Source organism: Extensimonas soli (assembly GCF_029211265.1).
GTDB lineage: Bacteria > Pseudomonadota > Gammaproteobacteria > Burkholderiales > Burkholderiaceae_C > Extensimonas > Extensimonas soli.
The window spans coordinates 1-52,183 of the sequence record NZ_JARGEL010000030.1 but is presented as its reverse complement, the minus strand read 5'-3'; the positions used below and the strand labels follow the sequence as shown (position 1 = coordinate 52,183).

Genomic DNA, 52,183 nt, shown 5'->3' with positions numbered 1-52,183 from the left:
TTCATCGAGCGACATGCCGGGCGTGCCGGTTTTGAGCACCGGTGGCAGCAGCAGGTTTTCTTCGCAGCTCAGGCTCGAGAAGATGCCGCGCTCCTCGGGGCAGTAACCCACACCCAGGTGCGCAATGCGGTAGGTGGGCAAGTGAACGGTTTCGGTGCCGTTGATCTTGATCGAGCCCTTGCGTGCACCGACCAGGCCCATGATGGCGCGCAGCGTGGTCGTGCGCCCGGCGCCGTTGCGCCCGAGCAGCGTGACGACCTCGCCGTGCTCCACGCGCATGTCGACGCCGTGCAGCACGTGCGATTCGCCGTACCATGCGTGCAGGCCGCCGATTTCGAGCGCAGGCGCCCCGGACTTACCAGCCGCAGTACGTGCAACGCTTGGCGCGGGAGGGGATAGGGTCGCGACCATCTCAGTGCGCTCCTTGCAGTTGGCCATCGGTCGTGCCCATGTAGGCCTCCATCACCTGAGGATCGTTCGAAACCTCGGCATACGCACCCTCGGCCAGCACGGCGCCGCGCTGCAGCACGGTGATGCGATCGGCGATCGTCGAGACCACCTTCATGTTGTGCTCGACCATGAGGATGGTGCGCCCTACCGAGACCTTTTTGATCAGGCGCGTGACGCGATCGACGTCCTCGTGGCCCATGCCCTGCGTGGGCTCGTCGAGCAGCATGAGCTCGGGCTCCATGGCCAGCGTGGTGGCAATCTCGAGCGCGCGCTTGCGGCCGTAGGGCAGGTTCACGGTGATCTCGTCGGCCAGATCTTCAAGACCAACCTCGGCAAGCAATTGCATGGCGCGGTCGTTGAGCTGGTCCAGCGTGCGTTCGCTGCGCCAGAAGTGAAATTCGGTGCCGAGCTTGCGCTGCAGACCCACGCGCACGTTTTCGAGCACCGTGAGGTGCGGGAACACCGCCGAGATCTGAAACGAGCGGATCACGCCGCGCCGCGCGATCTGTGCGGGCTTCTCGGCCGTGATGTCGTGGCCGTTGAAAAAAATGCTGCCCGAGCTCGGTTCGAGGAACTTGGTCAGCAGGTTGAAGCAGGTGGTCTTGCCCGCGCCGTTGGGGCCGATCAGCGCGTGGATGGAGCCCCTGCGCACGGCCAGATCGACCTGGCTGACGGCGGTGAAGCCCTTGAACTCCTTGGTCAGCTTGCGGGTTTCGAGGATGACGTCGCTCATGGCGCCTTGGCTACTCCGTGGGGGGTGGAAAGATTGGCTTGCGCCCCGCAGGCAGGGCAAGATGCACGGCCTGGACTCGGCCCTTGCCAACGGTAGCGCGCATCCTAACGGCTTTTGCTGCAAAGCCGCATTGGGGCAAATGCGGATGGCGCGGCACAAACTTGTGCCTGAGAAATAATGGTCTTTTTGCCACTTAAGGCCATACTGGTAAGCGCAAGAAGCTATAAATCTAAAAGCAATCAGCCGTCGATCGATGCACTCCAGCGGTCGCCCCAACTGCGTAGCTGCTCCAAATCGCGGCGCTGGCGCTTGGTCGGGCGGCCTTCGCTGAGGCTGGCGGCAGGCTCGGGGGCGAGGCGGCGCTGCTCGGCGGCTTGCGCGCGGGTGGCGAGGCTTTGTGCGGTTTCTTCGTAGAGTTGCTGCGCCACTGCGGCCGGCCCGCGCTGGTTGCTGAGCGCGCGCACGAGGACTTCGCGCACCACCGGCCCCTGGCGCAGCAGCACGGTGTCGCCGGGCCGCACTTCGCGCGCGGGCTTGGCCGGCTGGCCGTTGACGCTGACGCGGCCCTTGTGGATTTCTTCGACGGCAAGGCCGCGCGTCTTGTAAAAGCGTGCGCACCAGAGCCATTTGTCCAGGCGCATGCCTGGTAGCGCTTGCGTGGACATACTCAACGCCGATGCGTGTGGTCAGCGCCAGGCGTACTGCTGCCGCCCTTGGACGACTGGCCCAAACGCGATTCCGTCCCCTGCAACAGGCGCTCGATGTTCTCCTGATGCCGCCAGATCAGCAGCAAAGCCATGGCGCCTATGGCGACTGCGATACGGCTGTCGGCATTCCAGAGCACGCCGTCGAGCAGCAGGTAATAAGCCGGCGCGCAAACTGCCGCTATCAGCGCCGCGAGCGAGGAATAGCTCGACACGAGCGCCACGAGCACCCAGGTCAGCGCCACCGCCAGGCCCAGCCAGCCACTCACGCCCAGCAGCACCCCGAGCGCCGTGGCCACGCCCTTGCCGCCCTGGAAGCGGAAAAACACCGGCCACAAATGCCCGAGAAAAGCCGCCAGCCCCACCAGCGCCAGCGTGCCCTCTTCGAGTCCGTAGGGCTTGCCCCACCAACGCACCAGCGCCACGGGCAGCCAACCCTTGGCGGCGTCGAGCACCAGCGTGGCGACGGCAGCGGCCTTGCTGCCCGAGCGCAGCACGTTGGTCGCGCCGGGGTTCCCGCTGCCATAGGTGCGCGGATCGTCCAGCCCCAGGGTGCGCGAGACGAGCACGGCGAAAGACAAAGAGCCGATCAAATAGGCCAAAACGACGGCCAAAAGGGGCAGTAAAAAAGAAAGCGGAGCGTTCACACGAATCTCTTCCAAGGACAAAACCGCACGCACAGCATCGCGAGTGCGGCACCGACGATGGCCAGCAGGCTGTCTTTCTGGGCGTCCCACATATCCCCTTGCGTGCCCAGATAGGCGACGCCGAGTTGTGGCTCCACCAACATCGCGGCGACGGCTTCGATCACCTCGTAGCCAGCGCTGAGGCCCGCCACCGTCACCACCGCCATGCCATAAGACCAGCTGCGCCGCAAGCCGCCGCCGCGCAAAAGCAGCTCGCGTAGCGGATAGGCGAGCAGCAGGCCGAAAGCGAAATGCACGATGCGATCGTAATGGTTGCGCGAGAGTCCGAGCGCGCGCTGGAGCCAGAAACCCAGCGGTACTTCGGCGTAGGTGTAGTGCGCACCGACCAGATGCAGCGACAGAAACACGGTAAACAGACCGTAGGAGAGGTTGGAAAAGGCAAAGCGCCGGTACGTCAGCGCGAGCAGGCCGCAGGATGCAAACACCAGCAGGTTTTCCAGCAGCCAGTCGCGCGGATAGCGTGGCCCAATCGCCGTAAGCACCCACAAAACTGCCAGCCACAGCACCATCCCGTGCAGCGGCCTGTTCTCACGAAAAGGCCGCCGCGCCGTTTGGCAACGCTTGCCCTTCGAAACCTGATGGACGGCGGGATGCGCTTTGACCATTCACGCGGACACTGCGATCATGAAACCGGAATTGGAATCTGACCCCAATTACCTGGTGTAATTGAGAACGTGCTTCGCTGACGCAGCTCACTTCTTCGGTGGGGGGCGGGGCTTCATCTTGCGGCTTCGTCCGTTGGCGAGCTTGCTCGGCGATCTCTACGCCAAGGGCTTTGATTTCACTTGTCAGATTCATCGCCTTTCCCCTTCAATAGAATTTTCCGGCTGTCACCTTCCCATGCATCTGCACATGCGCCAGAGACGAGAATGCGCAGGACATGCCTGCGTCTCCGGCATTAGGGAAATTACTTTTTGGCCTCGTCGATGGACTGGCGGATAGACGCATAGGTTTCGGAGAAAAGCCGCTGGGCTTCCCCATAGCTCTTTTTCGTGGTCTCCCATACCTCGGACGAGGCTTTCGAGACCCGGGCCTTGGTCTCCTCCACATCTGCATTCAGTGCAGCAATACGCCCTTCAATGGCTGCGCGCTGATCCGCCGCGAGCTTGGCCGCGTCGGCACGCAATCCAGCAAGCGCTTTCTGCTGCGCATTCAGTTCCGCCTCCAGTACGGCACGCTGCGTAGCGATGCTGGCCTTGCTTTCCTCAAGATATTTGTCTCGGGTGGCCTGGAAGGTGGCCCAATCGTTGTCAAGTGCCTGACGTGCTTCGGCGATCTGGGCATCGCTCCAGTTCTTTGCGTTGGCTGCGGCATCTTGAGCCCGGTGGCGATAGGTATCCCGCTGCTTGCGCAGGTCCGCCAACGCCGCATCGGCCTTGGTGCGCGCCTCGCCCCGGAGCCTGCTGGCGTCTTTTTCCAGGGCAGTAATGTTGGCATCAAGCTGGGCCAGCCGATCCTGCGACCACGCCAGTGCTTGGTGAACCCTTGAGGGCTCCTTCTGTGCGGCGGCTGAATCGGCCTGTGCTTCTGCATTCTGTGCCAAGGCGGGAGGAGCTGACAGCAACGCTGTCTGAGCAAGCAGCGCCAAGGCGATTGTGGAAAAGCGAAGTTTCATGGTGATTTCTCCTGATAAGCCAAAGTAAAAGCAACGTGGCGCCTACGTTCAAAGAACCTTGGAAAAGGCATCCTTGATCTTCTGGACCGTGACGTCGTGAGCTGCCTTGGCATTGGTGAACCCCTGCTTGACGGCACGCCAGGATTCATCGCCGGCGTCCTTGACCTCGCCGATGCGCGCCTGGAACTTGTCGGCCGCGGCGGAAAGGTGATCGAACGCGGCATCGAGTTCGCCGCGGGCCTTCTCGACGGCATCAGCCGCCTGGCCACGCAAATCCTTCAGGGAGTTTTGCCACGCTTCCCGCTGTGCGTGCGCACGGACGACGACGATGCTGCGCGTGGTTTTCACCTGATCGCCGGTCGTGGCGACAAACTGCTGAAGGGCGGACTCGACCTCGATCCATTCGGCTTCGAGCTTGTCCTGAATTTCGCCCGCTTCCTGCTTCGCGGTGTCCGCTTGGGCGCGCAGATCATCGTAGTACTGCTGCAGCTTCGCGCGGGATGCCGCGAGGCGTGCGCGGGCTGCGTCGGCTTGCTTGCGGGCATCCTCCTTGATATCGGCGGCCGATTTTTCGACCTCGGAAAGAATGGCATCGGCCTCATCGAGGCGTTGTTTCACCCATGCGATGGTTTGGTGTGCGTAGGATTGGAGAGTCATGATGTATTTCCTTTCAGTTGAGAGCGATTGATGGAATCAAAAAGGGAGGGGCCTGTTTTCTTGTCCGCGCCGTCATCAGCAGGACGAACAGTCAGCAGGTTTCAACTTTTGCTGCAATCCAAGGAAGTCTGGGTCATCCAGGAACATGACCTCGGCGTAGCTGTCCAGTCCCGGACGATCATAAGGCCGCCGATGGAACAAATGAGGGTGTGAATCGTACCACCCACGTATAGCCTGCATAGGCGTCTTGCTCTGCAGGGCTGATTGGGGCAAGTGGTGGTTGTAGAGCTGCACATACCGCAACAAAGTCTGCTCCAAGTCCTCCCCGCTATGAAAGTGGTGCGTCTTGAGCACATCAGCGATGCGGCCGTTGAAGCGTTCCACCATCCCATTCGTCTTGGGCGTTCTGGGCTTGGTCAGGCGATGCTCTATGCCCAGCTCCTGGCACAGCTGGTCAAACTCATGCTCGCCCGTAGGCTGGCGCTCTCTGGAGGCAAACAGGCGATCCGTGAACTCCTTGCCGTTGTCGGTGAGCACCTTGCTGATCCTGATCGGACACGCCTTGGAGAGCGCTTTGAGAAAGCTGCGCGCACTGGCTGCCGTCTTGTCTTTCTTGATCGCCACAAACACCCAGCGGGTGGCACGGTCTATGGCCACGAACAGATAACGCCTGCGGGTCTCGTCCTGCATCTGCGGCAGGTATTTCACATCGATGTGCACATACCCTGGCTCATACGCCTTGAAGGCTTTGTGCTGGGGCTTGGGGCTCGCCGGCATGAGCTGACGCAGATTGCCTGCGCCATGGCGGCGCAGGCAGCGATCAAGCCCTGAGCGCGAGGCCTTGGGGCACAGGAACTCCCGGGTGACCGCAAGCAGATCATCGAGAGGCAGCAAGAGGCTGCGGCGCAGGTGCACGACGACCGCTTCCTGCGCTGGCGTCAAGGTGGTCTGCAGGCGGTGTGCGGTGTGGGAGCGATCGACGAAGGTATCGCGTTTTTTCCACTTGTAGATGGTGGCCTCGGTGACGCCGTAGCGCTGGGCGAGCACACGTGCGCTTTCCTGGCTGGCGGCGATCTCGGCGCGTATTGCTGGGGTGGTGCGGGCGTTTTTGTGCAAGGCGATCATCATGGTGTACGGGCTCCTTTGCTGGCTTGCTCATGTTCCTCAATCAGGGCTTGCAAAACGGCACGAGCCATGAACAGGGGGTAGCGGCGGGAGTCTATACAATCGTCGGGGATGCGACAGTTGCCCTTGCCCGCTTTTTGCATGTGCGGAATCACCGCGCGCGTGCCGACGAAGACGCCGCGCACGTTGACGGCGAAGATGCGGTCCCACTCGTCGTTCGTGGTGTCCTGCACGGGCTTCATGATCAGGATGCCGGCGTTGTTCACGAGCACGTCGATGCGCCCGGCGCGCTCGATGATCTGCGCGATGGCGGCGTTCCAGTCGGCCTCTTGCGTCACGTCGAGCTTGAGGAAGTCGGCCTTGCCGCCCTTCTTGCGTATGCCCTCGACCACGGCCTGGCCTTTTTCCTGGTTCAGGTCGGCGGCAAACACCCATGCGCCTTGCTCGGCGAGCAGTTCGCTGTGGGTCTGCCCCATGCCCATGGCCCCGCCGGTGACGAGAATGACTTTGTCTTGCACGCGCTTCATGGCACCTCCTGGATCGGTAGTTTGAGGTAGTTTGAACAAACGCTCAAAAGAGCGAAACCATTGTAGGCGCAGCCATGACCTAAGCCGGTGCTATTCCGCCCGAGCGGCCAGCAGCGCGCGCAGCCCTGCTTCGTCGAGCACGGGTACGCCCAGTTCCTGCGCTTTGCTGAGTTTGCTGCCGGGGTCGGCGCCGGCGATGACGTAGTCGGTCTTTTTGCTCACCGAGCCGCTGACCTTGGCGCCTGCGGCTTCGAGCAGCTCTTTGGCGGCTTCGCGGCTCAGCGTGGGCAGGGTGCCTGTCAGAACCACGGTCTTGCCGGCGAGCGGCGGCACGGCGGCGGTATGGGCAGACGCCGGGGGCCCCTCGGGCCAGCGGATGCCGCAGGCGCGCAGTTGCGCGATCACTTCGCGGTTGTGCGGCTGCGCGAAAAACATGTGGATGCTGTGCGCGACCACCGGGCCGACGTCGGGTACTGTGCGTAATTGTTCGACCGAGGCGTCCATGATCGCATCGAGGCTGCCGAAATGGCGCGCCAAATCTTTCGCCGTGGCCTCGCCGACATGGCGTATGCCGAGCGCGAACACAAAGCGCGGCAGGCTCGATTGCTTCGATTTTTCTAGCGCTTCGAGAAGATTGCGCGCCGACTTTTCGCCCATTCGATCTAAATTGGCGAGCGTCGGCAGGTCGAGCCGGTAGAGATCGGCCACGGTTTGCACGCTGCCGCCTTCGACGAGCTGATCGACCAGCTTTTCGCCCAGGCCCTCGATGTCCATGGCGCGGCGCTGGGCAAAGTGCAGCAGCGCCTGCTTGCGCTGCGCGGGGCAGAACAGGCCGCCGGTGCAGCGGTGGTCGGTCTCGCCTTTTTCGCGCACCACGGCGCTGCCGCACACGGGGCACTGGCGCGGCATGCGGAAGTTGGGCACGTAACGGGGGCGTGCAGGTGCCGCCGAGGACGGCTGCGCCACCACGCCCACGACTTCGGGGATCACGTCGCCCGCACGGCGCACGATGACCGGGTCGCCCACGCGCACCTTCTTGCGGCGCAGCTCGAACAGGTTGTGCAGCGTGGCGTTGGTCACCATGACGCCGCCCACAAGCACGGGCGCAAGCCGCGCCACCGGCGTGAGCCTGCCCGTGCGCCCGACCTGCACGTCTATGCCCTCGACGCGCGTGACCACCTCTTGCGGCGGGTATTTGTGCGCCACGGCCCAGCGCGGCTCGCGCGTGACGAAGCCCAGGCGCCGCTGCCAGTCGAGCCGGTTGACCTTGTACACCACGCCGTCGATGTCGTAGGGCAGCTGCGCGCGCAGGGCGCCCATGGCAGCGTGGTACGCTACCAATTCAGAAGCGCCTTGCGCAGTCTTGACGTGCTCCGAGACCGGGAATCCCCATTTTTTGAGGGTTTGCAGCAGCGCGTAGTGGGTGCTGAAGTCGGGCCCGCCGTCCTCGGGCGGGGTGAGCGCGCCCGTGCCGTAGGCAAAAAAGCGCAGCGGGCGCTGCGCGGTGATGCGCGCATCGAGCTGGCGCACGGCGCCGGCGGCGGCGTTGCGCGGGTTCATGAAGGTCTTGCCGCCAAGCGCGCGCTGGCGCTCGTTGAGCGCGTCGAAGTCGCTCCGCGCCATGAAGACCTCACCGCGCACCTCGAGCAGCGGCGGCACGCCCGCAGGCAACAGCAGCGGTATCTGGCGGATCGTGCGCACGGTGTGCGTGACGTTTTCGCCGACCTCGCCGTCGCCGCGCGTGGCCGCGAGCACGAGGCGGCCATGCTCGTAGCGCAGATTCATGGCGAGGCCGTCGAACTTGGGTTCGGCCACGTACTCCACGGGCGGATCGGCCTCGCCAAGGCCCAGCTCGCGGCGCACGCGCGCATCGAAGGCCAGCGCGGCGCCAGGGCCGGTGTCGGTTTCGGTGCGTATGCTGAGCATGGGCACGCTGTGGCGCACCGGCTCCAGCCCCTGCTTGACCTCGCCGAGCACGCGCTGCGTGGGCGAGTCGGGCGTGACGAGCTCGGGGAATGCGGCCTCGAGCGCCTGCAGCTGCTGGAACGCGCGGTCGTATTCGGCGTCGGGCACTTCGGGCGCATCGTGCACGTAATACAGCCGCGCCCAGCGCTCCAGGCGTTCGCGCAATTCTTTGATTTTGATAGCTGCCTGCGCTTTATCTTCCTGCGTTGAGGCCAAAAAAGGCTCTTTATTTCCTGGCATCGCGCGCCGCCCCTGCTCAGCTGAACAGGCGCCGCGCGAGCGCCGAGCCCGCCGCCAGGTCGCGTGCGGCAAGCTGCGCGTAGAGCGCCTCGAGGTCGGCGGCGATGGCGTCCAGCGCCATGGTCGGCAGCGGGTGCCCTTCCTGGTCGCACAGCACGCCGTCCATGGCTTCGCACAGCGCCGTGGCCACTTCGCGCAGGCGCGCAAAGGGCTGCTGGGCGGGCGCCACCTGGGGCACGTCCAGACTCAGCGTGAGCTCCCAGAGGGCAGATTGATCCAAGTCCTCAGCCTGCGCGGCCTGCATGTCGAAGCCCAAAGTCAAGAGCGGCGGCAGGCCCGGCGCTGCGGGCAGCAGCATGCGCCCCGGCATCGCGCTGGGCACGAAGCCCAGGTGCACGGCGTTTTGCTCCACGTAGCCGGGGCTCCAGGCCGTGCTGCGCGCGCGCAGCGCAAACGCAAGCTGCGCGTCGTGCTCGACCGCAAACTGGTCGAGCTCACGCGCACGTGCGACCTCGTGGCGCATGTCGGGAAAGTCGGGCATGGCGCTCACGGCATCGGAAAAAACCTGCGTCTTGGCAACGAACTCCGAAAACTCGATGTCGTTGAGCGCGCCGAGCCGGTTGGCAAGCTGCACACCGGCCTGAAAACGCTGGTAGCGCTGCCCCGGCGCGGGCCGCTCCCACAGGCCGGTGGCGGCGTTCAGGCCCTCGATGGCAAAGGGCTTGCTGCCGGCGCGGCGCGTGGGCGGCATGGCGGCCAATGCGGCTTCGCCCGTGACTTCGTGCTCGGGCTGCAAGGGCGCAATCGCGTCTATCAGTGCATCGAGCGCAAAGCGGCTTTCCGCCACCAGCCCCGGGGGAATGGGCGCAGGCACCGGGCGCACGGGTTCGGCCAGCGCATCGCGCACATCGACGCTGTGGCTGGCCGGGTCGGGGCCGTGCTCGAGCCCGTGGTGGAAGTCGGCGGGCGCGAGCGCCGCGTCGAAGACGGGCTCCAGGCGCAGGTCGGGCTCGCCCGCCAGTGCGGCGCCCTGCTCCGTTCCCTCGTTGCCCATGGCACCGGAATCTGCCGCAAAGTCCGCCGCAAAGTCCACCGGAGTGGCGCGGGGGGGCGGGTCCTTGTCCGCATCAGGCGGTGTCTGCGCGCGCCGCGGGGCGTTGCGCCGCAGCGTCCAGGCGTTGTAGGCGACGAGCACGGCCAGCACCAGGCCGCCGATGATCGCGAGGCTCCATTGCAATGTGCTCATGGGTGCAAAAAATGGGTTTGGTTCAGGACGCGTCGGCCAGCGACAGGGCCGACTCCATATCGACCGCCACGATACGCGAGACGCCCTGCTCCTGCATCGTCACGCCCACCAATTGCTCGGCCATTTCCATGGCGATCTTGTTGTGGCTGATGAACAGGAACTGCGTGTCGCGGCTCATGCGGGTCACGAGTTTGGCATAGCGCTCGGTGTTCGCGTCGTCGAGCGGCGCATCGACCTCGTCGAGCAGGCAAAACGGCGCGGGGTTGAGCTGGAAGATCGCGAACACGAGCGCAATCGCCGTGAGCGCCTTTTCGCCGCCCGAGAGCAGGTGGATGGTCTGGTTTTTCTTGCCCGGCGGCTGCGCCATCACCTGCACGCCGGCGTTCAGGATTTCGTCGCCCGTCATGATGAGCCGCGCCTGCCCGCCGCCGAAAAGCTCGGGGAACATGCGGCCGAAGTGCGTGTTCACGGCGTCGAAGGTTCCCAAGAGCAGCTCGCGTGTTTCGGCGTCGATGGTGCGAATTGCGTCTTCGAGCGTTTGCATGGCCGCGCTCAGGTCGGCCGTCTGCGCATCCAAAAACTGCTTGCGTTCGCGCGCGGCGGCGAGCTCTTCGAGCGCGGCCAGATTCACGGGCCCAAGCGCCGCGATCTCGCGCTGCAAGCGCTCGATTTCGGGCTGCAGGCCCGCAAGGCGCACCGGGCCTTCGGCGACGGAGTGTGCGAGCGCATCCATGTCGGCCTGCGCATCGGCCAGCAAGCCGGCGTACTGCTCCAGCCCCAGGCGCGCGGCCTGCTCTTTGAGCTGCAGCTCGGTGATGCGCGCGCGCAGCGGATCGAGCGCGCGTTCGAGCTGCATGCGGCGTTCGTCGTGTGCGCGCAGGCGCTGCGTGAGTTCGTCGTAGGCGCTGCGCGCCGCCGCCAGCGCCTGCTCGCGCGCGCTTTTTTGTTCGAGCGCCTGCTGCAGTCCACCCTGCGCCGCCGCGTCCGAGAGGCGCGCGAGCTCGTCGTTGGCGCGCTGCAGCTCCGCGTGCAGCGCGCGCAGCTGCTGCTGCGCGGTGTCGTAGGCGCGCGCGAGCTCGGCGCGGCGCGCCTCCAGGCTGCGCTGGGCAAAGTCCGCCTCCTGCGCCTGGCGCTCGAGGCCGCGCTGCTGCTCGCGCGCGGCGCTCCAGCGCAGCTCGGCTGCGCGCACGCGCTCGGCCTGCTGCGCCTCGCGTTCCTGGCTTTCGGCCAGCTGCAGGTCGAGCTCCTCGAAGCGCGCCTCCGCCGTGGCCTGGCGCTCCTGCAGTTCGGCGCGCTGCGCTTCGAGCTCGGCGCGGTCGGCGGCGATCTGCGCGCTGCGCGTGCGGCTTTGCTCGGCCTGCTGCGTGCGCTGCACGAGCTGCACCTGCAGCGCGTGCGCCTGCTTTTGCGCCTCGGCCGCGGTGCGGCGCGCAGCCGCGAGCTGCTGCTGCGCCTCGGCATACAAAGCCTCGGCACGCACGAGCGCGCTGCGCGCCTGCTCGCCCATGATGGCCTGGGCGCGCAGTTCTTTTTCGAGGTGCTCGATCTCCTGCGCGCGCGCGAGCAGCCCGGCCTGCTCGGAGTCGGGCGCGTAAAAGTCCACGCTGTGCGCGCTCACGGCGTGGCCGCTGGGCAGGTAGATGCGCTCGCCAGATGCGAGCTGCTCTCGTTGTGCGAGCGCCTCGGCCAACGTGTGCGCGGTGTAGCAGCCGTGCAGCCAGTCGGCCAGCACGGCCTGCAGCCCAGGGTCGTGCAGCCGCAGCAGGTCCGACAGGCGCGCGCGCGTGGCTGCTGCGGCCGGCCGGGGCGCGGGCGGCGGGCTGAAAAACACCAGGCGCGCGGGCGGGCCTTCGCCCTTATCCGCCTTGCCGGCCGCGCCCGCTGTGCCCAAAAAACCATGCACGCGGTCGAGCTGGCCGACTTCGAGCGCGCCCAGGCGCTCGCGCAGCGCGGCTTCGAGCGCGCTTTCCCAGCCGCTCGTGATGTGCAGGCGCTGCCACAGCGCGGGCAGGCCGTCGAGCCCGTGGCGCGCGAGCCAGGGGCGCAGCTTGCCGCCGCTTTGCACCTTTTCCTGCACTGCCTGCAGCGCTGCCAGGCGCGCGGCGAGCGTGGCCTGGTGCGCGGCCTCGGCCTGCACCGCCTGCTGCTGCGCCTGCCGCTCGGCGTCGCGCTGGGGCACGGTGTCTTGCAACTCGGCCAGGCGCGCCTCGGCCTGTGCTGCGGCCTCTTGCACCGTCTCGTGCTCGGTGCGCAGGGCTTGCAGCTGCGCCTCGTCGGGCGGCGCGAGTTGGCGCTGTTCGCCGTGCAAGCGCTCCAGGCGCAAGTCGAGCTGGCGGTTTTGCTCGCCCAGGCTGCGCTGCTCGGCCGCAAGCAGCTGCAATTGCTGCTGCAACTGCAGCACGGCACGGTGCTGCTCGCCCGCGCGCGCCTGCGCCGCGCGCCAGGCTTCTTCGAGCGCGGGCAATTGCTCGGCCTGCTCTGCCAGCTGCGCTTCGAGCACCGCGGCCTGCTCCTGCGCTGCGTCTATCTGTGCGGCGAGGTCTTCACCTTCTTGCGCGGCCTCTTGCGCGCGCTGCTCCCAGTGCACGATTTGCTCCTGCAGCGTGGCCAGGCGCTGCGCCACGCGTGCGCGCCCTTCGACCACGTAGCGGATTTCGGCCTCCAGCCGCCCCACTTCGGCCGAAGCCTCGTAGAGCTGCCCCTGCGCCTGGTTCAAGGCCTCGCCCGCGGCGTAGTGCGACTGGCGCAGCGCTTCGAGCGCCGCTTCGACCTGGCGCAATTCGGCCGTGCGCGCCTCGAGCCCGCTCATGGCCTGCAGCCCCTCGGCGCGCACGCGCTCCTGCTCGGCCGCGGCCTCGGCGCGCTTCAAAAACCACTGCTGCTGCTGGCGCAGCGTGGCGGCGGCCTGCAGCGCTTGGTAGCGCTGCGCGACTTCGGCCTGCGCTTCGAGCCGCGCGAGCTGGCCGCCGAGCTCGCGCACGATGTCTTCGACGCGCACCAGGTTGTCGCGCGTGTCGGCCAGGCGGTTTTCGGTTTCGCGCCGGCGCTCCTTGTATTTGGACACGCCCGCGGCCTCCTCGAGAAAGAGGCGTAGCTCCTCGGGGCGCGACTCGATGATGCGGCTGATGGTGCCCTGGCCGATGATGGCGTAGGCGCGCGGCCCCAGGCCCGTGCCCAGGAACACGTCCTGCACGTCGCGCCGGCGCACGGGCTGGTTGTTCAGAAAGTAGCTGCTGCCGCCCTCGCGCGTGAGCACGCGGCGCACGGCGATCTCGGCGTACTGGCTCCAGGGGCCGCCCGCGCGCTGGTCGGCGTTGTCGAACACCAGCTCCACGCTCGCGCGGCTCGCGGGCTTGCGCGTGGTGGTGCCGTTGAAGATCACGTCCTGCATGGACTCGCCGCGCAGCTCGCTGGCCTTGCTCTCGCCGAGCACCCAGCGCACCGCGTCCATGATGTTGGACTTGCCGCAGCCGTTCGGCCCCACCACGCCCACGCGCTGGCCCGGCAGCGCGAAGTGCGTGGGCTCGGCAAAAGACTTGAAGCCGGAGAGCTTGATCGAGGTGAGGCGCATGGGTCAGTGCACTGCGACCGACACGTACACGGCGCGGGCATTGCGAGATGGGCGCGCATGATACCCGCTTGCCATTTTCAACATGAAAAATGCCTCTAACGCTTGTCGGACAAGCGCTGGCAGCTATCAAATCGAGAAATCCGCACCACGCTCCGGCCCCTGCTGCGCCTGCACCTGCGCACGCACGGTGTGCTCGAAGTCCTGCACAGGCATGGGGCGACCCAGCAGGTAACCCTGCCAGCTGTGGCACTGATGGCGCTCCAGAAAGGCGCGCTGCGCTTCGCTTTCCACCCCCTCGGCCATCACGCTCAGGCCCAGGCTCGCGCCCAGGGCCACGATGGTGCGCGCAATCGCCGCGTCGTTCGGGTCGGTGAGCACGTCGCGCACGAAGCTCTGGTCGATCTTGAGCTGGTCGAACGGCAGGCGCTTGAGGTAGGCGAGCGACGAATACCCCGTGCCGAAGTCGTCGAGCGCAAAGCCCACGCCGTAGCGCTTGAGCTCGCCCATCTTGGCAATGGTGGCTTCGGTGTCTTCGAGCAGCAGCCCCTCCGTCAACTCGAGCTTGAGACGGCGCGGGTCGGTGCCGTGGCTTGCCAATGCCGCCAGCACCTGCGCCACGAAGTCGGTTTGCCGGAACTGGCGCGGGCTCACGTTCACGGCCAGGGTGAGCTGCGCCAGCGCCGGCTCCTGCGCCCAGCGCACCAGCTGCGCGCAGGCCTGCTGCAGCACCCAGGTGCCCAGCGGCACGATCAAGCCCGACTGCTCGGCCAGCGGGATGAACTGCGCGGGCGAGACGAAACCATCGCGCGGATGCAGCCAGCGCAGCAGCGCCTCGGCCCCGACAATGCGCTCACGCTCCCACTGCGGCTGGTAGTAGAGCACGAACTGGCCATCGGCCAAAGCCGAGCGCATGTCGGCCTCGAGCGCGGCACGGGCCGTGACCGAGGCTTGCATGGCAGGCTCATAAAAACAGAGCGTGTCCCGCCCGGCCGCCTTGGCCTGGTACATGGCAAGGTCGGCACGCTTGAGCAGCTCATTGACGGTTTCTGCGGCATCCTGGCCGCTGAACACCGTGATGCCCATGCTGATCGAACTGTGGTGCATCTCGCCATCGAGATCGAAAGGCTTGCGCAGCGCAGCGAGGATTTTTTCGCCCACCTCGCCGCTGCATGCCGCAGCCTCACTGGCCGTGTCACCGAGGTCCTCCAGCAGCACGGCGAACTCGTCGCCCCCGAGGCGCGCCAAGGTGTCGTCGGCACGCACGACCTCGCGCAGACGCTGCGCGACCTGGCGCAGCAGCGCGTCACCTTTTTCGTGTCCCTTGGTTTCGTTGATCGTCTTGAAGTCGTCGATGTCGAGCAGCAGCAGCGCGCCCAGCGCACCATGGCGGGAAGCAGTCACAAGCGCCTGCTGCAGCCGGTCGCGCAGCAGGCGGCGATTGGGCAGCTGCGTGAGCAGGTCGTAAAAGGCCAGGTTGTGGATTTCTTCTGCTGCGGCCCTGCGCTCGCTCAGGTCGAGCATGGACACCAACATGCGCTCTTCCAGCGGCACCCCCGTGACTTCGACCGGGCGCTGACGGCCGTCCTTGCAATGGATCAGGTACTCTGCCCCGGCGATGATGCCATCGCTCGTTGCGGCCACATGCGCGAGCTGCTGCCACAGTTCCTGGTAATGGGCACGCTGGGCCAGGTCAGGGTAGGCATGCTCCCACCAGGCGGCTAGCGTGGGCACCTCTTGCTCGGTGTAACCGCTGATGCGCACGAACTCCTCGTTGCGGTAGCTCAGGCGCCCATCGGCTTCCAGCAAACACACGCCCACAGGCAGGCGCTGCAGCACCATGCGCAGGCGGCTTTCGCTCTCGCGCAGAGCTTGCTCCATCTGCTTGCGCTGCGTGATGTCCTGCACCACGGCCACGTGGTAGTCGGGCGTGGCGCCCTGCTCCCACAGTGCTGAAACGCTCAGGTCCACCCAAATTTCGCGTCCGCTTTTATGGAAATAGCGCTTTTCCATGCGGAATTCGCTGATTTCACCGGCGTGCAGACGCCGCATCTGCGCCAAGTCCTGCGCCAGCTCGTCGGGGTGGCTGATGCGCGCAAAGTCGAGTTGCAACAGCTCTTGCATCGGGTAACCGACGATGTCGCAAAAGCGCTGGTTCACGCGCTCGAAACGGCCCGTGCGCGTATCGGTGAGGTTGATCCCCACGGCGGCCTGGTCGAACAAGCGCAAAAAGCGCTGCTCGCTCGCTTGCAAGGCAGCTTCGGAATCACGCACCTGCAGATGCTGGCGCCACAGCAGAACCACCAGCACCGCAAGCATCAGAGACAGCGCGACAACGGCGCCGCTGTTCAGCCAGTAGCCCAGGGCCCCACCGGCCAAGGCCACGAGCAGGCCTGGCAGCAAACCCGGCCACAAGCGCTCCAGACTGGCACCCCAGTCTTTGAAATACCTGTGACCGAACCTGGCCCGAGGTGAATTAGCCATACGCCCCAACGGCTACCTTGTTTGCAACAAAAAAAGTTTCGACATTTTTGGCGTGACGCACCAAAAACGAAGCCCCGGCAGAGATACATGCCGGGGCTTTGCGCAAGCCGCACCGGGTGCGGCTGCTTGGCCCTTACATATTGTCGATCATCACTTGCCCAAAGCCCGAGCAGCTGACCTGCGTTGCGCCTTCCATGAGGCGCGCGAAGTCGTAGGTCACTTTCTTGCTCAGGATGGCCTTCTTCATCGAAGCGATGATGACGTCCGCCGCCTCGACCCAGCCCATGTGGCGCAGCATCATCTCGGCCGAGAGGATTTCCGAGCCGGGGTTCACGTAGTCCTTGCCCGCATACTTGGGCGCAGTGCCGTGCGTGGCCTCGAACATGGCGACCGAATCCGACAGGTTCGCGCCAGGGGCGATGCCTATGCCGCCCACCTGCGCGGCAAGCGCGTCGGAGACGTAGTCGCCGTTGAGGTTCAGCGTGGCGATCACCGAGTATTCGGCCGGGCGCAGCAGGATTTGCTGCAGAAAGGCGTCGGCGATGCTGTCCTTGATGGTGATTTCCTTGCCCGTCCGCGGGTTCTTGAACTTCATCCACGGGCCGCCGTCGATCAGTTCAGCGCCGAACTCGCGCGCCGCGAGCGCATAGGCCCAGTCGCGGAAGCCCCCTTCGGTGAACTTCATGATGTTGCCCTTGTGCACGATGGTCACGCTGGGCTTGTCGTTGTCGATCGCGTACTGCACAGCCTTGCGCATCAGGCGCTCCGTGCCCTCGCGCGAGACAGGCTTGATGCCAATGCCCGAGGTCGCGGGAAAGCGGATTTTCTTCACGCCGAATTCTTCTTGCAGGATTTTGATGAGCTTCTTGGCCTTGTCAGACTCGGCCTCGAACTCGATGCCGGCGTAGATGTCTTCGGAGTTCTCGCGGAAGATCACCATGTCGGTCTTGTGCGGCTCTTTCACAGGCGAGGGCACGCCGTCGAAATACTGAATCGGGCGCAGACACACGTACAAGTCGAGCTCCTGGCGCAACGCCACGTTGAGCGAGCGGATGCCGCCGCCCACGGGCGTGGTCAGCGGGCCTTTGATAGAGACGACGTAGTCGCGCACGGCGTGCAGGGTTTCTTCGGGCAGCCACACGTCGGGGCCATAGACTTTGGTGGATTTTTCGCCGGCATAGACTTCCATCCACTGGATCTTGCGCTTGCCGCCATAGGCCTTGGCCACTGCGGCATCGACCACCTTGATCATCACCGGCGTGATGTCCACGCCCGTGCCGTCGCCTTCGATGAATGGAATGATGGGCTGGTCCGGCACATTGAGCGACATGTCGGCGTTGACGGTGATTTTTTGGCCCTGCGCGGGCACTTTGATGTGCTGGTAGCTGGTCATGAACGGGGTCTCCGTGAGAGTGCTGGAAAAGACGAGGGGATACCCTCTGGCCCGGGCATTCTACCGACAAAAAATTTTCAGCCAGCGCCGGTCAACGCCCTGGAAACTGCTATCGTTATAGCTGAGACCGCGCGGTGTTTCGCACGGTTTCACCCCTCGTAATTTTCCGTTCAATCTAGGATTTGGCATATATGAAAAAACTCCTCGCCCCCTTGATGGCCGCCGTGTTTGCTGCCGGTGCGTTCGCTCAAGCCCCCGCTGCTGCTCCTGCACCCGCTCCGGTTGCTCCTGCTGCCGCTCCCGCTGCAGACGCTGCTGCAGCACCCGCAAAGGCCCCCGCCAAGAAGGCCACCCACAAAAAGGCCAAGAAGCACGCCAAGAAGGCTGCTGCCAAGGCCTCCTGATCGGGCATTTTCCAGCGCTGGCAGCATGCCGGTGCTTGGCAAATCCCGCAAAATCGCCCTTTACGGGCGATTTTTTTTGGCTGGACCTTTCCGACCCCCTCCTCAGCTTCACCAACACGGATTCCCATGCCCACCCATCCCGCTTTTGCCATCCTCCTGCGTCGCCTGGTGTTCGTCGTTCTTTTCCTCGGCTCGGCCGCCGCGCGCGCGCAGACGCCGCAGCTCGATCTGCAGCATGTGGAACTGACGGCCGGCATGTACCGCATCGACGCACAGGTGGCGCTCACGCCCGAGCAGCGCGAGATCGGCCTGATGTGGCGCAAGCAGATGCCCACGCACGAAGGCATGCTGTTCGTCTTCGAACAGCCCGCGCAGCAGTGCTTCTGGATGAAGAACACGCTGCTGCCGCTCACGGCGGCTTTCGTGCGCGACGACGGCAGCATCGTCAACCTGGCCGACATGCAGCCGCAAACCACGAATTCGCATTGTTCAGCCGAGCCCGTGCGCTACGTGCTCGAGATGAACCAGGGCTGGTTCGCACGCCACGGCATCAAGCCGGGCTTCAAACTGGGCGGGGCGCCGTTCGCGCGACCCTGATTCCCCATGGCATTCGAACCAGAAAAAAACGGCCCGCAGGCCGTTTTTTGTTGGGGAGTGTGCAAAGCTCAGGCGAAATTTTCTTCCGCGAACTTCCAGTTGACGAGCTTGTCGAGGAAGGTCTCGACGAATTTTGGGCGCAGGTTGCGGTAGTCGATGTAGTAGGCGTGCTCCCACACGTCGACCGTGAGCAAGGCCTTGTCGGCCGTGGTCAGCGGCGTGCCGGCCGCGCCGGTGTTGACGATATCCACCGTGCCGTCGGGCTTTTTCACGAGCCAGGTCCAGCCCGAGCCAAAGTTGCCCACGGCCGACTTCACGAAAGCCTCTTTGAATGCCGCATACGAGCCGAACTTGGCGTTGATGGCCGCCGCGAGCGCGCCCGAGGGCTCACCGCCGCCCTGCGGCTTCATGCAGTTCCAGAAAAAAGTGTGGTTCCAGATTTGCGCTGCGTTGTTGTAGATGCCGCCGCTGGACTTCTTGATGATGTCCTCGAGCGCCATGTTCTCGAACTCGGTGCCTTTTTGCAGGTTGTTCAGGTTGACCACGTAGGCGTTGTGGTGCTTGCCATGGTGGTATTCGAGCGTTTCCTGGCTGTAGTGGGGAGCGAGCGAGTCGATGGGAAAAGGCAGCGGGGGCAGTTTGTGTTCCATGGTCGATTTCCTTTCGATGGAGTGGGTGGGCCCGGAACGGGCCGGGAGGCGCGGGCGAGCAGTGATTGTAGAAAGGAATCGGCAATCAGTGCGGCGGTGCGACCAAAAGGTCCAGCGTGCCGTCGGCCAGGCGCGCGCGCACGGCGTCGCCGGGGTGCGCGGCGTGCGCGCTCGTGAGCACGTGGCCGCGCGCGTCGCTCAGCAGCGCATAGCCGCGCTGCAGCACCTGCTGCGGGTCCAGCAGTTCCAGGCGCAGCGCGAGGCGCTCGAGGCGCTCGTGCTCGCGTGCGAGGCGCAGCCGTGTTTTTTGCCCAAGATCGGTCTCCAGCGCTTGTTGCATGTGCATGAGATGCTGCAAATGAAGGAGCATCGCATGGCGCAGGCGCTGCGCCTGCTGCGCAAGCCGCAGCTGCGCGCGTGCCGCGAAGGCCGAGGGCCGCCCCAGACGCGCCGCCGCCTGGTCGAGCCGCTGCCAGCGCGCGTCGAGCTGGCGTTGCACGGCGTCGGCCAGGCGCTGTTGCAGCAGGTCGAGCGCGCCCAGCCAGACCGAGCGCGGCTGCGCCACGAGCTCGGCCGCAGCCGTGGGCGTGGGCGCGCGCAGGTCGGCGCAAAAATCGGCGATCGTGAAGTCGGTCTCGTGCCCCACGCCACTGACCACGGGCACCGGGCTTTGCACGATGGTGCGCGCGAGCTGCTCGTCGTTGAAGGCCCAGAGGTCTTCGATCGCACCGCCGCCGCGCACGAGCAGGATCACGTCGATGGGCGGTGCGCCCGGCGGTATATTTACAGCCAAATCGGCCTCTTGTCGGCTTGCAGCCTGCGCAAGCAGATACAACTTTGAGAGCGCAGCAATGAGGGATGCCGGTGCCCCCGCGCCCTGCACGAGCGCAGGCACGAGCACCACGGGAATGTGCGGCACTCGGCGGCGCAGCGCGCTCACCACGTCGTGCAGCGCCGCCGCGCCCAGCGAAGTCACGACGCCTATGCCACGCGGCAGCAGCGGCAGCGGACGCTTGCGCGCGGCGTCGAACAGGCCCTCGGCTTCGAGCTTGGCCTTGAGGCGCAAAAACTGCTCGAACAGCGCGCCCTGTCCGGCGCGCTGCATGCTCTCGACGATGAGCTGCAGGTCGCCACGCGCCTCGTACACGCCCAGGCGCCCGCGCAGCTCGACCAGTTCGCCGTCGCGCGGCGCGAAGTCGAGCAGGCTCGCGGCGCGGCGAAACATGGCGCAACGCAGCTGGCCCTGCGTGTCCTTGATGGCAAAGTAGCAATGCCCGCTCGCGGCGCGCGCAAAGCCGCTGATCTCGCCGCGCACCGCGACCGGGTTGAAGCGCGCCTCGAGCGCGTCGGCCACGGCGCGGCACAAGGCCCCGACCTCCCAGACCCGCGCCGCGCCGTCCGCCGCGAAAAGCTCAGGCATGGCACACCCCAGCATCGACGCAAACCGACGCGCGGAAGCCAAAATACGCACTATTCCACAGCACAGCGTGCCCGGCAGCTGCGAATTGCAGAGCAGCACCCAACCCTGGAAAGCCGCGAGAACACGTGCAACCCATTGATTTATAAGCGATATTTACTGCGTAATTTTTCATCATTCTGATCGACGCATGGCACGGCGCGGGCTTTTGGGTGCTCTCCAGGGCTTTACCCACAAAGTTATCCACAGAAACTGTGGGTGACCGGAAAGCCGTCAAACGCGAGGCATCGTCAACTTGTTCGAATGGGGAGCGGCCAGCGCACGGGCCATGGCCCCCTGCGGGCTGGCCATCCTGCTGCGCCATAATCGCCGCCTGCCCTGATGCACGTGGAGAGAGAATTGCTGTCGATCATACAAGCCGCTGGCTGGCCCATCTGGCCGCTCATCATCTGCTCCATCCTCGCGCTGGCGCTGATCGTGGAGCGCTTCGTGGCCCTCAAAACCGCGCGCGTCGCCCCGCCCAAACTGCTCGACGAAGCCATTGCCGTCTCGGCCAAAAGTGTGCCCGCCCCCGACGTGGTGAACCAGCTCGCACACAACTCGGCGCTCGGTGAAGTGCTCGCGAGCGGCTTGCGCGTGCTGTTGAGCAACCCGCGCGCAGGCGAGACGGAACTGCGCGCCGCGATGGAAGGCGCGGGCCGCGCGGTGGCGCACCGGCTCGAAAAATACCTGAACGCACTCGCCACCATCGCCTCGGCCGCGCCGCTGCTGGGGCTGCTCGGCACGGTGATCGGCATGATCGAGATTTTTGGCTCTCAGGCTGGCGCAGGCGCTGCGGGTGGCGGCATGGGTTCGAGCAACCCGGTGCTGCTCGCGCATGGCATTTCCACGGCGCTCTACAACACGGCCTTTGGGCTCATCGTGGCCATTCCGTCGCTGATTTTCTGGCGCTATTTCCGCGGCCGCGTCGATGCCTACATCCTGCAGATGGAGCTTGCGTCCGAGCAGTTTCTGCGCCATCTGCTGCGCCGCAACGCGCACTGACAAGCCCCGCGCACTGAAAAGCCCTGCGAGCTGCCGGCCATGAACTTCCGCCCCCGCCCCAAGGACGAGCCCGAGATCAACCTGATCCCGTTCATCGACGTGCTGCTGGTGATCCTCATCTTTTTGATGCTCACCACCACCTACAGCAAGTTCACCGAACTGCAACTGACCCTGCCCGTGGCCGACGCCGAACAACAACGCGACCGTCCGCGCGAGATCATCGTCGCCGTGGCCGCCGATGGGCGCTATGCCGTGAACAAGACGGCCGTGGACGGCAAGAGCGTGGACGCGGTCGCCGCAGCACTCGCGCAGGCGGCAAATGCGCAAGCTGCAGCCGTCGGGCGCGACAGCGTGCTCGTAATCAGCGCCGACGCCACCGCGCCGCACCAGGCCGTAATCAGCGTGATGGAAGCCGCGCGGCGCGTGGGCCTGTCGCAGATCACCTTCGCCACGCAACCCTCGGCCGCGGCGCGCTGAGCGCTGCGCCCGTTGCTGGCGCGCGCCTTCGCTCGCCCCAGGCATGCCAAGTCCCTCCTTCCAACGCCCCCCGCTTGCCACGCACCTGCGCCGCATCTGGTTGCGGCGCGGCTGGGCGGCCTGGGCCTTGTGGCCGCTGTCGCTGCTCTACGGCGCGCTCGTGCGGCTGCGCCGGGCGCTGTACCGCAGTGGAGCGCTCGCCCCGGCGCATCCCGGCTGCCCCGTGATCGTCGTGGGCAACGTGATCGCCGGCGGCGCGGGCAAGACCCCCGCGGTCATGGCCCTGCTCCAGCATTTGCAGGCCCAGGGCTGGCGCCCCGGCGTGGTCGCGCGCGGCTACGGGCGCAGCGCTGGCCGTGGCGAAGGCGACTGCCGCGCCGTCACGCCCGCAAGCAGCGCCGCCGAGGTCGGCGACGAGCCGCTGTTGCTCGCACGCCGCTGCGGCGTGCCGGTGTTCGTGGCGCGCCGGCGTGTCGAGGCGGCGCGTGCGCTGCGCGCCCAGCATCCCGAGGTCAACCTGATCGTCTGCGACGACGGCCTGCAGCACCTGGCGCTGGCGCGCGACCTGGAAATCTGCGTGTTCAACGAAGAAGGCGTGGGCAACGGCTTTTTGCTGCCCGCCGGCCCCTTGCGCGAGCCCTGGCCGCGCCCGGTCGATGCGGTGCTGTACGCAGGCACACCGCCACACAGCACTGCACCCGGCACCGCCCCCGCCTTTGCGCTGCAACGCCGGCTCGCACGCTGCGCGCTGCGCGCCGACGGCAGCACGGTGCCGCTGGCGAGCCTGCGCGGCCAGGTCCTGCATGCCGTCGCCGCGATTGCCCGCCCGGAACGCTTTTTCGCCATGCTGCGTGCCCAGGGGCTGACGCTCGCACGCACCGAGTCCCTGCCAGATCACTACGATTACGAGAGCTGGCAGTGCACGCCAGACAATGGCTACACCTTGATTTGTACCGAAAAAGACGCGGTCAAACTCTGGCCCCGCTACCCCGAGGTTTTGGCCGTGCCGCTCGAGCTCGACCTGCCGTCCGCGTTTTTTGCGCTGCTCGACGCGCGCCTTGCGCCATCGCTACGGGTGCGGGAAGGGGCACAATCCGCGCCACAGAGCCCACCTCCATCGCATCCATGACCTCCACCATAGCCCCCCCGCCCCCGCCCGCCAGCCCCATGGACTCCAGACTGCTCGAACTGCTGGTCTGCCCCGTCACCAAAGGCCCGCTGAGCTACGACCGCGAACGCCAGGAGCTGGTTTCGCACAGCGCGCGCCTGGCCTACCCCGTGCGCGACGGCATTCCCGTGCTGCTCGAAGCCGAAGCGCGCACGCTCAGCGACGAGGAGCTGCAGCGGTGAACGCAGCTACGGCCCCTGCCCGGCCAGCCACTTCTGCCACTTCTGCAACCTCGCCCTTCACCGTACTGATCCCGGCGCGCCTTGCGTCCAGCCGTCTGCCCAACAAACCGCTGGCCGACATCGCGGGTCTGCCCATGGTGGTGCGTGTGGCGCGGCGCGCGGCGCAAAGCGTCGCCACGCGCGTGGTCGTGGCGGCCGACGACGAGGCCATCGTGCAGGCCTGCGCGGCGCACGGCGTCGAGGCCGTGCTGACGCACCCCGCGCACCCGAGCGGCAGCGACCGCCTGGCCGAAGCCTGCGCCCTGCTCGGTCTGGACGGCGAGCACATCGTCGTCAACGTGCAGGGCGACGAGCCGCTGATCCCGCCCGCGCTCATAGCCGCCGTGGCCGCGCTGCTGCCCGCGCACCCCGAGGCGAGCATGGGCACGGCCGCGCATGCGATCACCAGCCTGGATGACTACCTGAGCCCGCACGTGGTCAAGGTGGTGCTCGATGCGCGCGGCCTCGCGCATTACTTCAGCCGCGCCCCGATCCCGTACGCGCGCGACCACGCGGGCACGGCCTGGTGGCAGACCACTTCCAGCACTACTGCAAATGCCGCAGCGCATGCGCTGCCTGCGGGCTTTGCACCCTTGCGCCACATCGGCATCTACAGCTACCGCGCGGGCTTTTTGCGCCAGTTCCCCACGCTGGCGCCCGCGCCGACCGAGCAGGTCGAGGCGCTCGAGCAGCTGCGCGCGCTCTGGCACGGCCACCGCATCGCCGTGCACCTCAGCACCGACGCACCCGCCGCGGGGGTCGATACCCCCGCCGATCTGCAGCGGGTGCGCGCCTTGCTCGGCTGATGCCGCCCACAGCGTGGCGGCGCCATGCCATGCTATCCTCGAAGGCAAACGACATCCGATTGACATTTTCGAGGAACTCCAACCCATGCGACTGATCCTGCTCGGCCCGCCCGGCGCCGGAAAAGGCACCCAGGCCACCTTCATTTGCCAAAAATACGGCATTCCGCAAATTTCCACGGGTGACATGCTGCGCGCCGCCGTCAAAGCCGGCACGCCGCTGGGTCTGCAGGCCAAAGCCGTGATGGATTCGGGCGGCCTGGTCAACGACGACATCATCATCGGCCTGGTCAAGGAACGCATCGCCCAGCCCGATTGCGCCAAGGGGTTTTTGTTCGACGGCTTTCCACGCACGATTGCACAGGCCGACGCCCTCAAGGCCGCAGGCGTCAAGATCGACTACGTGCTCGAAATCGACGTGCCCTTCGACGCCATCATCGAGCGCATGAGCGGCCGCCGTTCACACCCCGCGAGCGGTCGCACTTACCACATCAAGTTCAACCCGCCCAAGGTTCCCGGCAAGGACGACGTCACCGGCGAAGACCTGGTGCAGCGCGACGACGACAAGGAAGAAACCGTGCGCAAGCGCTTGCAAGTCTATAGCGAACAGACGCGCCCCCTGGTCGACTACTACCGCCGCTGGGCCGAGCAGGATGCGGCCAACGCCCCCCAATACCGCGTCATCAACGGCCTGGGCAGCGTGGAGGAAATCACCGCGCGCGTGCTGCAGGCGTTGGCAGGCTGAGAAGCTGAGCACTACGCGTTCTTTCCCTCTCCACGAAAGGCCCCCTGCGGGCCTTTCGTTTTTTTGGTCGCGCGCTGCAGTGCGCTGAGGGCTTCACTGCAGCAAATCGAGCAGCAGCGTAATACGCGCCTTGACCGGCGAGAGGCCAGTCGCGGCGGGCAGCGCGTCGCTCGGCCGCGGCAACAGTTGCCCCTCGTTGCAACGCGTCGCACGCAGCACGCGCACGCCCGCGGCCTGTGCGCGCAACAGCGCCGCTTCGAGCGCCGCATGCACCGTGCCATTGCCCGTTGCCGCCACCACCAGTCCGTGCACACCGTCTTGCACCAGCGCCTCGACGATGGCGCCACTCGCTCCCGCATGGCTGAACACCAATTCGACACGCGGCCACGTGCCGCCACGAACTACTTTTTCGATAGCTTCTTGTGCTTGATGCACCTGCGTTTGCGGCCAATTGTGCGCCAAACGCACGACACCCTCCTCGACCCAGCCGAGCGGGCCGACGTCTGCTGAACTGAACGCATCGAGACGGTAAGGGTGCACCTTTTGCACCCATTGCGCCGCGTGGATCACGCCCGCCGCCACGACCACCACCCCTTGCGCGCCCGGCGTGCGCGCCACGGCCACGGCGTCCAGCAGGTTCTGCGGACCATCGGGGAAAGGCGCCGTCGCGGGCCGCATTGCGCAGGTCAGCACCACGGGCTTGTGCGCTGCCAGAACCTGGTGCAAAAACCACGCCGTTTCTTCGATGGTGTCCGTGCCGTGCGTGATCACCACGCCGCGCACCAGCGGGTCGGCCAGCAGCTCGGCGCAGCGCAGCGCCAGGCGGCGCCAGGTGTCCACGTCCATGTCCTTGCTGTCGAGCTGCGCGATCTGTTCCGCCTCCAGCGCGCAGCCTGCCGCCTCACGCACGCCCGGCACCGCGGCCAGCAGCTGCGCGATGCCCCATTGCGCCGCGCGGTAATCCAGACCACCCGCACCTACACCTGCGCCTGCCGTCCCCGCAATGGTGCCTCCCGTGCCCAACACGACAATTTTTTCCGCTCCCACTTGCGCACTCCAAAAAACTGTTGAAAAATACAGCTACTGTATAAACATACAAATTGATCTTGCCGCCGGGGCCCTGCTTACAGTCTCGGTCTTCTTCCAGCCTTCTTCCAGCCCTCTTCGTGTGGAGCCCTCCATGTCCGATCAGCCCAAACTCACCGCGCGCCAGCAGCAAATTCTCGACCTGATCCAAAACACCATGGCGCGCACCGGTGCGCCACCCACGCGCGCCGAAATCGCCACAGAACTGGGCTTCAAGTCCGCCAACGCCGCCGAAGAGCACCTGCAGGCGCTGGCACGCAAGGGCGCGATCGAACTCGTCAGCGGCACCTCGCGCGGCATCCGCCTGCGCAGCGAGGCCCTGCGCCACCTCAACGCCGCACGTGACAAGCAGTTCAGCCTGCCGATCGCAGAACTCGCGCAGCTCGTACTGCCGCTGGTCGGCCGCGTCGCCGCTGGCTCGCCGATTCTGGCGCAAGAGCACATCGACCGCACGTACGCGGTGGAGCCCACACTGTTCGCACGCAAGCCCGACTACCTGCTCAAAGTGCGCGGCATGTCCATGCGTGACGCAGGCATCCTCGACGGCGACCTGCTCGCCGTCCAGGCCACGCGCGACGTGCGCAACGGCCAGATCATCGTCGCGCGCCTGGGCGACGAGGTCACCGTCAAACGTCTGCGCCGCAGTGCCGACATGGTCGAACTGCTCCCTGAAAACCCCGACTACCCCATCATCACCGTCCAGCCCGGAGAACCTTTCGACGTCGAAGGCCTGGCCGTGGGGCTGATACGCAACAGCTTGCTCATGTAGCGCCGATTTTGCCGGCACCCCTCAGGTGGCGGGCGTCTGGCAAACGGTGGGGTTGCACACCAGTCATTTGCACACACCCCATCGACTTTGCCGACCCTGGAGGGCCGCATCGCGCCTCTTGCAATCCTGCCTGTGTCCAACCTCTTTCATGGAGTTTCACATGGGAATCGCCCTGCTCACCCTCGCCGCCCTGACCGAACACCTGTATGGGCTGCAAAAACGACTGCGCACCCGCAGTTTGGCGCGCACCTTGCCGCGCCCGCCTGGCTTGCCCGTCCCAGCACACCCGCACCAGCAGGCCTACCGCGTCCGGTTTTCCGTTCCGCTCGGCCGCCGCAGCATGCCGCCCCAGCCAGGCTGCACGCCACGAACATCTACGCCCCGTGCACGAAGCAGCGCTGGCGCTACCACGCCACAAAGCGTGCGCATTTTTCGCCCCGCAGCGTGCACTGAAAACGAAACCCGCATAGCCATTTCCGGACGCATGGCGGACGTCTGCGCGACGCTCGAACGCCTGGCTGCCAGCGAGCGGTGTTGACGCCGACCGAAAACTGAGCCATTTTTTGGCGTGATGCCGACGCAAATTTGAGCCAGATGTTTTACACCTGAGCAACATCGACCGCCAGAGTGGGTTTGCTGCCGGGGCTGAGACTGGATTACCGAAATCGTCTTACATCCGCCCTTACATCGGACGGAAAAGAAAAAACCACGCTATCCATTAGATAGCGTGGTTCCCTTTGTTTGTTTGGGGTGGCTGATGGGACTCGAACCCACGACGACAGGAATCACAATCCTGGACTCTACCAACTGAGCTACAGCCACCGTAGCCGCGCATTATAGCCCGCCGCGAGCGCCATGGCCGGATTGCGGCGGCGTTTCCTGCGAATTTTCAGCCCTGCGGGAGCGGCTCGGGGCGCGGCGCCTTGATCTGTACCTTGAATTTGGCCTTGAGCCATTCGTAGTAGGCCATGCCTTCGGCGCTGCCCCACCACTGGGTGAATTGCGCGAGGCGTTGGCGTACGGCTTGCTCATTGGCGGGCTCGGGAGGCTTGACCGCGTTGATTTTGACGATCGCGTAGCCTTGCGCACCCAGAGCCACACCGACCCACGCCGGCAAGGATTCGGCAGGCGCGCGGAATACGGCGTCAACGATGGCCCGCGGCTGGTTTTGCGGCTGCTCGCGCGACAGCAGCAGGGCGGCGCTCAGACCCGTGGCGCTGTCGGGCTTGGCCTTCCAGGCGGCAAGCCGTGCCTCGCCTTCCTTGCGCGCGAGTTCGGCCGCTTTGTCGGCGACGTAGAGTTTTTGCACCTGGGCGCGCACCTGCTCGAAAGGCAAGGTCTGCGCAGGTGTGTACGCCTGAATGCGGCCCGCAGCGAGTTGGTTCGGGCCGACTTCTATGGCTTCGGTGTTGTGCTTTTTCTCGATAGCGTCCGCAGAGAACAAGGCCGCGAGGAACTTGGCGTTCGCGAGCGGTCCGTTCGCGCCCGCAGCGGGGATGCGGCCCAGGCCCGTGGCCGTCTGGATCTTGAGTTTGAGCTTGTCGGCCACGGCTTGCAGGCTGTCGGGCTGTTCATAGACGGTGTTGCTGAAGGTCTCGGCCACTTCGGCGAATTTGCGCTGGGCTTGCTGCTGGCGCAGTTCGGCTTCCAGCTTGGGGCGCAATTCCTCGAAGCTCGGCACCTTGGCGGGTTTGATGTCGGTAAGCTCGATGATGTGGTAGCCGAAGTCGGACTCAACGACACCGCTGAGCTCGCCTTTTTTGAGCGCAAACACCGCGTCTTCAAAGGGCTTGACCATGGCGCCACGCGCAAAAAAGCCCAGATCGCCATCATGGGTCGCGGAGCTCTTGTCGTCGGAGAATTTTTTTGCCAGTTCGCCAAAACTTGCGGGACTCTTGCGCACCTGGGCGAGCAATTCCTCGGCGCGGGCCTTGGCTTTGGCGCGCTCGGCCGCAGGCGTGTCCTTGGGTGCCTGGATCAGGATATGGCGCGCGCGGCGCTCTTCCTTGCTGCCCAGGCGCGCCAGGTTTTCCTGGTAATAGCTACGCAGATCGTCTTCGCTCACGCTGATGCCGGCGGCCACGCTGTCGAGGTCGAGCACCACGTATTCCACGCTGGCCTGCTCTGGCTGCTGGAATTGGCCGCTATTGGTTTTGTAGTAAGTCTGCAAGTCGGCGTCGCTGGGCATAACGCGGCTGGCGAAATCGGTGGCGTCGAGGTGCGCGATTTGCACTTCGCGGCGCTGCAGGAGTGCGTCGAGCGCGGGTTTGGCCTGCGCGGGCGTGGCAAAGGCCGAGCCCATGACGCCGGCCATCACCTGGTTGACCGAGAGGTCGCGCCGCACCATGGCTTCGAAACCCTCGGGCGTCATGCCTTGCGCGCCGACCAGGGCGCGGTAGGCGGCGGCATCCAGGCTGCCGTCGGGGCGCTTGAGCGCGGCGATCGCGGGGATTTCCTGCAGGCTGCGCGCAAGGCGGCTGTCGCTCGCGACGAGGTGCATTTTTTGCGCGGCGGCCTGCAGCACGCGCTCGCGCACGAGGCGCTCTAGCGTGGCGTAGCGCGCCTGCGGTGAGTCGAGCAGTTTGGGGTCAATCGATGGGGCCTGCGCGCGGATGCGGTCCGTTTCGATCTTGTGCGCGTTATCCCAGTCGGCCTGCGTGATGTCGTGGCCATCGACGCGCGCGACCACGGGGCTTTTTTCGGAAAAATAGTTGCGGTTGATGCCCACCAGCACGAACGAGGGAATGATCAGCAGGAACAGCAAGAGCATCACGATTTTGGAGTGCTTGCGGATGGCTTCTAGCATGATCGATCTTTCCTGGGGGCGCAGCTTTGGGCCAGTGGGGCCGGGGGCCTGCGCACTGTGCTGTATAGGCGTAGGGGAGCGGGAGAAAACGAAAGGCGAACCCGTGTTCGCCTTTTGCCTGAGGTGGGAAATGCTGGGGGGTTGAAGTGGTGGGTGCTGACGGGCTCGAACCGCCGACCTACGCCTTGTAAGGGCGCCGCTCTACCAACTGAGCTAAGCACCCCACTTGAACCTTGAATCCTTGTGCGCCATGAATGCGCCGGGTGACGAACCGTGGCAGTCAGTTGATGGCGTCCTTCAACGCCTTGCCTGCGCGGAACTTGGGAACCTTGGCAGCCTTGATTTTAATCTCAGCGCCGGTGCGCGGATTGCGCCCCACGCGCGCGGCGCGTTTGCCCACGGAGAACGTGCCAAACCCGACCAGAGACACCGCGCCGCCTTTTTTCAGCGTTTGTTTGACGGCTTCGACCGCCGACTCGAGCGCACGGGTGGCTGCGGCCTTGGAAATATCGGCATCGTTGGCGATGTGATCAATCAGTTCGGTTTTGTTCACGAAAAACCTCTTGCAGAAGATGGGGGAAATGTCCTGTAGCAGGGGAAGCACCCGGGGTTCGCACAAAGTGCTTGCACCACAGGGAAGCCGCCCAGACCATCCGACAGCGCATACCGTATCGGATTAAAGCCAGCGATCCGCCCAGTGTCAATCACCGGCCACGGGCCCGGCTTCACGCGCATTGCTTGCGGGCATGGGGCGCGATTTTAGTCGCATTTACGGCGGCAAAACGCTGCAGCGGCGTGGCCCGCCGCGGGGCCGCGCAGGGGTAAACCCGGATGGACACTCAAGAAGCAAGCTGCTCGGCGATCGCACGGCCCAGGTCTTGCGTGCGGTCTTTGCCGCCGAGGTCGGGCGTGCGCGGGCCGCCGCTGTGCGGGGCTAGCACGGCCTCGATGGCGGCGAGGATGGCATCGTGCGCGGCGCGGTAGCCGAGAAAGTCGAGCATGAGCGCGCCGCTCCAGATCTGCCCGATCGGGTTTGCGATGCCCTTGCCCGCGATGTCGGGCGCCGAGCCGTGCACGGGCTCGAACAGCGAGGGCGCGGCGCGCGTGGGGTTGAGGTTGGCGCTGGGCGCGATGCCTATGGTGCCGGTGCAGGCCGGCCCGAGGTCGGAAAGGATGTCGCCAAACAGGTTGCTCGCCACGACCACGTCGAAAAAGTCGGGCCGCTGCACGAAGTGCGCGGTCAGGATGTCGATGTGGAATTTGTCCACGCGCACGTCGGGGTAGGCCTTGGCCATTTCGGCCACGCGCTCGTCCCAGTAGGGCATGGTGATGGCGATGCCGTTGGACTTGGTGGCGCTGGTCAGGTGCTTTTTCGGGCGCGATTGCGCGAGCTCGAACGCAAAGCGCAGCACACGATCGACGCCGAAGCGGCTCATCACGCTCTCCTGCATGACGATTTCGCGCTCGGTGCCCTCGAACATGCGCCCGCCTATGCTCGAATATTCGCCCTCGGTGTTTTCGCGCACGATGAGCATGTCGATCTCGCCCGGCAGGCGCGCACTGCCGTCGCGGCGCACCACAGGGGCGGTGATGCCGGGCATGAGGCGCGCGGGGCGCAGGTTGATGTATTGATCGAACTCGCGCCGAAACAGCAGCAGCGAGCCCCACAGCGAGATGTGGTCAGGGATTTTGTCGGGCCGGCCCACGGCGCCGAAGTAGATCGCCTCGTGGCCGCCGATTTGCGCCTTCCAGTCGCCGGGCAGCATCTGGCCGTGCTTTTCGTAATAGTCCCAGCTCGAAAAGTCAAAATGGTCGAAGCGCAGATCGATGCCGAACTTGCGCGCCGCCACGTCGAGCACGCGCAGGCCTTCGGGCATGACCTCTTTGCCTATGCCGTCGCCGGCGATCACGGCGATGCGATGGGTGGGCATTGATTACTCCTTGAAAGATAGCTGCTTGTGCAGGTCGGATAAGCACAAATCGGCAAAATAGCTTGAATTTTCAGTGCACCCGCGCGCGGATTTCTGGCAGGGCTTTTTGCAGGTAATAGACCATGGACCAGACCGTGAGCACGGCCGCAAGCCACAGCAGCCAGTGGCCCCACACGCGCGTGTCCAGGCCGCCGGGCAGCGTGCCGTCGTAGAGCAGAAACGGCAGCGCAACCATCTGCACGGCCGTCTTGGCCTTGCCCAGCATGTGCACGGCCACGCTCTTGCTCGCGCCGATCTGCGCCATCCATTCGCGCAGCGCCGAAATGGCGATCTCACGTCCGATGATGATGAGCGCGGCAAATACATCGGCGCGCTGCAGATGCACGAGCACGAGCAGCGCAGCGCAAACCAGGAATTTGTCCGCCACCGGGTCGAGAAACGCGCCAAACGCCGACACCTGTCCCAGTTTGCGCGCAAGGTAGCCGTCCAGCCAATCGGTGATGGCGAACACGATGAACAGCACGGTGGCGATGAGGTTGCGCGTGGCCGGCTCGAGGGGCACGTAAAAAACCCCCACGATCAAGGGAATCGCGACGATGCGCGTCCAGGTCATGAGGGTGGGCGTGGTCCAGAACATGGCGCCGATTGTGGCATGGCACCATGCCTGCCGCTGCCCGCGCATGGCGGGTTCGTTCACACAGTCTCAGCGCAGCGCGTGGTAAATCGTTTCGGCCAGCGCGCGCGAGATGCCCTCGACCGTGCACAGGTCTTCGACGCTGGCCTCGGCCACGCCGCGCACGCCGCCGAAGCGCTGCAGCAGGCGTGCGCGCTTTTTCGGGCCCACGCCGGGGATTTCTTCGAGCCGGCCGCCGCCCACACGCACCTTGGCGCGCGCGGCGCGCATGCCGGTGATGGCAAAGCGGTGCGCCTCGTCGCGGATTTGCGCCACCAGCAGCAGCGCCGCCGAATCGTGCCCGAGCGCGATCTTTTCGCGCCCGTCGGCAAACACGAGTTCCTCAAGGCCGACCTTGCGGCCCTCCCCCTTTTCGACGCCGACGATGCGCGCAATGTCTAGCCCCAGCGCAGTGAACACCTCGCGCGCGACGCCTACCTGGCCCTTGCCGCCGTCGATCAGCACCAGGTCGGGCAGCCGTGCGCGGGTTTTGCCGGGCGCCCCGCCCTGCTCCTTGCCCTGCTCCTTGCCCTGCTCCTTGCCCTGCTCCGGGTCCGGAGCGGCAGCATCCGCGCCCGCCGCACCTTCCGTCGCAGCCTGCGCCCCCACACGCACGGCTTCGGCGAGCCTGCCGTAGCGGCGCTGCAGCACCTGGCGCATGGCCGCGTAGTCGTCGCCGCCGGTGATGCCTTCGATGCGGTAGCGCCGGTATTCGCCAGGCTGCATCTTGTGGTGCTGGAACACCACGCACGACGCCTGCGTGGCCTCGCCCGCAGTGTGCGAGATGTCGAAACATTCGATCGTGAGCGCGTCGAGGTCCTGCACCGTGAGGTCCAGCGCCTCGGCGAGCGCGCGCGTGCGCGCCTGCTGCGAGCCTTCTTCGGCGAGCAGGCGCGCGAGCTGCAGGTCGGCATTTTTTTGCGCCATTTCGAGCCAGACGCGGCGCTGCTCGCGCGGCTGGTGCACGGCGTGCACGCGCGTGCCGCTTTGCTCGGCCAGCGCCTGCAAGAGCTGCGCCGAGACGGGCGCGCTGGTCACGAGCACGGGCGGTACGGGCACGCCCAGGTAGTGCTGGGCGATGAAGGCTTCGAGCACCTGCGCCTCGATGGTGCGCGCGGCGGCCAGCACCGCGCCGCCCTGCTCCACCTCGGCGGCTTGTGCTGAGGCTTCGACCGCATGCGCACCCTCCGCGGCATCCGCACCCTCCCCCGCTTCCTCGGCTTCGCCCGATGCCCACAACGCCGCGGCGTCTTCGACGTGCTGGGGAAAGTAGGCGCGGTCGCCCAGGTGGCGGCCGCCGCGCACCATGGCCAGGTTCACGCAGGCGCGCCCGCCCTGCACGCGCACGGCGAGGATGTCCACGTCCTGGTCGGGTGCCGTCTCCACGGCCTGCTGGTGCAGCACGCGCGCCAGGGCCGTGATCTGGTTGCGCAGTTCGGCAGCCTGCTCGAATTCGAGCTTGTCGGCGTGCGCGAGCATGCGCGCTTCGAGCTCCTGCAGCAATTCCTGCGTCTGGCCACGCAGCAGCGCCTCGGCGTGCTGCACGTCCTGCGCGTAGGCCGCGGGCGTGATCGCGCCCACGCAGGGGCCCGAGCAGCGCTTGATCTGGTAGAGCAGACAGGGTCGCGTGCGGTTGGCAAACACCGTGTCTTCGCAGGTGCGCAGGCGAAACACTTTTTGCAGCAGCTGGATCGTCTCTTTCACGGCCCAGCCGTTCGGGTAGGGGCCGAAGTAGCGGTGCTTTTTGTCGATCGCGCCGCGGTAGTACGCGAGGCGCGGAAACTGCTGCTCGGGCGCCTGCACCGGCCCGCCCGCCTCTGCCACGCCCGTGAGCTTCAAGAAAGGGTAGCTCTTGTCGTCGCGAAACAGGATGTTGTAGCGCGGGTGCTGCGTCTTGATGAGGTTGTTTTCGAGCAGCAGCGCCTCGGCCTCGGAGCGCACCACGGTCGTCTCCATGCGCACGATCTTGCCCACCATGTGGCCAATGCGCGTGCCGTCGTGGCTGCGACTGAAGTAGCTTGAAACGCGCTTTTTCAGGTTGCGCGCCTTGCCCACGTAGAGCAGCGCGCCGCTGGCGTCGAAGTAGCGGTACACGCCGGGCAGCTCGGGCAGGGCAGCGGCCTGGCTTTGCAGTTGCGTGAACAGTTCTTCGGCAGAGGTGGCAGAGGTGGCAGGCGCGGCAGACATGGGGGCGAAGGACGGAACGGTGGCGCGCGCCGCACCGGGCACGTCAGGACTTGCCACGGCGCGGCGCACGCGCGCTCTGGGGGGCCGCTTTGGACGGAGCGTTGGATGCGGCTTGGCGCGCACCTTCGGGAATCGTCTGCGGGCTCTTTGGCGGACTCTTTGGCGGACTCACCTGCGCACGCGGCGGCAGCCCGGTATGCTGGGTCAAAATGCGCCCTTGTGCAGGTGCAGTCTGCGCAGGCAGCTTCTTTTTCGGGAGCGCATTCGGTGGCGCCGCCGGGGCCTTGGTCGCAGCGCCCGACGGGGTCGAATTTTTGCGCCGCGCGCTCTGGTAGGCGCCGTCGGTGGCGGGCTGCCAGGTCGGGATCAGGTGCTGCTTGCCGTTGCCTATCAGGTCGGCGCGGCCCATTTCCTTGAGCGCCTCGCGCAGCAGCGGCCAGTTGTTCGGGTCGTGCCAGCGCAAAAAGGCCTTGTGCAGACGGCGGCGGCGCTCGCCCTTGACGGTATCGACGCGCTCGGCGCGGCTGTCGCGGTGCACGCCTTTGAGCGTGTTCAGCCCCGTGTGGTACATGGCCGTGGCGCTGGCCATGGGGCTGGGGTAAAACGCCTGCACCTGGTCCGCGCGAAAGCCGTTTTTCTTCAGCCACAGCGCCAGGTTGAGCATGTCTTCGTCGGTGGTGCCGGGGTGCGCGGCGATGAAGTACGGGATCAGGTACTGCTCTTTGCCCGCCTCGCGGCTGTATTGGTCGAACAGCTGCTTGAAGCGGTCGTAGCTGCCCATGCCGGGCTTCATCATCTTCGACAGCGGCCCCTGCTCGGTGTGCTCGGGCGCGATCTTGAGGTAGCCGCCGACATGGTGCTGCACGAGCTCCTTCACGTATTCGGGCGAGCGCACCGCCAGGTCGTAGCGCAGGCCCGAGCCGATCAGCACCTTCTTGATGCCCGGCAATGCGCGCGCACGGCGGTAGATGCGGACCAGCGGGCCGTGGTCAGTGCCGAGGTTCTGGCAGATGTCGGGATAGACGCAGCTGGGTTTGCGGCACGCGGCCTCGATCTCGGGGCTTTTGCAGCCCAGGCGGTACATGTTGGCCGTGGGCCCGCCCAGGTCGGAGATGGTGCCGGTAAAGCCCTGCACCTTGTCGCGCACCTCTTCGATCTCGTGGAGGATCGAATCTTCCGAGCGGCTTTGGATGATGCGCCCCTCGTGCTCGGTGATGCTGCAAAACGTGCAGCCACCAAAGCAGCCGCGCATGATGTTGACCGAAAAGCGGATCATCTCCCACGCGGGGATCTTGGTTGCGCCGTCGTGGCGCCCGCGCTCGTCGGCGTAGGCCGGATGCGGGCTGCGCGCGTAGGGCAGGCCGAACACCCAGTCCATCTCGGCCGTGGTGAGCGGAATCGGCGGCGGGTTGATCCACACGTCGCGCGCCGTGGCGCCTTCACCATGCGCCTGCACCAGCGCGCGCGCGTTGCCGGGGTTGGTCTCGAGGTGCAGCACGCGGCTCGCGTGTGCGTAGAGCACCGGGTCGGCCTTGACCTGCTCGTAGCTCGGCAGGCGGATCACACAGCGCTCGCGCGGCACGGCGGAATTGGCGCGCGGCACGAAGCGCAGGGGCTGGGCCGGGGTTTCAGTGCCAAATTGGCCTCTAGCGCTTGCTGCATCTGCGCTAGAAGCTATGTTATCAAAAGCGTCTTTGTCTGACCCCGGCTCCTGCACAGCCGCGCAAGAAGCGCCTTGCATCGCCGCCTGCTCGGCGGTGGTCAGGTAGGGGTTCAGGTGCGCGTCGATGCGGCCGGGCCGATCGACCTCGGTCGAGTCGATCTCGAACCAGGCGGGTTCACCGGCAAGGGTGGACGCGCGGCGCACGAAGGCCGTGCCGCGCACGTCGGTGATGCGCTCCACGGGTTCGCGCCGCGCCAGGCGGTGCGCCACCTCGACCAGCGCGCGCTCGGCGTTGCCGTACAGCAGCAGGTCGCACTTGCTGTCCACGACGATGGAGCGGCGCACCTTGTCGCTCCAATAATCGTAGTGCGCGATGCGCCGCAGACTGCCCTCTATGCCGCCCAGGACGATGGGCACGTCTTTGTACGCCTCGCGGCAGCGCTGGCTATAGACGATGGCCGCGCGGTCGGGCCGCCGGCCCGCGACGTTGCCGGGCGTGTAGGCGTCGTCGCTGCGGATTTTGCGATCGGCCGTGTAGCGGTTGATCATCGAATCCATATTGCCCGCGGTCACGCCCCAGAACAGATTGGGGCGCCCGAGCACCTTGAACGGCTCGCAGCTGTGCCAATCGGGCTGGGCGATGATGCCCACGCGAAACCCATGCGCCTCGAGCACGCGCCCGATCACCGCCATGCCGAAGCTCGGGTGATCGACGTAGGCGTCGCCCGTCACCAGGATCACGTCGCACGAATCCCAGCCGAGCGCATCCATCTCGGCCCGGCTCATGGGCAGAAAAGGCGCAGTACCAAAGCGCTTGGCCCAGTATGGCTTGTAGCTGGTCAGCGGCTTGGCCGGGCGCGGGAAAAAGGAGACGTCCAGGGGCGCGTTCATGGGGACAAGATGGGGACGGCGGGGCTGCGGGCAATGGCGGTGCAGCGCACGCCGCGTGGCAAAAGCACCGCTGCGCACGCACGATGCACGGCGCAGAGGGCGCGAGTGTAAGGTTTTGCCCCTGCCCACGGCGCGGCTATGGGCTTGCCCGCCTGCCGGGTGCACGCCAGGCGCACATCCGTGGTGTTGCCCGCCCGCAAGCGCGTCGCCCACAAAATGCTGCGGCCGCCACTGCGACTACCATCGTTCGCCATGCCAAGCCCAAGCTCCGCCCCTTCCACCCCGCTCACCCCGCCCACCCTGCAATGGGACATCTTTTGCCGCGTGATCGACAACTACGGCGACATCGGCGTGTGCTGGCGGCTCGCGGCGCAGCTGGCCGGGCGCGGGCAGCGCGTGCGCCTGTGGGTGGACGACGCCTCGGCCCTCGCGTGGCTGGCGCCCGAGGGCTGCCCCGGCGTGCAGCTGCGCCGCTGGGGTGCGCCCCCGCCCACGCCGCAAGAGCCGCCACCCGACGTGCTCGTCGAAGCCTTCGGCTGCGAAATTGATCCTGAATTCATAGCTTATTGCGCACGTACAACAAAGGCTAGCGGCCAAAACGACCATGAATCTCGCGCGCCGGTGTGGATCAACCTCGAATACCTGTCGGCGCAAAGCTACGTGGAGCGCAACCACGGCCTGCCCTCGCCCATCCTGCACGGGCCTGCGGCGGGCTGGACGCGCTGGTTTTTCTACCCCGGCTTCACGCCGGCGACCGGCGGCCTGCTGCGCGAGCCCGATCTGCTGCCGCGCCAGGCGCGCTTCGACCGCGCAGCCTGGCGCGCCGCGCAGGCGCCGGATGCGACGCTGGCGCAGCGGGATGCTCGGTGGTGGATTTCGCTGTTTTGCTACGAGCCGCCCGCGCTCGCGCAGCTGCTCGCGCAATGCGCACAACACGAAGAACACCCCACGCAGCTGCTCGTGACGCCCGGGCGCGCCACCTCGGCAGTGCGGGCGGCGCTGCAAAATATGGGTCAAAATGCCGATGAAGGCTCATGCAGCAAGCGCGGGCAGCTATCGATTCAATACCTCCCGCCGCGCCCGCAAGCCGCGTTCGACGAGATGCTCTGGGCCTGCGACCTGAACCTCGTGCGCGGCGAGGATTCGCTCGTGCGCGCGCTCTGGGCCGGCGAGGCTTTCGTGTGGCAAATCTACCCGCAGCACGACGACGCGCACCACAGCAAGCTCTACGCCTTTTTGGATTGGCTCGAGGCCCCGCCCACGCTGCGGCGCTTTCATGCGTGCTGGAACGGCATCGCCGGCACAGAAAGCGCGCCGCTGCAACTGCCCGACGCGAAGACGCTTGCCGAATGGCGCGCCTGCACCCAGGCCGCACGCGCACGCCTGCTGGCTCAGGACGACTTGGTCACGCAGCTCTTGCGCTTCGTGCAGGAGAAACACTTTGCCAAAAAACAGAGTACCGTATCCTCACGGCACGAGTGAATGGCAAACCCTGGCGGTTGAAAATCCCGAAATCCCCGAAGTCCTCGATATGGACAGCGGAGAGACGATCAGGGCCGCCGAAGCGATTGGTGACGATTACGCCAAGGCCATTGCGATCCGAAGTTCTCCCTGCCGAAGACTGAGGAGACCTGGAAGGGTTCCATCGGAGAGTGGCGCAGACCAGATGTTCAGGCCAAATTCGGCGACCTGCGGATGGCCTTCGAGATTCAGCTCTCCACGACCTACATCCGCGTCATCGCCGAGCGACAGGAGTTCTACCTCCGGGAGGGAGAGGGTTGCTGGTCTGGTTGTTCAACCCTTAGCCGCCTGGTGTAGTGTTTGATGCTTTATGCGACAAATAAAACCGATGGTTTTTTGGTCTGGGCAAGGCGCAAACCGCAGCGATACCGGGTGGTATCGCGAGGATTTGCAACGCGGCCCAGGCCGAAAAGACGCGGTTTTATGTCGCAGATAGCGTCGAACACTGCACTAGCCCATATGTAGCAAGCGCCGGCAGCTTCTGGAAAAGGAGCAATCCGTTTGCCCTCAGCGTGCCGTTTGCGCAGCCTGCCGCCTGCGCCACCCGGCATGAACCAGGCGCCAGCCCAGCAGCAGGCCCAGAATCACTGCATAGACGGCCACTTCAGCGAAATTGTGCTTGCCGGCGCGCATCCAGAAAAAATGCAGCAGCGCCAGCGCCGCCACCGCATAGACCGCACGGTGCAGGGCCTGCCAGCGGCGCCCGCCCAGCGCCCGCATGGCGCGCTGGGTCGAGGTGGCGGCGAGCAGGGCCAGCAACACCAGCGCCAGGCTGCCCACGAGGATGAACGGCCGCTTGGCCACGTCGCGCAAGATGGCTGGCACGTCGAGCCCCTGGTCGAGCACCGCATAGCACACGAAGTGCAGCACGGCGTAGAAAAACACCCACAGCCCGAGCATGCGCCGAAAGCGCGCGAGCGCGGGCGTGCCCGTGAGCACGCGCAGCGGCGTCACGGCGAGCACCAGGCACAGCGCGCGCAAGGTCCAGTCGCCCGTGGCGCGGATCAAGGCCTCTGCCGGGTTGGCGCCGAGCCTGTCGGCCAGCGCCGCACAGACCAGCCACGCGCAAGGCAGCGCGCACAGCACAAACACCAGCGGCTTGGCAGCCGGGTGGAGCCATGGAGGCCGCGCTCCCGTTCGCATAGCCGCCCTCGTTGCCGTGCTCTGCTGCGTCACGGCGATCAGAAAAACCGGCGCAAGTCCATGCCGGCATACAGTTGCGCCACCTGCTCGGCATAGCCGTTGAAGGGCAGGGTCTTGCGTTTGCGCGCGAACAGGCCGCCTTCGCCGATGCGCCGCTCTGTGGCCTGGCTCCAGCGCGGATGATCGACGTCGGGGTTGACGTTGGCATAAAAGCCGTACTCCTGCGGCGCCGCCTTGACCCAGGCCGTGGCGGGCTGGCGCTCGGTGAAGCGGATTTTGACGATGCTCTTGGCGCTCTTGAAGCCGTACTTCCACGGCACCACGAGGCGCACCGGCGCGCCGTTTTGCTTGGGCAGCACCTCACCGTACATGCCGAAGGCCAGCAGCGCGAGCGGATGCAGCGCCTCGTCGAGCCGCAAGCCCTCCACATAAGGCCAGTCGAGGATGCGCGAACCCACGAAGGGCATGGTCGCCTTGTCGGCCAGCGTGACGAATTCCACGTATTTCGCGCTGCCCAGCGGCTGCACGCGCGCTATCAGGGCCGCCAGCGAATAGCCGACCCAGGGGATGACCATGGACCAGCCTTCGACGCAGCGCAGCCGGTACACGCGCTCCTCGAGGGTGCTGAGTTTGAGCAAGTCTTCGACGCCAAAGCGCCCCGGTTTGTGCACCAGTCCTTCGACCTCCACACTCCAGGGGCTGGTGCGCAAGGTGTGGGCGTTGCGCGCGGGGTCGTCCTTTTCGGTGCCAAACTCGTAAAAATTGTTGTAGCCGGTGGCGTCCTGGTAGCTCGTGGGCTTGTCGAGCACCATGGCGCCGGGCACCCTGGAGGGCACGGCGGCGAGCGGCGCGAGCTTGCCGGGGCGCTGCGCCTGCGCCAATGCCGTGCGGCCCGCCCAGGCGGCCAGTGCAGCGCCTGCAGCACCCCCGGCCAGACCGCGCAGCAAGGCGCGGCGGTTTTCATACACCGCACGCGGGGTGATCTCGGACGGCAGCGGCTGCGGAAAGTCGCGTGTACGGTGAAACATCGCCATGGCAAGCCCCCCTTCCCCCTTGACCCCTGAGAAAGCAGCGACCGATCTTCTACAAGGTGCCGTAGCTGTGCAAACCGCTCAGGAACATGTTGACGCCGATGAAGGCAAAGGTCGTCACTGCCAGACCCACAAGCGCCCACCAGGCCGACACGGTGCCGCGCAGGCCCTTCATGAGGCGCATGTGCAGCCAGGCGGCGTAATTGAGCCAGACGATCAGCGCCCAGGTTTCCTTCGGGTCCCAGCTCCAGTAGCCACCCCAGGCCTCGGCCGCCCAGAGCGCGCCGAGCACCGTGGCGATCGTGAAAAACGCGAAACCCACGGCGATGGCTTTGTACATGAGGTCATCGAGCACTTCGAGCGCGGGCAGACGCGCCGCGATGCGCCGGCGCCCAAGCAATATGCCCGCGACGATCAGCGCCGAAATGCCGAAATAAACCATCCAGTACGCGCTGCCCTGCGCGCCCGCGCCACGGCGAAACACCAACGGCTCGAAGCACAGCACCACACCCAGCAGCCACAGGGGCGCAAGCTTGTACCAGCGCAGCTCCTGCACGCTGTGTTTGACCAGATAGGCAAACGCCACCATGGCCGAGAGCGCAAAAGTGCCGTAGCCGATGAAGTTGGCGGGCACGTGCAGCTTCATCCACCAGCTCTTGAGCGCGGGCACGAGCGGCTGGATCTCCTGCGCCTCGCGCGCCACGGTGTACCAGAGCAAAAAGCCCACGGCCGCGCTGACCACCAGCATCACGAAGCCGCCGAGCGCGCGCGTGCCGTAGTGCGCCTCGAAATACAGGTAGAACAGCGCCGTGAGCCAGCAAAAGAGCACGAACACTTCATAAAGATTGCTCACCGGAATGTGCCCGATGTCGCTGCCCAGCAGATAGCTTTCGTACCAGCGCACCATGGTACCGATCAAGGCCATGCTGACGCCCACCCAGGCCAGGCGCGAGCCCAGCAGCGGCATGGCCTCGCCCGCCGTGCCGCGCGCGAACATGCCTATCCAGTAAAACGCCGTGCTCGCGAAAAACAGCATGCTCATCCAGAGGATGGCCGACTGGCTCGACAAGAAGTATTTGAGGCCGAACACCTGATCGGCGCGCGCCAAGTCGCCCGCACCGCCCTGCTGGTACAGCCCGATGGCAAGCAGTGACGCCGCCGCCACGATCAGCATCAGCACGCGCAGCGGACGCCAGAACCAGCCGAGCCACACGGCGCACGGCACGGCGGCCAGCGTGATGCCTTTCTCATAGACGTCCATATAGCTGCCGTAGCGCTGCAGGGCGAACGCGCCGCCGAGCACCGCGAGCACGGCGAACACCCAGTCGAAGGCGCTGCGCCGCGCCCAAAAGCCCTCGTGCAAGTCCCGTTGCATCGCCGTGCCGCCCACCCCCTGGGGTGCGCCGCCAGCCGGAGAAATCTTTACCGTGGTCGTGCTGTTCATGCCTTGCCTTCCTGGGGCCGCGCCCCTATCAGTTGCTCTGCGAGCTGGGCAAACTCCCGGTCGCCGTCCATGGTTCTGCGGTTGCTCGACAGCGCCATGGTGGCGTGCGTGCGCGCACCTTGCCCCGGCGCCTGCCCGTTTGCATCGCCCTGCGGCGCAAGCCAGACCCACACGCGCCGCTCGCGCACGTAGAGCATGGCAAAAACGCCCAAAATCAGCAAGGCGCAGCCTAAATAGACAACGTTCTTGCCAGGGGCACGCGCAACCTGGAACACGCTGGCCTGCACCTGCGTGAAGTCCGTGAGCTCAAGCGCGAACGGCGCCGGGTAGTTTTGCGCGTCGCTGAGCGCGAGCACGGCCTGCGTCATGAAGGCGCGGGCGTGCTCGTCGGCGGCAAGCGGCGCGAGCCCGGCGCGCTCGCGCGTGAGCTGCAGCAGCTCGAACAGGCTGCCGTTGAGGATGCGCACCAGCACCTCGGCGGCCTTGCCGCGCTCGGCCTCGGGCACGTTGGCCTCGATGAAGTCAGACACCGCCTGCAGCCCGCCACGCGGCGCACCACGCGGTGCGCCGTGCGCAGACGCCTGACCGTCATCGCCCGCAAACAGCGCAAGCGCGCGCGTGGCGGACTGCGCAAGCTGCTGCGCAAGTTCGGGGGGCGCGGCCTCGAGCGCCTTGGCCACGTAGCGCTGCACCGCCTGCGCGCGCGCCTCGGGGTCGGCCAGCGCGGCGCGCAGACGCATGAAGCCGTCCATGCGCCCTTGTTCGTCGGCCGGAATGCGCAGGTAGCGCATGGGCTCGTCGGTGCGCGTGCGCACGCCGAGCAGAAACACCGGCACGCCGTCGCCCAGATCGACGGGCAGCATGTAGTTGTGGAATTCGCTCGCCTGCCCGGCCGCGTCGCGCAGCTTGTAGCCCACGCTGGGGCCCACGTTGCGCAGCTCCTTGGGTTTGCCCGTCTTGTTCGCGGCGCCCAGGCGCTCTTCGATCGAAGCCCGCAGATCGACCTTGCGCGCGTCGGCGCCCGAGCCGCCCTGGTTGCCGAAATTCTCCACGTTGATCGTGCGCAGCGCGGTGAATTCCACCGTCAGGGTTTGCAGCGCGGCATTGGCGGCCGCCGAGCCACCCGCAGCCACGCGATTGAGCTGCGCCGAGCCACCGACCACGCCTTCGAGGTCGAAGGGCGCGACGTTCGTGCCCATGGGGTAGGCGTGGAGTTTGAGGCGCGAGCCGCCGTCGTCGAAGCTCGACTGGTAAATCTCTATGCCGCGGTAGCTCGCGGGGTGGTTGACCTCGACGCGCGCGGGCACCTGCGCGCCCGTGGCCTTGTCGTGGATCACGATGTCGCTCGCGAACAGCTTGGGCATGCCCGTGGAGTAGTGCTCGACGATGAATTTCTTGAGCTCGATCGCAAACGGCAGCTCCTGCAGCAGCACGCCGTCCGACTGGCTCAAAATGGCCGTGTCGGACTGCGTGCCCTCGGCTACGAGCAGGTTGCCGCGGAAGGTCGGATTGCGCTCGGACAGGCGATGCTCGGCCGGCACCTCGGAGATCAAACCGCCGCCGCGGTACGGCGTCTTGCCGCCGAGCAGCATTTGTGCGCGCACGATCAGATCGCCGTCGAACAGGCCGCCAAGGCAGATCAGCACGATGGCACTGTGCGCGGCGATGTAGCCGATCTTGTTCGCGGTGCCCGCCTTGGCCGCGAGCATCCAGCCCGCGCCCGCCGCGCCCTCGCCTGTTGACCCCGCCGGCGTGCGCTGCTGCAGACGCACCTTCCAGCCCTTGCGCGCGAGCAGCTGGCCTATGCGCTGCGCAGCGGCCTCGGGCGCTTCGGGCAGCTCGGCTTCGGCCCGGTGGTGGAAGGCGCGCAGGCTTTGCACGCGGATGTTTTCTTTGTAGGTCTTGAGGTCGGCCAGAATTTTGGGCGTGTTGCGCGCGATGCACAGCGAGGTGCTGAGCACCAGAAACGCCAGAATCAGCACAAACCACCACGCGCTGTAGACGGTGTTGAGCCGCAGCGTCAGGAACAGCTCGGCCCAGAACGGGCCGAACTGGTTGACGTAGTTCGCTGCGGGCTCGTGCTGCTTGAGCACGGTGCCTATGACCGAGGCAATGCAGATCACCGTGAGCAGCGCGATCGCAAAGCGCATCGACGACAGCAGCTCCAAGCTGGCGCGCAAAGCCTCGGAGCCGCGGCGCAGGCGCACGCCTTGGGTGGATTCAGACATGGAGCAGAGGAGGAAGCTGAGCGAGAGTCAAAAGCAAAAAGGGCCGGCCCTCATCCGAACAGGCCCGCCCTTCTTGGAGCTTATCGTGTGTGCTTGGTTCCGGTGCCAGCACCGCAGCCAGCGGTGTCAGCGCAGCCCGGCGATGTAATCGGCCACGGCGCGGATTTCACGGTCGTTGAGCTTGGCTGCGACCTGCGTCATCTGCGGGCTGTTGGTGCGCACGCCGTCACGGAAGGCGACCAGCTGCGCCGCCACGTAGTCCGCATGCTGGCCCGACAGGCGCGGATATTGCACGGGAATGCCGGCACCGTTGGGGCTGTGGCAGCCGGCGCAGGCCGCGATCTGGCGGTCGGCGATGCCGCCGCGGTAGATGCGCTCGCCGAGCATCACCAGGTCTTTGTCTTTCGCAAAGCCCGGCTTGGCGGGCTTGGAAGCCACCCACCAGGCGATGTTTTTCATGTCGTCATCCGAAAGCGCGGAGGCAAAGCCCTTCATGATGGCGTTGTTGCGCTTGCCGGACTTGAAGTCTTGCAACTGCTTGAGCAGGTATTCGGGGTGCTGCTGCGCGAGCTTGGGGTTGGCCGCGATGGTCGAGTTGCCGTCCGCCGCATGGCAGGCCACGCACACCGCGCCGAAGCTGGCTTCGCCCTTGGCCAGGTCGGGCTTGGCGGCCTGGGGCTTCGTTGCAGGGGATTCGCCCGCCGCGAAGGCCGGCAAAACGGGTGCTGCCAGTGCGGCAGCCGTCAGCAAGGAGGCGAGCAACTTCATATTCGAGGGTCTGTATCGTTGGAGGAATGCGCAAAACGGGGCGATTCTACAATGCGGCCCCGGCCCTGCTGCATCCCCTTGGCGCACCGCGCGGCCGGGCACCTTTGTGCGCCGCGCTCGCGCGCCCGTGCCCTAGCAGCCTGTCGGACTTTGGAACCGTCGGCTGCGCATGCGCCGCAGCGGCCCATTTTTTACCGTCTTCTTGCCCCATAGTCCCGCTATGGGGCTGCGAATCCGGCAAAAACTGGCCTCGCTGGGGCCCATTCTCGCTTTCGACGCCTAAAGTCCGACAGGCTGCTAGCCGCCGCTCTTTCCCCGCGCTCTTTTCCCGCGCTCCTACTTCTTCAGCAATGACCACCGATTCTCCCACCCCGCAGGCTGCCGCAACCCCTGCAACCGCCGCCGCAGCGCCCGACGCCAAGACCGCCATGGGCTGGCTGCACACCGCGCGCTTTTTCACGACCGCCGCGCAGTTGCACCAGCTGCCGCCCGTCGAGGTGCCCGAAATCGCCTTCGTGGGCCGCTCGAATGCGGGCAAATCGACCTGCATCAACACGCTCACGCAGCAAAAGCAGCTGGCCTTTGCCTCCAAACGGCCCGGGCGCACGCAGCACATCAATCTGTTCGCGCTGGGCAGGCAGGGCGTGACCGACGCCGTGTTTGCCGACCTGCCGGGCTACGGCTACGCCGCGGTGTCGCGCAGCGACAAGCAGCGCTGGCAGCAGGTGATGGTGAACTACCTCGTGAGCCGCACGAGCCTGAGCGGCATCGTGCTGCTGTGCGATCCGCGCCTGGGGCTCACCGAGCTCGACGAGGCGCTGCTCGAAATCATGCGCCCGCGCGTCGAGCAGGGGCTCAAGTTCCTCGTGCTGCTCACCAAGGCCGACAAGCTCACGCGCGCCGAACAGGCCAAGGTGCTGTCGATCACGCGCCTGCAGGCCGGCGGCGGCGAGGTGCGGCTGTTTTCTGCGCTCAAAAAGCAGGGCGTGGAAGACGTCGCGCAGCTGCTGTGGCAATGGGCACATCCCACCACGGCCACGGCCACGGCCACGGCCACGGACACGGCCACAGTACCTGCCACGTCGCCCACGCCTGCCGCACCCGCCCCGGAACCCACCGAGGGCGGCACCTGAAAATACCAAAACGATAGCTGTCAGCGCTTGTTCTGCCTTGGCTAGGAGCCTGTCGGACTTTGGGCGTCGAAAGCGAGAAGGTGCCCCAGCGAGACCAGTTTTTGCCGGATTCGCCGCCCCATAGCGGGACTATGGGGCAAGAAGACGGTAAAAAATGGGCCGCTGCGGCGCATTCGCAGCCGACGACTCCAAAGCCCGACAGGCTCCTAGAGGCCAATTTCACTCGTAAACCGAAGGCTCGCCGGGCGGGCGCGTCTTGAAGCGCCGGTGCACCCAGTAATACTGGCCTGGCATGGTGTCGATGTAGCTTTGCAGGCGCCGGTTCATCTCGGCGGTGTCGGCTTCCGCGTCGTCGCTCGGAAAATCGGGCCAGGCGGGCGTGAGCTCGGCCACGTAGCCCTCGGGCGTGATGCGTGTGAACATGCCCACCACCTTGGCCCGCCCCAGGCGCGCGAAGCGCGACAGCGAAGGCACGGTGGCCGCGGGCACGCCGTAAAAGGGCACAAACACTGAATCCTTGGCGCCAAAGTCCATGTCCGGCAACAAATACAGCAAGCCGCCCTGGCGCAGATTGGCGATGATGGGTTTGACGCCGTCGGCGCGGTTGAGCATGCGCACGTCGCCAAAGCGCTGGCGCCCCGCGCGCAGCCAGGCGTCTATGGCGGGGTTGGGGTGCGTGGAAAAAATCGAGGTGAAGGCGCGGCTCGTGCGCAGCGGCAGCGCAAGCCCGCCCGCGTCCATGCCGTAAAAATGCGGCGCGAAGATGATGGTCGGCGTGTCGCCTTCGAGTTCCTCGATGGCGCCTTGCAGCTGGACGCGGCGCTCGACCAGCGCGCGCGGGCCGAACCAGAGCCAGCTGCGGTCCAGCCAGGTCTGGCAAAACGCCACGAAGCTCTCGCGCGCCCAGCGCCGGCGCTGGCGCGGCGGCACCTGCGGAAAGCACAGCTCCAGATTGCGCAGTGCGATCTTGCGCCGATGCGCCGCAAGCACGTACAGCACCTGGCCAACACCCCAGCCGAGCGCGCGCAGCACGGGCAGCGGCAGCGGCGCGAGCACATGCATGAAGGCCACGCCCAGGCGCCCGCCGAGCGAGCCTTTGTCCGTCTTCTTTTCTTGTTGCTGCATCATGCCGCAGCCTCCGTGCGTTCCACACGCGGTTTTTTGTAGCGCCCGTAGCCCCACAGGTATTGCTCGGGGCAGGCGCGGATCAGCTTTTCCATGGCCTCGTTGATCTGCCGCAGCGCGACTTCCATGTCGGGGGCGAGCTCTGGGCCGGGTTCGAAATGCAATACGTAGCCGCGCCCCCAAGGCCGCCGCTCGCAGCGCGCGAGCACTATGGCCGCCCCCGTTTGCTGCGCGAGGCGCGCGGCGAGCGTCATGGTGTAGGCTGGGCGGCCAAAAAACGGCGCCCACAGCCCCTGCCCCTCGGGCGGCACCTGGTCGGGCAGCAGGCCTACGGCGCCGCCGCGGCGCAAGACCCGGATCATGCTGCGCACGCCCGCGAGCGAGGTGGGCACGGCCTGCACGCCGGGGCGGTTGCGCGCCGTTTCCTGCAAGCGCGCGAGCCAGGCCTGGCGCGCGGGCCGGTAGAGCACGGTGATCGGCCCGTGATCGGCGCTCCAGCGCTGCGCCGCCCTCTGCACCGACATCTCGAAGCAGCCCTGGTGCGGCGTGAGGAACACGATGCCCCGCCCCGCGGCCCAGGCGCGCTCGACGCAATCGCCGCCGTGCAGCGCGCAAGGCGGCGGCCGGCCCAGCCACAGGCGCGGCAGTTCGGCCACCATGCGCCCCGCGTGGCCCACGGCCGCGCGCACCTGCGCAAACGCGTAGCCGGCCTGCGCCGCGTTCTCCAGAAAACGCCGGCGGTACGTGGGCGAGAGCGCAAACACCACCCAGCCGAGTGCAGCCCCGAGGCCGTGCAGCAGCCCCAAAGGCAGCGTGGCCAAAAAACGCCAGAAAAGAAGCATTAGAATGAAAATGTCGCTGAGTTAAATGAGCAACTTGCAGGGCGACGTAAAACAAATCTGCTAAAGCGTTCGCCACAGCTCCTGTGAGCCGAGGGCAACGCCCCAAAAGCCGCAAACACAGGAGTTTATTCAATGGAACTGGCGAACAGCTTTCTCTTCACGTCCGAATCGGTCTCCGAAGGCCACCCCGACAAGGTGGCCGACCAGATCTCCGACGCCATCCTCGACGCCCTGCTCGCGCAAGACCCGCGCTCGCGCGTGGCCGCCGAGACGCTGACCAACACCGGCCTGGTGGTGCTCGCCGGCGAAATCAGCACCAACGCGCACGTCGATTACATCCAGGTGGCGCGCGACACCATCCGCCGCATAGGCTACGACAACACCGAGTACGGCATCGATTACAAAGGCTGCGCCGTGCTCGTGGCCTACGACAAGCAAAGCAACGACATCGCGCAGGGCGTCGACCATGCGAGCGACGACTACCTCAACACCGGCGCGGGCGACCAGGGCCTGATGTTCGGCTACGCCTGCGACGAAACGCCCGAGCTCATGCCCGCGCCCATCTATTACGCGCACCGCCTGGTCGAGCGCCAGGCGCAGCTGCGCAAGGACGGGCGCCTGCCCTTTCTGCGCCCCGACGCCAAGAGCCAGATCACGCTGCGTTACGTCGATGGCAAGCCGCACAGCATAGACACCGTGGTGCTTTCGACGCAGCACCACCCCGACCAGTCCGAGACGCCCACCAAAATGAAGCCGAGCTTCATCGAGGCCGTGATCGAGGAAATCATCAAGCCCGTGCTGCCCAAGGAGTGGCTGGCGGGCACGCGCTACCTCATCAACCCCACGGGGCGCTTCGTGATCGGCGGGCCGCAGGGCGACTGCGGCCTGACCGGGCGCAAGATCATCGTCGACACCTACGGCGGCGCCTGCCCGCACGGCGGCGGCGCCTTCAGCGGCAAGGACCCGACCAAGGTCGACCGCTCGGCCGCCTACGCCGCGCGCTACGTGGCCAAGAACATCGTCGCCGCGGGCCTGGCGCGCCAGTGCCAGATCCAGGTCTCTTATGCGATCGGCGTGGCCGAGCCCATCAACATCACCATCTACACCGAAGGGACGGGCGCCCTTCCCGACCACGAGATCGCCAAACTCGTGCGCGAACACTTCGACCTGCGCCCCAAGGGCATCATCCAGATGCTCGACCTGCAGCGCCCCATCTACGGCAAAACTGCCGCCTACGGCCACTTCGGCCGCGAAGAGCCCGAGTTCAGCTGGGAGCGCACCGACAAAGCCGCGCTGCTGCGCGCCGCCGCGGGGCTTTGAGGCGCAACGGCCGCCGCTTGCGCGCCATGGTGCTGCAAAGACAACCGCCAGCGCCAAAGTCTTGGCAACGCTGGCAGCTATCGACAAAATAGCTGCCAGTGGTTGATGGATAAGCACTGGAGGCCCAAATGACCATCAATTTGGCAACACCACCGCAGCACCCGCACACATACATTGCCCGCCGCCCGCTGGCCCTGGGCGCCCTGGGATTTCTCGGCGCGCTCGTGCTGGCCGGATGCGGCAGCCCCCCGCGCCGCTCGGGCGACGCCGCCGCCAGCAGCGCCCCGCCCTGGCAGACGCGCGCCAGCCGCATGCCCCCACCCGCGACGCAGCCGCCGCTGGAGCTCGACCCGCACGGCCGCGAGGAAGCCGTGGCGCTGGCCACGCTGGTCATCAACACACCCTACACCTACGGCGGCAACTCGCCGCACGGCGGCTTCGACTGCAGCGGCCTCGTGTATTACGTCTTCAGCCACGTAGCCCAGGGCAGCGCGATGCCGCGCCGCCTGCCGCGCAGCACCGCCGAATGGGCCGCAGCCACGCAGCCGGTGGACGACGACGCACTGCAGCGCGGCGACCTGGTGTTTTTCAACACCACCGGCGCGCTGTTTTCACACATGGGCATTTACGTGGGGCAGGCGCAATTCGTGCATGCACCATCGAGCGGCGGCACCGTGCGCCGCGACTCGCTCGAGGCCGGCTACTTTCGCACCCGCTACGTCGGCGCGCGCCGGGCGTTCGCGGCCGCCTGAGCACACACCACACCCGCCCCCAAGCCCGCCCCATCCACCACCACTTCTCCATGACCGCAGCCTACGACACCGCCATCTACATCGGGCGCTTCGAGCCCGTCCACAACGCGCACCTCGCGCTGCTGCGCCAGGCGCTGGCCAGCGCGCGGCAGGTGATCGTGGTCATAGGCTCGGCCTGGCAGGCGCGCTCGCCGCGCAACCCCATCACGTGGCAGGAGCGCGCCGACATGCTGCGCCAGGCCCTGCCCGCAGCCGAGCGCGCGCGCCTGCAGCTGCTGCCCGTGCGCGACTACTACGACGAACCCGTGTGGGCGCAGGCCGTGCGCCGCGGCGTGGCCGCGCTGACAGCACCGGGCGCACGCATCGCGCTCGTGGGCCACTTCAAGGACGCGACGAGCAACTACCTGCGCAGCTTTCCCGGCTGGGAGCTGATTTCGTTGCCGCGCCAGGGCGACATCGATGCGAGCACGCTGCGCGACGCCTACTTCGGCGCCGCCACGGCTGCGCCCACAAGCGCGGCAGCGGACGCATCCAGCAGCGCCGACTTGTTCGCCGATCCCGCCACCGACCCGGCCGCCACCCTCGCCGCCGTCGATGCCGCTTTGCTCCCATGGAAAGAGCACATACCGCCCGCCACACTTGCCTTTCTGCGTGATTTTGCGCAAAAACCCGAGTACGCCGCACTGCAGCACGAATGGCGCGTGCTGCGCGACTACCGCGCCTCATGGGCCGGCGCGCCCTACCCGCCCGTGTTCGTCACCGTCGATGCCGTGCTGCGCTGCCAGGAGCACGTGCTCGTGATCCGCCGCGCGCACGCGCCCGGCAAAGGCCAGCTCGCCGTGCCCGGCGGCTTCATCGAGCAAAAAGAAACCCTGTGGCAATCGTGCCTGCGCGAGCTCGCCGAAGAAACGCACTGCGCCCTGCCCGAAGCCGCCCTGCGCGCCGCGCTGCGCCAGGTACACGTCTTCGACCACCCCGACCGCAGCCAGCGCGGCCGCACCATCACGCACGCGCACTACTTCGACCTCGGCAACGCCCCCTTCCCCGCCGTGCAGGCCGACGACGATGCGCTGCAGGCGCAGTGGCTGCCCATCGCCGCGCTCACGGGCATGGAAGACCAGTTCTTTGAAGACCACTTCCACATCCTCGACAAGTTTTTGGGGCTCACGGATGCGGCGGAGTTGGCGCGGGCGGTCTGACTTTGGGCGTAGTTGGCCGAAAGTCAGAGGGAGAATGATCAGCTCACGTCCCTGCTGCCTGAAATACGCCCGGTAACCGGGACCGTAGTTGATTCGCAACTCGGAGACGCCTTCACCCCATTACATTACACACAGGCTCGACGTCACCGGCATTCTCAGCGGCCAGGCGCTCGATTCTGGCCTGAACTCGCGCCCGCGCCTGGAAACCTACGAGTGGCGGCACCGTGCGCCGCGAACCTCCCGAGGCCAGCTATGTCCGCAGAAATTCGAATCTGACCCCAATTATCTTCTGACCCCAATTATCTTCCACAGCCCTCCTGTCGCACGGGTGCAGCATGCCTCCCCGCAAGGCTATGCCAACGGATGAAAAACCGGACCCCGTACAGGTACGCCTTCTCGGTCTGTCGGCTATAGTGCAAATACCGGATGCGCCCCCGAAGTTGGTCGAGCAAGCGGGTGAAGCGAAGAGCGGGTGTGGGTGTGCCGGATTTCATGCTTGATTTATACCTGCAAATACGTACAGTATCAAGTGCGTAACTCGTTGATGTAGAACAACTTTCAGGACGATTCTGTGCCAAGAATATCCCGCACCGTCCAGCTTATCCGGCAGTATCTGCGGGATACATTACGTTAGGCGTCGCAATACAGGTAGTGCGCGCTCATGGCCTTCTACTTCGATCTGTACCGCGCGAGTCCTGACGCCCCACCGCTGCATCGGTGGGTATCGAACT

Annotated in this window: 47 protein-coding genes and 2 tRNA genes; 16 read left to right on the top strand and 33 right to left on the bottom strand. The window is 66.1% G+C overall.

The window, feature by feature from the left end; genetic code table 11:
• From PYV55_RS14130 to icd, 14 genes are all read right to left on the bottom strand, one after another.
• A partial coding sequence (locus tag PYV55_RS14130; protein WP_275848642.1) for an ATP-binding cassette domain-containing protein occupies positions 1–411 on the bottom strand: 411 nt, incomplete at its 3' end.
• Position 412: 1 nt separating this feature from the next.
• Positions 413–1,183 carry an ABC transporter ATP-binding protein gene (locus PYV55_RS14125; RefSeq protein ID WP_275852414.1) on the bottom strand — a complete coding sequence of 257 codons (771 nt, stop codon included), beginning with the start codon at positions 1,181–1,183 and terminating at the stop codon, positions 413–415.
• Between the two features lie 239 nt (positions 1,184–1,422).
• Complete coding sequence (locus PYV55_RS14120; protein ID WP_144733991.1) at positions 1,423–1,824, bottom strand: RNA-binding S4 domain-containing protein; 402 nt, start codon at positions 1,822–1,824, stop codon at positions 1,423–1,425.
• A gap of 26 nt (positions 1,825–1,850) precedes the next feature.
• Complete coding sequence (plsY, locus tag PYV55_RS14115) at positions 1,851–2,510, bottom strand: glycerol-3-phosphate 1-O-acyltransferase PlsY (protein ID WP_275852424.1); 660 nt, start codon at positions 2,508–2,510, stop codon at positions 1,851–1,853.
• Positions 2,511–2,530: 20 nt separating this feature from the next.
• Positions 2,531–3,199, bottom strand: a complete 669-nt coding sequence (locus PYV55_RS14110) for a DUF2238 domain-containing protein (protein ID WP_275852412.1) — start codon at positions 3,197–3,199, stop codon at positions 2,531–2,533.
• Between the two features lie 302 nt (positions 3,200–3,501).
• Positions 3,502–4,209 carry a hypothetical protein gene (locus PYV55_RS14105; protein WP_060092220.1) on the bottom strand — a complete coding sequence of 236 codons (708 nt, stop codon included), beginning with the start codon at positions 4,207–4,209 and terminating at the stop codon, positions 3,502–3,504.
• 48 nt (positions 4,210–4,257) lie between these two features.
• Positions 4,258–4,866, bottom strand: a complete 609-nt coding sequence (locus PYV55_RS14100) for a sll1863 family stress response protein (RefSeq protein WP_275852405.1) — start codon at positions 4,864–4,866, stop codon at positions 4,258–4,260.
• Positions 4,867–4,941: 75 nt separating this feature from the next.
• Entirely contained in the window at positions 4,942–5,994 is a 1,053-nt protein-coding gene (locus tag PYV55_RS14095; RefSeq protein WP_275852402.1) for an IS481 family transposase, read from the bottom strand.
• On the bottom strand, positions 5,991–6,518 hold the full coding sequence (locus PYV55_RS14090; protein ID WP_275852400.1) for an SDR family NAD(P)-dependent oxidoreductase: 528 nt from the start codon (positions 6,516–6,518) through the stop codon (positions 5,991–5,993). The genes PYV55_RS14095 and PYV55_RS14090 overlap by 4 nt, the downstream gene beginning before the upstream one ends.
• Positions 6,519–6,608: 90 nt before the next feature.
• Positions 6,609–8,699: an NAD-dependent DNA ligase LigA gene (gene ligA, locus PYV55_RS14085; RefSeq protein ID WP_407066811.1), complete on the bottom strand. Its 2,091-nt coding sequence runs from the start codon at positions 8,697–8,699 to the stop codon at positions 6,609–6,611.
• 40 nt (positions 8,700–8,739) lie between these two features.
• On the bottom strand, positions 8,740–9,969 hold the full coding sequence (locus tag PYV55_RS14080; RefSeq protein ID WP_275852395.1) for a cell division protein FtsZ: 1,230 nt from the start codon (positions 9,967–9,969) through the stop codon (positions 8,740–8,742).
• Between the two features lie 22 nt (positions 9,970–9,991).
• On the bottom strand, positions 9,992–13,540 hold the full coding sequence (gene smc, locus PYV55_RS14075; RefSeq protein WP_275852393.1) for a chromosome segregation protein SMC: 3,549 nt from the start codon (positions 13,538–13,540) through the stop codon (positions 9,992–9,994).
• A gap of 126 nt (positions 13,541–13,666) precedes the next feature.
• Entirely contained in the window at positions 13,667–16,021 is a 2,355-nt protein-coding gene (locus PYV55_RS14070; RefSeq protein WP_275852391.1) for a putative bifunctional diguanylate cyclase/phosphodiesterase, read from the bottom strand.
• A gap of 133 nt (positions 16,022–16,154) precedes the next feature.
• Entirely contained in the window at positions 16,155–17,414 is a 1,260-nt protein-coding gene (gene icd, locus PYV55_RS14065; protein ID WP_275852389.1) for an NADP-dependent isocitrate dehydrogenase, read from the bottom strand.
• Positions 17,415–17,605: 191 nt separating this feature from the next.
• On the opposite strand from icd, the gene PYV55_RS14060 reads away from it, so the two are divergent.
• Both PYV55_RS14060 and PYV55_RS14055 read left to right on the top strand, forming a co-directional pair.
• The gene (locus PYV55_RS14060) at positions 17,606–17,818 is read left to right on the top strand and encodes a hypothetical protein (RefSeq protein WP_275852386.1); all 213 of its coding nucleotides are present in this window, start codon (positions 17,606–17,608) and stop codon (positions 17,816–17,818) included.
• A gap of 126 nt (positions 17,819–17,944) precedes the next feature.
• Positions 17,945–18,415, top strand: a complete 471-nt coding sequence (locus PYV55_RS14055; RefSeq protein ID WP_275852383.1) for a DUF192 domain-containing protein — start codon at positions 17,945–17,947, stop codon at positions 18,413–18,415.
• A 68-nt stretch (positions 18,416–18,483) separates the two neighbouring features.
• Here PYV55_RS14055 and PYV55_RS14050 read toward each other — a convergent pair whose 3' ends face one another.
• Complete coding sequence (locus PYV55_RS14050; RefSeq protein WP_275852381.1) at positions 18,484–19,065, bottom strand: superoxide dismutase; 582 nt, start codon at positions 19,063–19,065, stop codon at positions 18,484–18,486.
• A gap of 85 nt (positions 19,066–19,150) precedes the next feature.
• A complete protein-coding gene (xseA, locus tag PYV55_RS14045; protein WP_275852377.1) occupies positions 19,151–20,485 on the bottom strand; it encodes an exodeoxyribonuclease VII large subunit in 1,335 nt (444 codons plus the stop codon).
• 396 nt (positions 20,486–20,881) lie between these two features.
• On the opposite strand from xseA, the gene PYV55_RS14040 reads away from it, so the two are divergent.
• The 6 genes from PYV55_RS14040 to adk all read left to right on the top strand — a co-directional run bounded on the left by PYV55_RS14040 (position 20,882) and on the right by adk (position 24,940).
• A complete protein-coding gene (locus PYV55_RS14040; RefSeq protein ID WP_275852374.1) occupies positions 20,882–21,526 on the top strand; it encodes a MotA/TolQ/ExbB proton channel family protein in 645 nt (214 codons plus the stop codon).
• A gap of 39 nt (positions 21,527–21,565) precedes the next feature.
• Positions 21,566–22,003 (top strand): ExbD/TolR family protein, encoded by a 438-nt coding sequence (locus PYV55_RS14035; protein ID WP_275852371.1) that lies wholly within the window; start codon positions 21,566–21,568, stop codon positions 22,001–22,003.
• Positions 22,004–22,046: 43 nt separating this feature from the next.
• Entirely contained in the window at positions 22,047–23,132 is a 1,086-nt protein-coding gene (gene lpxK / locus PYV55_RS14030) for a tetraacyldisaccharide 4'-kinase (protein WP_275852368.1), read from the top strand.
• Between the two features lie 38 nt (positions 23,133–23,170).
• Positions 23,171–23,353 carry a Trm112 family protein gene (locus PYV55_RS14025; RefSeq protein ID WP_275852365.1) on the top strand — a complete coding sequence of 61 codons (183 nt, stop codon included), beginning with the start codon at positions 23,171–23,173 and terminating at the stop codon, positions 23,351–23,353.
• Positions 23,350–24,198 (top strand): 3-deoxy-manno-octulosonate cytidylyltransferase, encoded by an 849-nt coding sequence (gene kdsB, locus PYV55_RS14020; protein ID WP_275852362.1) that lies wholly within the window; start codon positions 23,350–23,352, stop codon positions 24,196–24,198. Before PYV55_RS14025 ends, kdsB begins: the two co-directional genes overlap by 4 nt.
• A gap of 85 nt (positions 24,199–24,283) precedes the next feature.
• Entirely contained in the window at positions 24,284–24,940 is a 657-nt protein-coding gene (gene adk / locus PYV55_RS14015) for an adenylate kinase (protein ID WP_275852359.1), read from the top strand.
• A 93-nt stretch (positions 24,941–25,033) separates the two neighbouring features.
• Here adk and PYV55_RS14010 read toward each other — a convergent pair whose 3' ends face one another.
• Entirely contained in the window at positions 25,034–25,987 is a 954-nt protein-coding gene (locus PYV55_RS14010) for an asparaginase (protein ID WP_275852357.1), read from the bottom strand.
• 133 nt (positions 25,988–26,120) lie between these two features.
• Here PYV55_RS14010 and lexA point away from each other — a divergent pair, with 133 nt between their 5' ends.
• The gene (gene lexA, locus PYV55_RS14005; protein ID WP_275852355.1) at positions 26,121–26,795 is read left to right on the top strand and encodes a transcriptional repressor LexA; all 675 of its coding nucleotides are present in this window, start codon (positions 26,121–26,123) and stop codon (positions 26,793–26,795) included.
• Positions 26,796–27,541: 746 nt separating this feature from the next.
• On the opposite strand, the gene PYV55_RS14000 is transcribed toward lexA, so the two are convergent.
• The 8 genes from PYV55_RS14000 to PYV55_RS13965 all read right to left on the bottom strand — a co-directional run bounded on the left by PYV55_RS14000 (position 27,542) and on the right by PYV55_RS13965 (position 36,946).
• A tRNA-His gene (locus PYV55_RS14000) sits at positions 27,542–27,617 on the bottom strand.
• Between the two features lie 67 nt (positions 27,618–27,684).
• The gene (locus PYV55_RS13995; RefSeq protein ID WP_275852353.1) at positions 27,685–29,601 is read right to left on the bottom strand and encodes a SurA N-terminal domain-containing protein; all 1,917 of its coding nucleotides are present in this window, start codon (positions 29,599–29,601) and stop codon (positions 27,685–27,687) included.
• A 147-nt stretch (positions 29,602–29,748) separates the two neighbouring features.
• Positions 29,749–29,824: transfer RNA gene (locus tag PYV55_RS13990), tRNA-Val, on the bottom strand.
• Positions 29,825–29,881: 57 nt separating this feature from the next.
• Entirely contained in the window at positions 29,882–30,154 is a 273-nt protein-coding gene (locus PYV55_RS13985) for an HU family DNA-binding protein (protein ID WP_275852351.1), read from the bottom strand.
• A gap of 286 nt (positions 30,155–30,440) precedes the next feature.
• Positions 30,441–31,532: a tartrate dehydrogenase gene (locus PYV55_RS13980; protein WP_275852349.1), complete on the bottom strand. Its 1,092-nt coding sequence runs from the start codon at positions 31,530–31,532 to the stop codon at positions 30,441–30,443.
• A gap of 70 nt (positions 31,533–31,602) precedes the next feature.
• On the bottom strand, positions 31,603–32,169 hold the full coding sequence (gene pgsA / locus PYV55_RS13975) for a CDP-diacylglycerol--glycerol-3-phosphate 3-phosphatidyltransferase (protein ID WP_275852347.1): 567 nt from the start codon (positions 32,167–32,169) through the stop codon (positions 31,603–31,605).
• A gap of 66 nt (positions 32,170–32,235) precedes the next feature.
• Positions 32,236–34,392: an excinuclease ABC subunit UvrC gene (gene uvrC, locus PYV55_RS13970; protein WP_275852345.1), complete on the bottom strand. Its 2,157-nt coding sequence runs from the start codon at positions 34,390–34,392 to the stop codon at positions 32,236–32,238.
• 43 nt (positions 34,393–34,435) lie between these two features.
• Entirely contained in the window at positions 34,436–36,946 is a 2,511-nt protein-coding gene (locus PYV55_RS13965) for a YgiQ family radical SAM protein (RefSeq protein WP_275852342.1), read from the bottom strand.
• Positions 36,947–37,198: 252 nt separating this feature from the next.
• Here PYV55_RS13965 and earP point away from each other — a divergent pair, with 252 nt between their 5' ends.
• Entirely contained in the window at positions 37,199–38,428 is a 1,230-nt protein-coding gene (earP, locus tag PYV55_RS13960) for an elongation factor P maturation arginine rhamnosyltransferase EarP (protein WP_275852340.1), read from the top strand.
• Positions 38,429–38,557: 129 nt separating this feature from the next.
• The gene (locus PYV55_RS16355; RefSeq protein WP_407066812.1) at positions 38,558–38,764 is read left to right on the top strand and encodes a DUF6035 family protein; all 207 of its coding nucleotides are present in this window, start codon (positions 38,558–38,560) and stop codon (positions 38,762–38,764) included.
• A gap of 210 nt (positions 38,765–38,974) precedes the next feature.
• Here PYV55_RS16355 and PYV55_RS13955 read toward each other — a convergent pair whose 3' ends face one another.
• The 6 genes from PYV55_RS13955 to PYV55_RS13930 form a co-directional block, all read right to left on the bottom strand.
• Entirely contained in the window at positions 38,975–39,610 is a 636-nt protein-coding gene (locus PYV55_RS13955) for a protein-methionine-sulfoxide reductase heme-binding subunit MsrQ (RefSeq protein WP_275852338.1), read from the bottom strand.
• A gap of 38 nt (positions 39,611–39,648) precedes the next feature.
• Positions 39,649–40,638 (bottom strand): protein-methionine-sulfoxide reductase catalytic subunit MsrP, encoded by a 990-nt coding sequence (msrP, locus tag PYV55_RS13950; protein WP_275852421.1) that lies wholly within the window; start codon positions 40,636–40,638, stop codon positions 39,649–39,651.
• 55 nt (positions 40,639–40,693) lie between these two features.
• Positions 40,694–42,016 (bottom strand): c-type cytochrome biogenesis protein CcsB, encoded by a 1,323-nt coding sequence (gene ccsB / locus PYV55_RS13945; RefSeq protein WP_275852419.1) that lies wholly within the window; start codon positions 42,014–42,016, stop codon positions 40,694–40,696.
• Between the two features lie 65 nt (positions 42,017–42,081).
• The gene (locus PYV55_RS13940) at positions 42,082–44,313 is read right to left on the bottom strand and encodes a cytochrome c biogenesis protein ResB (protein WP_275852336.1); all 2,232 of its coding nucleotides are present in this window, start codon (positions 44,311–44,313) and stop codon (positions 42,082–42,084) included.
• A 126-nt stretch (positions 44,314–44,439) separates the two neighbouring features.
• Positions 44,440–45,081 carry a c-type cytochrome gene (locus tag PYV55_RS13935; RefSeq protein ID WP_275852334.1) on the bottom strand — a complete coding sequence of 214 codons (642 nt, stop codon included), beginning with the start codon at positions 45,079–45,081 and terminating at the stop codon, positions 44,440–44,442.
• Between the two features lie 46 nt (positions 45,082–45,127).
• The gene (locus PYV55_RS13930; RefSeq protein ID WP_275852331.1) at positions 45,128–45,439 is read right to left on the bottom strand and encodes a hypothetical protein; all 312 of its coding nucleotides are present in this window, start codon (positions 45,437–45,439) and stop codon (positions 45,128–45,130) included.
• Here PYV55_RS13930 and yihA point away from each other — a divergent pair.
• Both yihA and PYV55_RS13920 read left to right on the top strand, forming a co-directional pair.
• Positions 45,432–46,214: a ribosome biogenesis GTP-binding protein YihA/YsxC gene (gene yihA, locus PYV55_RS13925; RefSeq protein WP_275852329.1), complete on the top strand. Its 783-nt coding sequence runs from the start codon at positions 45,432–45,434 to the stop codon at positions 46,212–46,214. The genes PYV55_RS13930 and yihA overlap by 8 nt on opposite strands.
• 59 nt (positions 46,215–46,273) lie before the next feature.
• Positions 46,274–46,474: a hypothetical protein gene (locus tag PYV55_RS13920; RefSeq protein ID WP_275852327.1), complete on the top strand. Its 201-nt coding sequence runs from the start codon at positions 46,274–46,276 to the stop codon at positions 46,472–46,474.
• Here PYV55_RS13920 and PYV55_RS13915 read toward each other — a convergent pair.
• Entirely contained in the window at positions 46,434–47,342 is a 909-nt protein-coding gene (locus PYV55_RS13915) for a lysophospholipid acyltransferase family protein (protein ID WP_275852324.1), read from the bottom strand. The two genes, PYV55_RS13920 and PYV55_RS13915, sit on opposite strands and share 41 nt — an antisense overlap.
• Positions 47,339–48,181, bottom strand: coding sequence for a lysophospholipid acyltransferase family protein (locus PYV55_RS13910; RefSeq protein WP_275852322.1), 843 nt, complete (start codon positions 48,179–48,181; stop codon positions 47,339–47,341). The genes PYV55_RS13915 and PYV55_RS13910 overlap by 4 nt, the downstream gene beginning before the upstream one ends.
• 138 nt (positions 48,182–48,319) lie before the next feature.
• Between PYV55_RS13910 and metK the strand changes: the two genes are divergently transcribed.
• The 3 genes from metK (at position 48,320) to PYV55_RS13895 (ending at position 51,452) form a co-directional block, all read left to right on the top strand.
• Positions 48,320–49,501 carry a methionine adenosyltransferase gene (gene metK, locus PYV55_RS13905; RefSeq protein ID WP_275852417.1) on the top strand — a complete coding sequence of 394 codons (1,182 nt, stop codon included), beginning with the start codon at positions 48,320–48,322 and terminating at the stop codon, positions 49,499–49,501.
• Positions 49,502–49,629: 128 nt separating this feature from the next.
• Positions 49,630–50,253, top strand: coding sequence for a C40 family peptidase (locus PYV55_RS13900; RefSeq protein ID WP_275852320.1), 624 nt, complete (start codon positions 49,630–49,632; stop codon positions 50,251–50,253).
• Positions 50,254–50,303: 50 nt separating this feature from the next.
• Complete coding sequence (locus PYV55_RS13895) at positions 50,304–51,452, top strand: bifunctional nicotinamide-nucleotide adenylyltransferase/Nudix hydroxylase (protein ID WP_275852317.1); 1,149 nt, start codon at positions 50,304–50,306, stop codon at positions 51,450–51,452.
• Positions 51,453–52,183 lie beyond the last annotated feature (731 nt).

Excerpts from the sequence above, each read along its gene's own strand:
- earP (WP_275852340.1), top strand. The coding sequence starts at position 37,199 with ATGCCAAGCCCAAGCTCCGCCCCTTCCACCCCGCTCACCCCGCCCACC.
- PYV55_RS14080 (WP_275852395.1), bottom strand. The coding sequence starts at position 9,969 with ATGAGCACATTGCAATGGAGCCTCGCGATCATCGGCGGCCTGGTGCTG.
- pgsA (WP_275852347.1), bottom strand. The coding sequence starts at position 32,169 with ATGTTCTGGACCACGCCCACCCTCATGACCTGGACGCGCATCGTCGCG.
- icd (WP_275852389.1), bottom strand. The coding sequence starts at position 17,414 with ATGACCAGCTACCAGCACATCAAAGTGCCCGCGCAGGGCCAAAAAATC.
- adk (WP_275852359.1), top strand. The coding sequence starts at position 24,284 with ATGCGACTGATCCTGCTCGGCCCGCCCGGCGCCGGAAAAGGCACCCAG.
- PYV55_RS13965 (WP_275852342.1), bottom strand. The coding sequence starts at position 36,946 with ATGAACGCGCCCCTGGACGTCTCCTTTTTCCCGCGCCCGGCCAAGCCG.
- PYV55_RS13995 (WP_275852353.1), bottom strand. The coding sequence starts at position 29,601 with ATGCTAGAAGCCATCCGCAAGCACTCCAAAATCGTGATGCTCTTGCTG.
- PYV55_RS14050 (WP_275852381.1), bottom strand. The coding sequence starts at position 19,065 with ATGGAACACAAACTGCCCCCGCTGCCTTTTCCCATCGACTCGCTCGCT.
- PYV55_RS13895 (WP_275852317.1), top strand. The coding sequence starts at position 50,304 with ATGACCGCAGCCTACGACACCGCCATCTACATCGGGCGCTTCGAGCCC.
- PYV55_RS14090 (WP_275852400.1), bottom strand. The coding sequence starts at position 6,518 with ATGAAGCGCGTGCAAGACAAAGTCATTCTCGTCACCGGCGGGGCCATG.
- PYV55_RS14055 (WP_275852383.1), top strand. The coding sequence starts at position 17,945 with ATGCCCACCCATCCCGCTTTTGCCATCCTCCTGCGTCGCCTGGTGTTC.
- PYV55_RS14060 (WP_275852386.1), top strand. The coding sequence starts at position 17,606 with ATGAAAAAACTCCTCGCCCCCTTGATGGCCGCCGTGTTTGCTGCCGGT.
- PYV55_RS13980 (WP_275852349.1), bottom strand. The coding sequence starts at position 31,532 with ATGCCCACCCATCGCATCGCCGTGATCGCCGGCGACGGCATAGGCAAA.
- PYV55_RS13940 (WP_275852336.1), bottom strand. The coding sequence starts at position 44,313 with ATGTCTGAATCCACCCAAGGCGTGCGCCTGCGCCGCGGCTCCGAGGCT.
- PYV55_RS13910 (WP_275852322.1), bottom strand. The coding sequence starts at position 48,181 with ATGCTTCTTTTCTGGCGTTTTTTGGCCACGCTGCCTTTGGGGCTGCTG.
- yihA (WP_275852329.1), top strand. The coding sequence starts at position 45,432 with ATGACCACCGATTCTCCCACCCCGCAGGCTGCCGCAACCCCTGCAACC.
- PYV55_RS14035 (WP_275852371.1), top strand. The coding sequence starts at position 21,566 with ATGAACTTCCGCCCCCGCCCCAAGGACGAGCCCGAGATCAACCTGATC.
- PYV55_RS14025 (WP_275852365.1), top strand. The coding sequence starts at position 23,171 with ATGGACTCCAGACTGCTCGAACTGCTGGTCTGCCCCGTCACCAAAGGC.
- lexA (WP_275852355.1), top strand. The coding sequence starts at position 26,121 with ATGTCCGATCAGCCCAAACTCACCGCGCGCCAGCAGCAAATTCTCGAC.
- ccsB (WP_275852419.1), bottom strand. The coding sequence starts at position 42,016 with ATGCAACGGGACTTGCACGAGGGCTTTTGGGCGCGGCGCAGCGCCTTC.
- PYV55_RS13900 (WP_275852320.1), top strand. The coding sequence starts at position 49,630 with ATGACCATCAATTTGGCAACACCACCGCAGCACCCGCACACATACATT.
- smc (WP_275852393.1), bottom strand. The coding sequence starts at position 13,540 with ATGCGCCTCACCTCGATCAAGCTCTCCGGCTTCAAGTCTTTTGCCGAG.
- PYV55_RS14095 (WP_275852402.1), bottom strand. The coding sequence starts at position 5,994 with ATGATGATCGCCTTGCACAAAAACGCCCGCACCACCCCAGCAATACGC.
- PYV55_RS14125 (WP_275852414.1), bottom strand. The coding sequence starts at position 1,183 with ATGAGCGACGTCATCCTCGAAACCCGCAAGCTGACCAAGGAGTTCAAG.
- PYV55_RS13915 (WP_275852324.1), bottom strand. The coding sequence starts at position 47,342 with ATGATGCAGCAACAAGAAAAGAAGACGGACAAAGGCTCGCTCGGCGGG.
- uvrC (WP_275852345.1), bottom strand. The coding sequence starts at position 34,392 with ATGTCTGCCGCGCCTGCCACCTCTGCCACCTCTGCCGAAGAACTGTTC.
- PYV55_RS13955 (WP_275852338.1), bottom strand. The coding sequence starts at position 39,610 with ATGCGAACGGGAGCGCGGCCTCCATGGCTCCACCCGGCTGCCAAGCCG.
- lpxK (WP_275852368.1), top strand. The coding sequence starts at position 22,047 with ATGCCAAGTCCCTCCTTCCAACGCCCCCCGCTTGCCACGCACCTGCGC.
- PYV55_RS14120 (WP_144733991.1), bottom strand. The coding sequence starts at position 1,824 with ATGCGCCTGGACAAATGGCTCTGGTGCGCACGCTTTTACAAGACGCGC.
- msrP (WP_275852421.1), bottom strand. The coding sequence starts at position 40,638 with ATGTTTCACCGTACACGCGACTTTCCGCAGCCGCTGCCGTCCGAGATC.
- PYV55_RS14110 (WP_275852412.1), bottom strand. The coding sequence starts at position 3,199 with ATGGTCAAAGCGCATCCCGCCGTCCATCAGGTTTCGAAGGGCAAGCGT.
- PYV55_RS13935 (WP_275852334.1), bottom strand. The coding sequence starts at position 45,081 with ATGAAGTTGCTCGCCTCCTTGCTGACGGCTGCCGCACTGGCAGCACCC.
- PYV55_RS14100 (WP_275852405.1), bottom strand. The coding sequence starts at position 4,866 with ATGACTCTCCAATCCTACGCACACCAAACCATCGCATGGGTGAAACAA.
- PYV55_RS14105 (WP_060092220.1), bottom strand. The coding sequence starts at position 4,209 with ATGAAACTTCGCTTTTCCACAATCGCCTTGGCGCTGCTTGCTCAGACA.
- PYV55_RS14070 (WP_275852391.1), bottom strand. The coding sequence starts at position 16,021 with ATGGCTAATTCACCTCGGGCCAGGTTCGGTCACAGGTATTTCAAAGAC.
- xseA (WP_275852377.1), bottom strand. The coding sequence starts at position 20,485 with ATGCCTGAGCTTTTCGCGGCGGACGGCGCGGCGCGGGTCTGGGAGGTC.